Genomic DNA, 57,671 nt, shown 5'->3' with positions numbered 1-57,671 from the left:
TGAAATTATTTCTGATACTTCGATCAGAAATCTCCCACTCTTTTTTGCAAAGGAATGCCTTCAACAATGCACTTTCCACTGAAAAAACTGGTGGCTGCCACCCTGTTCGCCGCCAGCCTCTCGACCCTCGCCATGCCTGCCTTCGCCAACATCAGCGCCGAACAAAGCGCGACGATTATCAAGAGCTTCAGCGAAACTCCAGCCACCGATTTTCGTGGATTCCTCGGCACCCTGGCCAAGGGCGACCTGGGCAAAACCGCCGATGTCAGCCCGGCTATCGAGGCCTTCCTTGCCAACAAAACCCTGAGTGCCGACCAGCAGAACGAGATCAATCGCCTGCTGGGTATTTACACGCGGGTGAAGTATGGCAAAGCCGCCCTCGAAACCCTGCGTGAGCTGGTAGAGATCCCTACGTTTAACGTCGACGGCCTGCCGCAGTACAAAAACCCGGAATTCCTCAAGATCGCCGATAAGATCCAAAGCCTGGCCAAGGCCTTCAACCTGAACTTCCGTAACGTCGATAACCGCGTGTACGAAATCTCCCTGGAAGGCAGCGGCGATGAAGTGGTCGGTATCCACGCCCACGCCGATGTGGTGCCGGTGACGCCGCAGAACTGGGTGCTCAAAGACGGCACCAAGCTCGACCCGTTCAAGGTCACGCTGATCGGTGACCGCATGTATGGTCGTGGCACCGAGGATGACAAAAACGGCATTGTCGTGGCCCTGTACGCCATGAAGGTGATCAAGGAAGAGAAGCTGCCACTGGCGCGTAACTTCAAGCTGCTGGTAGACACCACCGAGGAAACCTCCGGCGACGCGATTCCTTACTACTTCGAACATAATCCAGTGCCCCAATACAACCTGGCGCTGGATGGCGGCTACCCGGTGGTGATTGCCGAGAAAGGCTACGGCACCGTGATGGCCAGCTTCCCGGTACGCAAGGGTGAAGGCAAAGGCGCACAAATCATTTCGATGACCGGCGGCATGGCCACCAACCAGATTCCTTCGGTGTCGGTGGCCACCCTGGTCAGCGACAAACCGGCTGAACTGGCCGCCAGCCTGCAGCAAGCCGGTGCTGACTACGTCAAGGCCAATGGCGGCGACTTTGAAGTGGCCGCCAAGGTGGTCGGCCAAGAGGTCAAGCTGACGGTCACCGGCGTGTCTGCTCACTCGTCCGAGCCGCAATCGGGCGTCAACCCGGTCGCACGCATGCTGGAGCTGATCCACAGCATCGACGGCAAGATCGCCCTCAAGCACAACCACATCACCGACGCCGCGCGTTATGCCGCCGACAACTGGGGCCTGGATTACCTCGGTGGCAAGCTGGGCGTGGGCTTCTCTGATACGTTCATGGGGCCTTTGACCACGTCGCTGACCTTTGTCGGCCAGGATGACAAAGCCTTCAAACTGGCCGTGAACCTGCGTGTGCCAAAGGGTAAATCGCCGGAAAAACTCAAGGCGGAAATTGCTGACAAACTGAGCGCCTGGGATAAACAAACGAAGGTTAAGGTGAGCTTCACCTACTCGGTGGCCGAGCCGATGTACCGCAACCCTGAAGGCGAGTGGGTGAAAGCCTTGCTGGCCGTGGCCAGCGAAAACCTGGGCATGGAACATAAGTTCGGCACGTCGGCCGGCGCGACCTCCGTGCATGAACTGCCCAATGGTGTGCAGTTCGGCCTGGCGCGCCCGGAAGTGAAGTACACCGGGCACACCGACGGTGAGTTCAAGACGGTCGACCAGTTCCTGCTGGACCTGCAGATCGTCACTGAAATGATGGGCCGCGTCGGCCAGTTACCGAAGCTCTGACGCCCTTTGAGCCCGCCGCAATGGCGGGCTCATCGCATCAGGATGTCTTCGAAAAAACCGCCTATGGGCAAGCTCGGATGACAGAGCTGGATCTCCAGTACCCACACCATTTCGCTGGGGTTAATCTCCAAATCAGCCAGTTCCTTGTCACCGAACAACGCATGCGGGAAATCGGCAATGCGGTGACCTGCCAAATTGCGTGACAGCCGCCAGCCTTTTGTCACGGCGCGGTCTTCGGCGAAGTCATACAGCTCACAGCCAGTCATGCCTCGCAACCAGGCTTGGCGTGTTTCGTCGAACACCTCATGCAGCGCCTTCCTGCAATCGAGGTGCAACGGCGCCTCGCCGAAGATGAAGGTGTCGCCGTAGTCACCCTCGTAGCCGTCCCACACCGGCCCCAGGTCCACCACCACAATGTCGCTCGGGCGCAACGTGCGCAGCGGGTCAATCCCTTCCCGGGACGGGCGCACCGTGTCGTCTCCAAAGCGGATGTAGGTGGGGTGCCAGGTATGCGAGGCACCCATGGCCTGCAATTGCTGGCTGGCCATTTCCAGCGCAGCGCCGGTGGTCATGCCGACCGTCAACTGGCTGGCGATTGCGGCCAACGCTCGCACGGTTTTTTCACGCGCAGCGAGCATGCCGTCCAGCGAATAGCGCGGGCCGACTTTTTCCCAGGTGCTATCCAGCGAACCGAGCAGCGTATCGGCACTCGACTGGCCACTGGGCACGAAGGCTTCGGCGACAAAACGATGGCTCGGCAAGCCCGCTGCCAGGCAATTCGCACGCGTCTGACTGATCATGCCGCCGTTACCGCAGGCATACACCTGCGCTGCTTCCCAGCGGTGCCCATGGCTCAGCGCCACTTCCTGCACTCGGCCTTCAGTTGCCAATACCGGGTGCCAGTGAAAATGCGCGTGGTCGATGACCGACTGGTCCAGAAATGCGCGGTCGTAAAAATCTGTCGCCTGCGCGCCGCCCCAGTAAAACGTCACCTCGACATTACGTTTCAAGGCTGTCAGCAGGATCGGCTTGATACCCGCGTAGCCGGTGCCCGTGGCGAACAGGACAACGGGCGCAGCATCATCGTCCTGCCAGGTGCAGGCACCAAAAGGCCCTTCTAGTTGCAACAGATCGCCGGCTTCAAGGTCGCCCAGCAGAGTCTCGGAGAACAGCCCGCCACTTACCCGGCGAATTTGAAACACCAAGCGTCCATCGCCATCGGCTGGCAGGTTGGCGATCGAGAAGCAACGTGAGTCGCCGTCGACCAGGCGGAACTTGAGGTATTGGCCCGCCCGCACGGCCAACGGCCTATCCGGCATCACTACCAACTCAATGATGTCGGGGCTGAGTGCGCGCTTGCTCAGCACCGTCGCCTCAACCACCAGCGCAGGCGTGTCCAGCGACCAGCCGGGGATCTCCAGGCGCATGTCGGCGCAGGCATGGCTTTGGCACAACAGCAGTTCATTGGCGGCCAGCGGGTAGCAAGGCGCAGGGGCGCCGGGCGCCAGTTGCTTGGCCCGGTACTGCCCTTGGCTGACCACGACTTTGCACGACCCACACGCGCCGCGTCGGCACGAGAACGGCACCGACAGGCCGCTGGCGAGCATCGCGTCGAGTAACAGTTCGTCACCGGCTTCAAAGGTTTTCCCCGAGGGAGACAGTTCGATTACATGACGTGTGTGCATAAAAACCTCAGGGCTGAGTGAGGCTTGATTGTTGCGCTAGACTAGGCCCATTAGAACCTCCAGTTTTGGATACTTCAGATGGTCCAGCTGCGTAAATGGCGCCCGTTGCTCAAGCTTGATACGAACACACGTCAAGCGTCCTATCGCCAGATTGCCGAAGGCCTCGTCGCGGCGATCCTCGACGGGCGTCTAGCGCCCGGCACCCTGCTGCCGGGCACGCGGGAAATGGCGCAACTGCTCGACGTCAACCGCAAGACGGTGATCCTGGCGTACGAAGAAGCGTCGACCAAAGGCTGGCTGATCAGCGAGCCGCGACGCGGCACGTTCGTGAATACGCAACTGGCGCCAAAACCCATGCCCAGCCGTGTGCAGCCGTCTTTTGCGCCGCCCATCCTCGCCCAGGCCGTTGTTCCGTACTTCACCCAGAACGCCCAGGCGATTGCACTCGAACATCGGCATGACGCGCTGTTTTTCGACAACGGTGCCTGCGACCATCGCCTGCTGCCGCAAGCCGTGCTGCATCGCTACTACCGCAATGCCCTGCGCAGCAGCTTTGCGTCCAATACCGTGCGCTATGGCAGTGAAGGCACCGGCTATGAATTGCGCTGCGCGCTGGCCGATATGCTGCGCAGCAATCGAGGGCTGACGGTCAACGCCGAGAATATCTGCCTGACACCGGGCACCCAGGTGTCGCTGTACCTGACCGCCAGCCTGCTGATCAAGCCAGGCGACGTGGTGCTGGTGGAGCGCCTGAGCTACCCGCCGGCCTGGGAAATCTTCCGCAAGCTGGGTGCGCACTTGGTCACCGTGGACATGGACGATGAAGGCTGTCGCACGGACCACGTCGAGCAGTTATGCCAAGCGCATAATGTGCGGATGATCTACGTCACGCCGCACCACCAGTTCCCCACCACCGTGAGCCTGCATGCGGCGCGACGCCAACAGCTGCTGGCCTTGGCGGCAGTGCATGACTTCTGCATCATTGAAGAAGACTACGACCACGAGTATCACTTCAATGGGCGGCCGTATCTGCCGCTGGCCAGTGATAACACGCAACGCCATGTGATCTACATCGGCTCGTTATCCAAGGCGCTGGGGTCAACGTTTCGCTGCAGTTATGTGGTGGCCCCCACTCGCGTGATTGAAGTGCTGCACAGGAGCGCCGCGCTGGTGGTGGGAGACACCGACGCGGTCGCGCAGAAGATGCTGGCAGACCTGATCAATCAGGGTGAATTGAAGAAACACCTGCGCCGCGTTTCAAAAGAGTACGCGGCGCGTCGAGAGATCCTGCAGGGATGCCTGCATGAGGCATTCGGAGAGCGTATCCAGGTGCGCGAGCCGGAAGGCGGCCTGGCACTGTGGGTGCGTTTCCAGGATGGAATAGACGTCGATCATTTGGTAGAAACCGCGCTGGCGTACGGCGTTGTGGTGCGTAGCGCGCGTCAATTTTCGCCCATGAACTTGTCGGAAAATGCACTGCGCCTGGGTTTTGCTTCGCTGGATCGGGACGAGATCCGTGAAGCTACGCTACGCTTGGCGCGGGCCATGAACGCACGCTGAACACCACCAACAAAAACGCCGATCATGATTGATCGGCGTTTTTTGATTAGAGAGGGAGCATTAAACGAGATTTCTCTTCCACTCGGGCCAGTTCAGGGAATTCCAGCAGCAGCGCCCTGTTGCCCCTGCCGATGTGCTCCATCACCGCTCGCGTAACGAGTTCACGCACCATCCCGGTCGAGACGTAATACATGGCCCAGGCTTGTTCAGGCGTACAGTGACCGATCTGTTCCTCGATGTCCTTGTACGCCTTGTAGTCGTCCGATTTCACGTCGCACTGGTCATCACGCTGGCCCATGATTTATCTCCCTCTCTGGGGCTTGTGCAAAAACCCCGTGGTCAATCGCAAGACATCCCTGATCGCTCAGCCGATCACGTACCGCTCTTCACCTTGGTCCACACGCGCGTACGAATTCGCTCCAGCTTCAATGGCAACGGCTCCAGTGGGACCAGTGTGGCAATGGTCTCCTTGGAAGGATAAATCCACGGGTTGTCACGCAGCTTCTGCTCCACAAGCTCAGTAGCATCCTTGTTGGCGTTTGGATAAAGCGTGTGGTTGGAACTCTTGGCAATCACATCGGGTTCGAGCATGTAATTGATAAATGCCAACCCTTCTTTTGCGTGCGGCGCGTCTTTGAGCAGCACAAAGTTTTCCGACCACACCAGCCCGCCCTCACGAGGCAGGCTGTAGGCAATTCTGCGCCCGGTGTTGTTTTTCTCATTGATGGCCTGTGCCGTCAGCGCGCCACTCGCCCACCCCACGACTACACAGATATTGCCATCGGCAAAGTCGGCGTCGGTTCTGGATGAATCGAAGTAGAGGACGTAAGGGCGGATTTTCAACAGCAGCGCTTGGGCCTTCTGGTAGTCCTCGGGGTTCTGGCTATTGCTTGGCAGGCCGAGGTAATGCAACGCGATCGAAATAATTTCACTTGGCGAGTCGAGCATCGCCACGCCACACGACTTGAGCTTGCTGATGTTTTCTTCTTTGAAGATCAAGTCCCAACTGTCCACCGGGGCGTTTTCACCCAGTGCAGCTTTGACTTTATCAACGTCATAGCCAATGCCGGTAGTGCCCCACAAGTAGGGAATGGCGTAGCGATTACCAGGGTCGTTGGCCGAGAGCAGGGCCAGCATTTCTGGGTCGATATGGGCAAAGTTGCTCAACTGCTTGCGGTCCAGCGGTGCAAGCACGCCCGCCTGGATCAGGCTCGGTAGGACATTCGAGGTGGCGACGACGACGTCATACCCGGTGCGCCCGGCCATGACTTTACTCTGCATGATCTCGGCACTGTCGAAGGCATCGACGTGCATCTTGGTACCGGTTTTTTGCTCAAATTGCTTTGGCGTTTCTGGCGCGATCAAACCAAACCAGTTGTACAGATTCACCTGTGACTCAGCCGCCGCTGCCGGCGCGCTGACACCTACACAGACCAGCGAGGCTAAAAAAAGGGCTCGCAAATGTGATTGACTCATATAACTATCCTTGTCAAAAACGACAGGCCTTCATGACCATCATCCATTGGCTGGTGAATATACCCGGCGTCGCCGAATAGTAAATACCTACAAGTACTTAGCTAGAGCCCACGATTCCCTAACCCTAAAGGGGTAGAACATGTCACTCGACCTTCATAACCTGGCCTGGCATCGATCAGCGGGCAAGCTGATCATGGAGCTCAATCGCCCAGCCTTCTGGAGCTCGCTGGTTCGCGTACTGAAGGAATATGTGCAGATCGACAACTGGGTTGTATTGGTTTTCAGCGATGAACAAGTCAACGTCATTTGCGTGACCGAGGTCGCCGACGCACAAGAAGTGGACGCGCTAACTGAGCGCTATGTAAAAGGGCTATATCTGCTCGATCCGTTCTACATTGCCAACCGTGAAAACCCGCAAAGTGGCTTTTTTCATTTGTCCGACATTGCGCCGGAGCACTTCCTGACCACCGAGTATTACCATCAGTATTTCGCCCAGTACATCTGCACGGATGAGGTGCAGTACAACGTGCAGCTCGACGCGGATAGAACCCTGTGTATTTCATTTGGCAGCAATGTGCGCTTCAGCCCGCAGCAGATCACCACACTGGACATCATCAAACCCTGGGTGATGGCCTTGATGCACCAACGCATGTGCTTTGAGATTGATATCGAAAAAAACCTCAGTGAACCGCCGCCCTGGTCAGAAGCCATTATTCAGTTGGGTACGCAGATCACAACGCGAGAAAAAGACGTGCTCAAATTGTTGCTGAGCGGCTTTTCCAACAAAGAGATCGCCGGAAAACTGTGCCTGTCGACAGAAACCATAAAGGTGCATCGCCGCAATATTTACAACAAGCTGAATATCAAATCCCAGTCTGAATTGTTCGCGCGTTTCTTCATGCCAAAACAGGATGTTCACGTGTTGAATTAACTTAGGCGGTGCGGTTGCTGCGGACAAGCCCGCCGTCCTGCTACCTAGCCTTTCGGTCAGTTACCGCGCTGCCGCCATTTGCGTACTCTGCCCTCTGATCTGTGTCGGAGGAATGGGGATGTCTTTGATCAGCGATGTCGAACGCGCTTGCACACGCTTGGCCCCCGCCGGTTGGCGTGACCTGTTGCTGTACCACGGCCTGGACATAACCTCGGTCACCCTGCGCGAAGAACTCGCCAAACCCCTGCAGATTGATCGCACGCACCCAGGCTTCGAAGATTTCTCCGCCGATGGGGTACGCGGCATCGAAGCCGGGCGCCCGGCCGACAGCCTGCTGCTGCATGCATTTGCCTGCCCCAATGTAACCACCGGGGTCATGGGTAGAGCGCTCACAGCCTTTCCAACGGCAGCTGAAATAGAACAGCTTCTGAATTATGTCTACGGTGCCCATCCTCCCCACATTGAGGCCTTGCAGGTGCTCGCCGGTGATGCACCGCTGGGGATTGCAGTGTTCGCCTATGAATACCGGCCCCAACCTGAAACCGTGCATGGGCGCCAAGCCGACCTGTGTTTTTCCCGCACCGGGATCGCCAGGGTCGGTACGGCGGATGCGTTGTATGACCCGCGACGACGAGGCTTTTTGCCCTTTGTCGAGGGCCAGCCCAATCAGATGCGGGTTATCCCGGCGCGCTACGGCGCGTTTATCGCTGCCAGAAAAACCGCGCAGCCGCTGCAGTTTGGCCCGATGAATGCTCAACCTGTCGACGAGGATCTGGAGTTTTGGGTGCCACTGCACAAACTCTTCAATGGCGACGAGTGCCTGGCCGGCATGGACCTGACCGTGCAGTTAGAAAACCACCAGATCAATGAAAAGATCGGACAGATCCACAGACGTTTTCGCGATACCGGCTGGCAAGAGCCTGACATTCTCAACGCGCCTTTCGTCATCACCGAGGGGTTATGCCATTGGGCGAATATCGATGAGTTCGCCCCGGGCCTGCTAGTGCCTGATGCCAAGAAGGCCCTAGTCGAACTGGCCTATTACCAAGGCCGCCCGCTGTCCTTCATGATGCCGGCGGACACGGGTGGATTGGTGCATGGCCGTCATCGTCTGCACGACGACGGTTCCATCGAAGACCTTAACGAACGCGAAGACGTCGACGCCATCGTCAAGGCTGGCGGCTACCGCGCCCTGCACTATCAGGACGCCATGGCCGATGGCTGGGTGCGTGCGCACTGCCCGGCACTGGAGCTGCCGAGCATCGCCGCCTATTCCATCATCGGCGCACCAGATTTCTTTCCGTTGTGCGGCCCGCGGGAACTCAAGCAATGGTCCAGTGACCCTGAGGTGTTCCCTTGCCCAACGCCACCCTGCCCGCAGGTATGGCACACACGGGTCAACCCGTTGTCCGATGTGCGCTTTTTCATCAATCAGTCCCTTGCGGGTGGTTATTTCGCCCCGCAAGACCGCAGCGTCACGGCAATAGTCTCCCATCCCCAGGCCAGTGCAACGTCACGTGCTGGCCTGCAGGTAGAACACGCCCAGCGCCAGTCGTGGCTACCGGACTTCGCCAGCGGCGTCTTCGGGCCAGGCTGGGAAATTGGCCGAGGCCTGGTAGACGCACCGTTCACCAACATGCTGTGCGGTTATCAGTTAGCCAGCCCCTTTACTGAAGACGCGCGCATCTGCGCGGCGCTGGGCTCGTACTGGCCGGGGGTGGCACCTGACTCCACGCGAACGTTTGAACCGCGCAATGTTTCTGCCACCGTTATTCCGCTGACCGACCACGAAATCGGCCTGCTAGGCAGCCCTGCCTGGGATGGCCGCACGGGGCCGACCTTGATTGAATCGCAGGGTCGCACGCTGGTGCAATACCAAGCCTATGAGTACAGCGACTATACGCAGGCCGCGCTGGCCGGTCAGTTGTCGCTGGCCGTGACCGGGCAAACCAGCACCGAGCAATATCACCAGCGCGTACTGGGCATGCGCCGTGCTTATCAAGCTGTTGGCGCCGGCTCAGACAAAGAACAGCGAAAGCGCTGGCCCCTGCTGTCGTTTTCCTGGGTGCAATTACCGGACAAAGCGTTTGAGGCCGCGCAACGACAGGCCGGGTTACGGCTGGAAGGCGAGGTGCAGTACTACAGGTTGTACAAACACGGCGCGATCACCACTCCCACGTACGACTTCAAACTTCGCCATGTGGAAATAGAGCAGGAAATCGAACTTTATATGAGCCGGGACGCGATGCTTATCCGTCAAGACGCGGGCGCTTGGCGCCCCTTCGACGTCACGCTCAGCCCGCCGCCCCCAGGAACGGTAGCGCCAAGTACAACTTGATCACCACCGCATTGGTAATGTCGATGAAAAACGCCCCCACCATCGGCACCACCAGAAACGCAATCGGCGAGGGGCCAAAGCGTTGCGTCACCGCCTGCATATTGGCAATCGCTGTAGGCGTGGCGCCCAAGCCAAAACCGCAATGGCCCGCCGCCAACACCGCCGCATCGTAGTTGCTGCCCATCACCCGAAACGTCACGAAAATCGCAAATAAGGCCATCAATAACGCTTGCGCCGCCAACAGGATGACAATCGGTAACGCCAGCGCCGCCAGGTCCCAGAGTTTGAGCGACATCAGCGCAATGGCCAGGAACAACGACAAGCTGACATTGCCCAGCAGCGACACTTCACGCTCAAACACCTGGTGCCAGCCAAGAGCCGACAAGCCATTACGCAACACCACACCGACGAACAGCACGCACACGAAGGTCGGCAACTCGTAGGCCGTGCCTTGGATAAAACCACTCAAGAACGTGCCGACCTGCAGGCTGATCGCCAGCAGCGCGAGTGTCTCGATAAACGAGAACGAGGTGATCGTGCGCTCAAGGTTGGGCTGTTCAAAGCCTGTTGGCTGACCTGACGGCCGTTGTTCAATGCCAGGCACCTGGGCACGTTTGATGAGCAAGCGCGCAACCGGCCCGCCAATTAAGCCGCCCAACACCAAGCCAAAGGTCGCTGAAGCAATGGCCAGTTCAGACGCGGCAGCCACGCCATACTTCTCACTAAACACCGCGCCCCACGCGGCACCTGTACCGTGCCCGCCCGACAAGGTGATAGAGCCGGCCAGCAAGCCCATCAAGGGGTCAAGCCCCAGCGCCTTAGCCAAAGCGATGCCCATGGCATTTTGCACCACCAGCAGGGCCGTCACGACCAGCAGGAAAATACCCAGTACGCGCCCGCCTTTTTTCAAGCTGGCGAAGTCCGCATTCAGGCCGATAGTGGCGAAAAACGCCAGCATCAATGGGGTTTGCAATGACGCGTCGAATCGAACCTCGACATCCATCAATACGCGCAACGCCAGCAGCAGTGCAGCTACCAATAAACCACCGGCGACCGGCTCCGGAATACTGTAGGTGCGCAAAAAGCCGATGCGAGCCACCAGCCAACGCCCCAGCAACAGCACCAGTGAGGCGGCGACAAGGGTTGAATAGAAATCGAGTTGCAGCATCTGGGTAGTTCTCTGAGGTGAACAAGGAGAATGGGCTGGCCAGAGTAGAGACTGCGGAACAGCTACACAGCCACTTGCCAGTAATTAGAGACTCGTCCTACAAATTTCACCGCAAGGCCTACACGGTTGGTGTGGCTCTCGGGACAAAAACCAACACGAACAAAAACGCCGACCATTACTGATCGGCGTTTTCGTTAAATATGGAGCGGGAAACGAGACTCGAACTCGCGACCCCGACCTTGGCAAGGTCGTGCTCTACCAACTGAGCTATTCCCGCAAATGGCGTCCCCTAGGGGACTCGAACCCCTGTTACCGCCGTGAAAGGGCGGTGTCCTAGGCCACTAGACGAAGGGGACACGCTACTGAAATACATGGTGTGTATTTCAGTGCCCAGAGGCCTCGTCCGAAGACTTGGCCCTGGTTTCACTCAATGCCGCCCGAGAGCAACACTGCTTAAAAATTGGAGCGGGAAACGAGACTCGAACTCGCGACCCCGACCTTGGCAAGGTCGTGCTCTACCAACTGAGCTATTCCCGCATATGGCGTCCCCTAGGGGACTCGAACCCCTGTTACCGCCGTGAAAGGGCGGTGTCCTAGGCCACTAGACGAAGGGGACACACGTACAACATTCACTCCCTACCGCGTTTCGCTGTGTGCTTTACGCTGTAAGTGGCGCGCATTCTATGGATGGATTGAAAGGTCGTCAACCCCCAAGGATAAATTTATTTAAATCAATGACTTCGCCCCGCTTTCCAGGGCTTTGCGAGCATTTAGCCCGCCCAGGCTTTGGCGCCTATATTCTGGCGTCCAACAAGGCGCTATAGTTCGCCCCAGCAAATGATGGCAATGTGCATCTATACAGGAAAAACTTACCTATATAGAAGAAACTACCTGGGCAACTGGTCGAACAATCCTATCCGTCGGGTGGCTCAGTCACTACACTCAACAGCAAACCCTACAAAGAGGTCACACCGGTGACACCACTCATGATCACCCTGCTGGTAATAGCCGGGATCGTAATACTGATCGCCATTGGCTACATGAACCACGTGGTGGAAAACAACAAACTGGAAAAGAAGCGCACCGAGATCGAACTTAACGATCGGCTGCGTCGTTGCGGTGAAATCACCGAGACGTTCCCCGGCCAGTTGATGAACCCGAAGCTCAAACTGTTATTGACCCGCCTGGAACTCAACGTCAATCAGCGCCTGCTGAACCTCAACAAGTCCAGCGCGCCGCTCAAGGCGCGTATCGCTGAGTTGAATGCACTGATTGGCCAGGGAGAATCGATTCCGGTAGCCAACCCACCCGCGCCGATCCAGACCGAGGCCAAAGCCAAGGACGTACGCTTCCTGCTAGAAGCCCTGCACGGCCAAGTCACCCGGGCTGCCCAGGACGGCTTCCTGCCGACCAACGAAGCCAAGCACTGGATCAAGGAAATTCGCCACATCCTGGTGTTGCTGCACATCGAGTTCTTCAACAACCTCGGCCAGCACGCTCTGCAACAGGGCCAGCCGGGCCAGGCACGCCTGGCGTTTGAACGCGGCGTACAGTACTTGCGCAAACAGCCGGAACCGGTGCTCTACAGTGCGCAGTTGCAATTGCTGGAGAACCAACTGGTCCGCGCCAACTCCACGGTGCTGACCAACAGCCAGCCCGCCGAAGACGAAGTCAACGAATTGACCGAAGGCCTGAAAGTCGTCGACGCCGACGCCGAGTGGAAAAAGAAAGCCATCTACGACTGATCCTGAGGTTTGAGGCGAGCGGGGCTGCGCAGCAGCCCCGCAAGCGGCCCCTGCGGTCCCACTGGGGAACGCGGTGGCTTTAATTAGCGCCCCAACTCGGGACAAGCCTGCTCGTCACAACATGCCATCACTTTGCATCTATCCCCCTGCCCACGACTAGCGTAAAAAAGTGCCCCTCACTCCGTGAAGTTAGAGGCCTGCTATGCCTGTTGCCGTGATTGATGGACAACCGCTGCACTACGTCGACCAGGGCACCGGCCCGGTCGTTCTCCTGGGTTCGAGTTACCTGTGGGACCGCGACATGTGGGCCCCGCAAATTGAAGCCCTGTCGCAACAGTACCGCGTAATCGTTCCCGAGTTGTGGGGCCACGGTGAATCCGGCCCACTGCCGGCCCAAACCCGGTCGCTGGACGATTTGGCGCGCCAGGCCCTCGCCCTGCTGGATCAGCTCGATATCGCGCAGATCAACCTGGTAGGTTTGTCAGTGGGCGGCATGTGGGGCGCGCGCCTTGCGTTGCTGGCACCGCAACGCATCAACAGCGTCGTGCTGATGGACACTTATCTGGGCGCCGAGCCGGAGGCTACACGCCAGTACTATTTCTCGCTGTTCAAGATGATCGAGGACGCCGGCGCTATCCCCGAACCCTTGCTGGATGTGATCGCACCGATCTTCTTCCGCCCCGGCATCGATCGCGAGTCCGCGTTATACCTGGACTATCGCAAGGCGCTGCAGGGCTTTTCCAGGGAGCGCCTGCTGCAAAGCATCGTGCCACTAGGTCGGTTGATTTTCAGCCGCGAGAACATTCTGGCCCAACTGCCACGCTTGGATTGCGACACCACGCTGGTGATGTGCGGCGAGCAGGATAAGCCGCGGCCACCCGCCGAATCCCGGGAAATGGCCGAACTGATTGGCTGCAGCCTGACCCTGATTCCGGACGCAGGGCATATCTCTTCCCGAGAAAACCCGGACTTTGTCAACGAAGCGCTGCTGACTTTCCTCGCCAACACCGCCTGATGGCGGCGCCCCCCTCTGATCGCGGCCGCCACGCAGCGATCAGAGGCGGAAGTGCCCCACCATGCCCTTGAGCTCAGCCCCCAGCTGCGCCAACTGAATACTCGACGCGGCATTGCCTTGCATGCTCAACGCCGACTGATCGGCGCTCGCACGAATACTGGTGACGCTACGATTGATCTCTTCGGCCACCGAGCTTTGCTCCTCTGCCGCCGCAGCAATTTGTTGATTCATCTGCTGGATCAATGACACCGCTGCCGCGATGCTGCCCAATGCACTCTCGGTTTCCAGCGCATCGCTGACCGCCAGCTTTACCAGTTCGCCGCTCTGCTGGATCTGCTGCACCGACGACTGCGCCGCACTGCGCAACGTGCTCACCAATCGTTCGATTTCCTCGGTCGATTGCTGAGTGCGCTTGGCCAGCGCCCGCACCTCATCGGCCACCACCGCAAAACCTCGCCCTTGCTCGCCAGCACGGGCCGCTTCGATGGCGGCGTTGAGGGCCAGCAGATTGGTTTGTTCGGCCACGCTCTTGATTACGTTCAACACGGTACCGATGTTCTGGATTTCCGCGCTCAGGCTTTCGATACTGGCGCTGGCACTGGTGCTGGAGGTTGCAAGCAACTCAATACGCTGCAGGCTTTGCCGCACCACTTGCTGGCCGCTATCGACTTTGTCATCGGCAGTCTGGGCGGCTTGCGCAGCCTCTTCGGCGTTGCGGGCCACGTCATGCACCGTGGCGGTCATCTGGTTCATCGCCGTGGCGACCTGCTCGGTCTCTTCCTTCTGGCTGCTGACTTCGACGTTGGTCTGTTCGGTCACGCTGGAGAGTGAATGTGCCGAACTGGCCAGTTGCTCGATTCCGGCCTGCAACCCGCTGACCATCTGACTCAGGCCGCTGCCCATCTGTTGCATGGCTTGCATCAATTGACCGATTTCATCACGACGGCTGACCTCCATCCGCCCACTCAGGTCACCGGCAGCAATCTGCTGGGCCACGGCGATTACACTGCGCAACGGCGCCACGATCAGCCGGGTAATCACCCACGCTGCGATCAGCCCCACCAAAAGGGCCAGGGCTGACGAGCCGATGATTAGCAGCGCGCTTTTTTTCAATTGCGCCCGCATCGATTGATCTTCAGCGCCATACGCCTGGTTGACACGGCTGACCACTTGATCGGCGCGGTCATGCAATTGCTTGTAGACGACTTTTTCCTGGGCCAGCAGCCCGGTGTACTCGCCGAGCTTTTCGCTGAACGCGGCGATATGCACGGACACCTCGTTGAGCACGGTCTGATAACCCGCATCCTTGACCGAGGTTTTCAGCCGCTCGACTTGCGCCAGGGCCTGGTCGGCCTGTTCGATCTTGCCCTGCTCGGCGTTGTCGGCGTCGGCCTTGCGGCTCTGATCAAGGCGTACTCGCGCTTCATTCATGGCTTGCAGCATCAATCGCGAAACCTCGCTGACCTGACCCGCCTGCTCGATAAACTCGGCGCCCTCCTTGCCTTGGCTTTCCTTGAGGCCATAGGCGCCATCATCAGCCAGGCCAGCTTGCAGCACGTCAAGGTTATTGGCCACGCTGGACACCGACCAACTGGCCATTTCCAATGCCAGGTCTTTGGTCTGGGTCAGCTCGACAAACTCGTCGAACGCCTTGCGATACTCAGCCAACGCCTGTTCGACTTCGCTCATCACCGGCACATTGGCCGCGGATTGGGCCTTGAGACTGGCGGCCAACGCGACCAGCGCATCGACACTTTCATGCAGCGCATCGACAGCCTTGGGATCGGCGTGCAGCGCGTAGTCCTGCTCGATCAAGCGCACCTTGAGTAGGCCGCTGTTGAGCGAAGACATCGTCTTGAGCCCTTCGAATCGCTGGCCAACGGTTTGCAGGGACCACACACCAATGGCCGCCACCAGTGCCGTCAGCAACAGCACCAGAGTGAAGCCAAAACCCAGTTTTTTCGCCATACCGAGGTTGGCGAAACGTCGTTGCACGGCCGAAATCATTGCACCTGAATCCTCTTGCAATGGCAGATGCCATCAAGCCTGGTTTCCATTCAGCGAGATTCGCAACGACGGGCTATCGGCACAAGACGTTGGCGCCACAATAATGGCAAAAAGCTACATCTTCGTCGTTTTCAGAATGGTCGAGGTCGATCTGGCAGGCCCCATGGCACGGAACAACGCCAACGCCCGCTGATCAGAAGCATAGGCCACATTGATGCGCAGCCAGTCACTGTGTTCACCCTTGGGACTGAACAGCGCCCCAGGCGACAACAACACACCGAGCTGCCGAGCACACGCCTGCAAGCGTGAACGGTCGCCGACCACCGGCCGAGCCCACACAAACATGCCCCCGGCAGGTACAGCGAACACCTCCCACTCTTCGTCCTCCAACACCTGCAGGGTCGCGGCCATTTGCGTATTCAAGCGCTTGCGCAGGCGCTGCACCCATTTACGGTAGGTGCCGTTGGCCAATAGCGTGGCAACCACCGCCTCGGCAAACCGCGAAGTACCGATGCCCGTCAGCGTCTTGAGCGCGGCCATTTGCGTGATAAACGCTGCGCTGGCGCTGAGATAACCCACTCGCAAGGCACTGCTCAGGGTCTTGGAAAAACTCGAGATATAGATCACCCGCCCCTCATGCGGCAGCGCCGACAGGCGCGTGCAACTGGCGTGCTGCAAGTCGCCGTAGATGTCCTCTTCGACGATCAGGAAATCTTCGCTGCACGCCAGTTGCAGCAGGCGCTCGGCCACCATTCGGCACACGCTGGTGCCCGTGGGGTTGTGATACAGGCAATTGATGAACAGACACTTGGGACGGTGGCTTTGCAGCAGCGTCTCCAACACGGGGATGTCCGGACCACCCACAACGCGCGGAACCTCCAACAGTTTGACGCCGTGGCGTTCCAACTGACGATAAAGGTTGGCATACCCCGGCGTCTCGACCACCACCGTATCACCGGCCTTGAGCAGTGTGCGTATCAACAGGTCCTGTGCATGGCTGACGCCATGGGTGGTGAGAATGCAATCGAGGTGAGTGTCCACCTTTATCTGGGTCAGCCGCTTGAGCAGTTGCTCGCGCAGCACCGGCAACCCCAACGGCGTGCTGTAATCGAACAGGCCTGCGGTGTCGGTACGGCTGATCTCACGTATGGCGTAGCAAATATCATCGCTTTCGCGCCAAGCATCCGGCAACCAGCCGCATCCCAGCTTCAACTCGCCCAGCGGGCCATCGACATAAGCGCCCCAGCCCAGCTCGGCACCTTCATACCAGTGGCTTTCAAGGGAAACCGGCGGTTGGGCCACCCTAAATCCCGACCCCTGTTTTGACACCAATAACCCCTGCGCCACCATTCGCTCAAAGGCTTCGATTACGCTGGACTGACTGAGCAAGTTGTCGAGGGCTAATTGCCGGATGGACGGCAAGCGGGTGCCGGGGCTTGCCCCACTGTTGCGAATCCATTGCGCGACGGCGCTGACGATTTGCTGCACCACCGGTACAAGGGCTTGTCGATCGATCCCTAAATCCATGAGCCACTCACTTCAACTGTCTGTTAATCAACCCTAAACAGTTAAGCACAGAAGCTCGGTTCAGCCGGCCGTAAAAACTTATTAAAGTATTGATTTTATTGAGTTATTTACCTGCTGATACACATTCTGACGAGGCCTTGTGCCAGCCTTGGAAACGCCCCACAGCGTCCCTGGCCTTTTTCGAATAGGCTGTGGTATCGCGTCCTAGATCGCCGTCGCGCCACCGTCCACGGCCAGCGCCTGACCCGTGGTGAAGGCTGCACCGTCGCTGCACAGGTACAGCACGGCGCTGGCAATTTCCTCCACTTTTCCAATGCGCCCGACCGGGTGCATGGCGGCAGCAAACTCAGCCTTGCGCGGGTCGGCTTCATACGCACGGCGGAACATGTCGGTGTCAATCACCGCAGGGCACACCGCATTCACGCGAATTTTCTTTTTCGCGTACTCAATGGCTGCCGATTTGGTCAGGCCGATGACGGCGTGCTTAGAGGCAGCATAGATACTCATCTTCGGCGCCGCGCCCAACCCCGCCACCGACGCCGTGTTGACGATCGCCCCGCCGCCCTGGGCCAACAGCAGCGGCAACTGATGCTTCATGCACAACCACACGCCCTTGACGTTAACGCCCATGATCGCGTCGAACTCATCCAGGCTGCCGTCGGCCAGCTTGCCCTTCTCGATCTCGATCCCGGCGTTGTTGAAGGCATAGTCGAGGCGCCCATAGGCCGCGACGGTTTTTGCCATCAACTGCTGCACATCCGCTTCCAGCGTGACGTTGCAGCGAACAAACAGCGCCTCGCCACCAGCGCGTTGAATCAGCGCAACCGTGCCCTCGCCGCCCGCCACGTCCAAGTCGGCAACCACTACTTTCAGACCTTCGGCGGCGAATGCCAACGCGGTGGCGCGGCCAATACCAGCGGCGGCGCCAGTCACCAGGGCGACCTGGCCGGAAAACGTCATGCTCATGGGGGATGTCCTATGGAAAAAATAGCCGTGGGCCGAGTCTAGCCAACGCCAGCACGGCAGCGTCAGCACTATCAGAAGGCCGGTGAGCGCTGTATGAATTGCAGTGATAAGGCCACTACTGGCCTCACTATCAACCAGGCCTATCGGCGGGCATTCGCCCCCCTCGTACAACCTTGCCCTCAGACCATTCCAGGTCTATCACTAAGGGCTCATTTCTAAAGAGTCCTTGCCATGACTGCCCAGACCAACCGCCAGTTCCTGCTCGCCAAACGCCCGGTCGGCGCGGCCACGCGGGACACCTTCACTTATCAGGAAGTGCCGGTGGGCACACCGGGGGATGGGCAAGTGCTGGTGCACAATGAATACCTATCCCTGGACCCGGCGATGCGCGGCTGGATGAACGAGGGCAAGTCCTACATTCCGCCTGTCGGTATTGGTGAAGTGATGCGCGCGCTGGGGGTGGGACAGGTGATCGCCTCAAATAATCCGAAATTCGCGGTGGGCGACTATGTAAATGGCGCGCTGGGCGTGCAGGACTATTTCCTCGGCGAGCCACGTGGCTTCTATAAGGTCGACCCGAAACTGGCACCGCTGCCGCGCTACCTGTCTGCCCTCGGCATGACGGGCATGACCGCCTACTTTGCCCTGCTCGACACGGGCGCGCCCAAGGCGGGTGAAACCGTGGTGATCTCCGGCGCTGCCGGAGCGGTGGGCAGCATTGCCGGGCAGATTGCCAAAATCAAAGGCTGCCGCGTGGTGGGTATTGCCGGGGGCGCCGACAAGTGCAAATTCCTGGTGGATGAGTTGGGGTTTGATGCCGCCATTGATTACAAGAGCGAAGAGGTGACTGCCGCCCTCAAGCGCGAGTGCCCTAAAGGCGTGGATGTGTATTTCGATAACGTCGGCGGCGACATTCTCGACGCGGTGCTCAGCCGTCTCGCGCTGAAGGCGCGGGTGGTGATCTGTGGTGCCATCAGCCAGTACAACAATAAAGAAGCGGTGAAAGGCCCGGCCAATTACTTGTCGCTGCTGGTTAATCGTGCGCGCATGGAGGGGTTTGTGGTGATGGACCATGCGGCAAACTTTGCCGCCGCCGGGCAGGAAATGGCTGGGTGGATGGCGCAGGGCAAGCTCAAGAGCAAGGAGGATATTGTCGAGGGGTTGGAGACTTTTCCGGAGACATTGATGAAGCTGTTCAGTGGGGAGAATTTTGGGAAGTTGGTGTTGAAGGTTAGCTGACCAGCTGATTCCCACGCGCTGCCTGGGAATCAGCCCGGGACGCTCTGCATCACAAGAGGCGTTCCCACGCAAAGCGTGGGAGCGTTCGTCAGGCGATTTCGGCGACTACGGCGGCCAACGCTTTGGCCGGATCCGCCGCCTGGCTGATCGGACGACCAATCACCAGATAATCCGAACCTGCATCCAACGCCTGACGCGGAGTCAGAATGCGCCGCTGATCATCCTGTGCACTGCCCGCCGGACGAATCCCTGGGGTGACCAGTTGCAACGACGGGTGAGCCGTCTTCAAGGCCTGGGCTTCCAGCGCCGAGCACACCAGACCATCAAGGCCAGCCTTCTGCGCCAGGGCCGCCAGGCGCAATACCTGCTCCTGAGGCTCGATATCCAAGCCGATGCCGGCCAGATCCTCACGCTCCATGCTGGTCAACACCGTCACACCGATCAGCAGCGGTTTCGGCCCGCTGCGCTGTTCCAGCACTTCACGGCACGCTGCCATCATGCGCAAACCGCCGGAGCAGTGCACATTGACCATCCATACGCCCATCTCAGCCGCGGCTTTCACCGCCATAGCCGTGGTGTTGGGGATATCGTGGAATTTCAGGTCGAGGAACACTTCGAAACCTTTGTCACGCAAGGTTCCAACGATGTCCGCCGCGCAACTGGTAAACAGTTCCTTACCGACCTTGACCCGGCAAAGCTTGGGGTCCAACTGGTCAGCCAGCTTCAGTGCGGCGTCACGAGTGGGGTAATCCAGGGCGACGATGATAGGAGTCTGGCAGAAGGACATTTGAATGGGCTCTCAGGCAAGTCGAAATCGGCGCGGATTGTAGCGCAAGCGGCGCCGTCGCGGGATCCGATGATCGGTAAAATACTGATCAAGCGCCCATAACCCGGCATTTCAAGCAATTGTGTCAAGGCCGATACATTCACGACATGCCCTCAACACGCACCGCGTCTAGCCTCGCGCACATGACCGCCCGTACAGCACTTCCAGCCATGGGGCTGGGCGCCTATGCTGACAGCAACAACCAGGCAGATGATCGCACTATGCATACCCCTACCGCCGCTGTAAACGAAGCGCAGAAAGACGCGGTGATCGCCGAAGACAAGCGCTGGAGCACGCGCGCGCTGATCGTCGATGACGATGTACCGATTCGCGAACTGCTGATCGACTACCTGGCGCGCTTCAATATTCTCGCCATTGGTGTCACCGACGGCACGGCCATGCGCACCGCCATGCAAGCCGAAACCTTTGATGTGGTGGTGCTCGACCTGATGCTGCCGGGCGAAGATGGCCTGTCGCTGTGCCGCTGGTTGCGCGCAGAATCGGACATCCCGATCCTGATGCTCACCGCGCGCTGCGAACCCACCGACCGCATCATCGGCCTGGAACTGGGCGCCGATGACTACATGTCCAAACCCTTCGAACCGCGCGAGCTGGTGGCACGCATTCAGACCATCCTGCGCCGGGTGCGAGATGACCGTACCGAGCAACGTGCCAACATCCGTTTCGACAACTGGCGCCTTAACAGCGTGTTGCGTCAACTGGTGGCCGACAATGGCCTGGTGGTGCCGCTGTCCAACGCCGAGTTTCGCTTATTGTGGGTGTTTATCGAACGCCCGCGCCGCGTTCTGAGCCGAGAACAACTGCTGGACGCCGCCCGTGGCCGCTCCATCGAGGCGTTTGATCGCAGCATCGACCTGCTGGTCTCGCGCCTGCGCCAGAAGCTTGGGGACGACCCCAAAGCACCGCAATTGATCAAGACCGTGCGTGGCGAAGGTTACCTGTTCGACGCGCGGGATATCGGTTGATGCGCGCTACCTTCAATACGCTGTTCGGCAGGCTGTTCGGCGTATTGCTGGTGGCTATTGTGTTGGCCCATGTGCTGGCGTTCTTCTGGTTTCACCACTACGGCCCGCCACCGCCGCCGCCGCCGGAAACCTTCGTCGAGCAGCCGGACGGCACGATGAAGCCCCTGCACCGGCATCATCGCCCCTGGTTTGGTGGCCCGGTGGTGCCGCTGACATTTCAGTTTATCTCGCTGATCATCGCGGCGTGGTACGGCGCCAAACTGCTTAGCCGACCGATCCAGCGCCTGAGCGCAGCCGCCGAACGCTTGAGCCTCGACCTTGATAGCCCGCCGCTGAACGAGTCCGGCCCTCGGGAGGCACGCCAGGCCGCGTCGACGTTCAACCTGATGCAAAAGCGCATACGTGAGCAAGTCAGCCAGCGCGCACGCATGCTCGGCGCGGTCTCCCATGACCTGCGCACCCCGCTGTCACGCCTCAAGCTGCGCCTGGAACAAATCGAAGACACCAAGCTGCAAGGCCAGATGCGCCAGGACCTGGATGACATGATCAGCATGCTCGACTCCACCCTGAGCTATCTGCACGAACAACGCACGGGCGAAACCCGGCACTGGCTCGATGTACAGGCGTTGGTCGAATCACTCAGCGAGAACGCCCAGGACCAGGGCTGCGACGTGCAGTTCGCGGGCAATTGCGCGCCCTTGCAGGTGCAACCGATGGCCCTGCGTTCGTGCCTCAACAACCTGATCGACAACGCCTTGCGTTATGCCGGCACGGCACGGATAGAGCTGACGGACAGCCGCGAAGCCCTGGTCATCCGCGTGATCGACCACGGCCCGGGAATTGCGGCGGACAAACGTGAGGCGGTGTTCGAACCGTTCTTTCGTCTGGAAGGTTCACGCAACCGCAACTCAGGCGGCGTCGGCCTGGGCATGACGATTTCCAAGGAGGCAGTGGAACGCCTCGGCGGCCGCCTGAACCTGGAAGAAACCCCCGGCGGTGGCTTGACCGCCGTCATGTGGTTGCCCCGCGCCTAAAAGGCCGACCATGGTGAAAAAATGTGGGAGCAAGCTTGCTTAAGATTGCGGCGGTTCAGTCAACGCAGATGCCGACTGTCACACCGCTATTGGGAGCAAGCCCCCTGCCACATTAGTTACAAGGGTTTGTCTTCGCGACGAACTTGAGCCTGGGTTGCACTCCAATCCGTCAGCAAGCTGTAAGCAACCGCCAACAAGGTCGGGCCGATAAACAGGCCGATAAAACCAAAAGCAATCAGCCCGCCAAACACGCCCAGCAGCACAATCACCAGCGGCAGGTTGCCGCCTCGGCTGATCAGGTACGGTTTGAGCACGTTGTCCACGCCGCTGATGATGAACGTGCCCCACACACCGAGGAACACCGCATAAGTGTAATCGCCCTTCCATGCCAGCCAGGCCGTGGCCGGGATCCACACCAGCGGCGGGCCCATGGGGATCAGGCTGAGCAGGAAGGTGACGATGCCCAGCACCAGCGCGCCCGGCACGCCGGCAATCAGGAAACCGATCAGCGCCAGCAAGGCTTGGGCGGCGGCCGTACCGATCACACCGTTGACCACCCGTTGCACAGTGCCAGCCACCAGTTCGATATAGTAACCGGCACGGTCGCCGATCAGGCGTTCCAGCAGGCGATGCACAAACGTCGCGAGGCGCGGCCCGTCCCGGTAGAAGAAAAACACGAACACCAGGCTCAGGGTCAACTCGAGGATACCGCCGCCGATCTGCGCACTGCGCGCCAGCAGCCAGTTGCCGACCTGACCCAGGTACGGCTTGATGCTGACCATCAGCGCCGCGCCCTGCTGGTCGATGCTGTCCCACGTCGCCACCAGGCGCTCGCCAACAAAAGGAATCGAACCCAGCCAGGTCGGCGCGGCAGGCAGGCCGTCGACTTGGATATCTTTGATCAGACCCACCGCGTCACGCACATGGTCGGCCAAGTTGAAGCCCAGCCACACCAGCGGCACCGCCACCAGCAACATCCAACCCAAGGTCAGGATGCCCGCCGCCAGGGATTCCCGGCCACCCAGCCAGCGGGTCAACAAGCGCATCAGCGGCCAGCTGGCAAACGCTAGCACCGCGCCCCAGAACAGCGCCGACCAAAACGGCGCCATGACCCAGAAGCTGGCACCAAACAGCACCAGCAGCAGGATTTGCACCAGTAGGCGATCGTTATTGAGCATCGGGTATCTCGAGAATAAGGCTGTAGGAAGAGAGCTTAGGCGAACGGCGCGGGTCCGTTCGCCCTGTTACGGTCAGCGTATCAGATGCAGGTGCAAACCCTTAGCGTCACCGGTGCCGGTTTCCAGGCGGGCGGCACGTACACCGCTGTCGATCAAGCCTTGGCGCCAGGCTTCGGCGGTGGGCCCGGTCAGACTTACGCGCAGCGTAGCGTCGAGGTTCAAACCACGCGAAATCAGCGTCAGCCAAGTAGCGTCAGGTTCGGCTCCAAGTGCCGGGAAGTCTAGTTCACCGGTGCTTTTCAACTCGCGCAGCAAGGTCGCCGACGTGGGCAGCAAGTTCCCCAGCGGTGCGCCGGCGTCCATCTGTTCTACATGCAGATACGCGCGACGGTTGCCACGGGTGATGCCGTAAAGCGCCACCAGCGAGTTGTCCTGGGGAGCGGCCAGGCGCAACAGCAGGTATTCCTGCTGGCCATCGGCGCCGACCAGCTTGGCGTTGCCGAACACTTCATTGGCCCACAGACTGCTTTCACCACAATCGCGAGCCTGGCACCAGAACAACAGCTGCGCGCCCTTGGCCTGCAACGCTTCGCGCGTCGCGGTAAACGCAGCGCTGGAGGTGTGTTCGGCGGGCAGCTCATAGGTAATGGCGGTGGTTTGGCCGCGCGCCGTGGCTTGGCCTTCGTAACGCAACTGGCCGCTGATTTTGCGGATCGCGCCCATGGGGTAGATGCGTTCCTTTTCTTCAGCGGGGCGGTAATCGACGATTTGCGCATCGACCTGGCGGGGCACAGCAGGTAAATCCTGGCTTCGCGGCACGTCGACGGCGAAAACCAAGGGGCTGAAGCAGCACAGCCCGAGGGCACGGATACATCCTTTACCCAGGCTCATCGGATCGGTGTGCCCTGGCCATCGGAGGTCGCAGCGGTGTTGAGATCGTACATGGTTGACTCCCTTTCAATCCGCCCAGCCTCGGCAGTTGCCCGCGCCAAGTCAAGGCGCGTGGAAGAACCGATTGAAACAGTCTGCAACAAGGATCGCGCCGGGCTCATCATTAAGGTGTAAATGATGGCCTCCCGGCAGCGTGTTCACCGTAAAGGGTAGCTGGGAAAGCAATTCGGAATGTTTCACCAGCATGCCGTCAGCCGCGACCACCAACTGTGTAGGGCAACCCACACGACGCACGAAAGCCATCGCCTGCTCATCAGTCAGGCGCACCGGCGACGCAAGTGTCAGACGACTGTCCGTACGCCAGGTGTAACCACCCGGCACCGGCATCAAACCGCGCTGGGCCAGCAGTTCCGCTGCTTCGCGGCTGACGGCCACCACGCCTTTCATACGCGCCTCAACCGCCCGATCCAGCGTGCTATAGACCGGTTTGCGCTTGCCCTGCAGGTTCAATTGCGCCTGCAACGCCATGCCTAGCCGCTCGGCGGCGTTCTCGCCAGTGGCGGTCGGCGGGACCACGCCGTCGATCAACCCCAGATGCGTCACCCGCTCCGGCAAGGCGCCGGCCAGCACCACGGAGACGATAGCGCCGAGGGAGTGGCCAAGTAATGCAAAACGTTTCCAGCCCAGCTGTTCGGCGACTTGCAGCACATCAAAGACGTAATCCCACAGGGAATAACCGGCCCCTGCAGGGCGATGCGCCGAATGCCCATGGCCGGCCATATCCAGCGCGACGATACGCAAACCGTGCAGCTTCGGCGCCAGCCGCGCGAAGCTGTTGGCGTTGTCCAGCCAGCCATGCAAAGCGATCACCGGCAAACCGTCCTCGGGACCAAACAAATGCGCCGCCAACTCGATGTGCGGCAGGCTCAGGCGGACTTCTTCGACTGGCGTGCTCATGCGCAACTGCGCTCGCGGGCTTGCCAGCGGCAGAACAGGTTTTTGATCAAGGTCGCAGTGTCTTGGGGGCGTTCGAGGGGGAACATATGGCCACCGGGCATGGTGAGCATTTCGCCCATGGGCAGGCGGTCGACGCCGCTGGCATGGTGACGCATCACCACCCGACTTTGACGGCCACGGACTACCGCCAGCGGCACCTTCAACTGGCGAACCTGGCCGGGGCTGGTGTGGGGCACGCCCCGGTAGATGCTGATTTCGGTAGCCGGATCGAAACGCAGGCGCAGGCGATCGCCGACCTGTTGCAGGCCATGTTGCAGGTAAGCATCAAAGCACTCCGGGTCGAACCCGCGAAACAGCGTCTTGCCGGCGAAGTAGCTGCGCGCGGCATCCAGGTCGGTGAACTCTTCACGTCGGCCCAAGGTGCGGCCGGCCGGGGTCAGGCGGTCGATAAAACCGAAACGCTTGGCGGCGCGAATCACCCAGCGGTCGGCGCGGGTCAGCACCGGCGAATCGAGCATCACCACGCCGCGGTACAACTGCGGGCAGCGCATGGCCGCGTGCAAATGCAACACGCCGCCCAGGGAATGGCCCACGCCCCACACCGGTTCTGGCTGCAGTTCCAGATGGTGGATCAGCTCGTCCACCAGGTTCTGCCAGTTGTCGTCCACCGGAAACCTGGGGTCGTGACCGTGCTGCGGCAGGTGAGCCACTGCATATTCCGGGGCCAAGGCGGCAAACAACTTGCCATAGGTGGCCGAAGGGAAACCATTGGCGTGGGCAAAAAACACGTGCTGCGACATACCGAACTCATCTACAAAAACAGAAGTGGATTGTCACCACGCCTGAGCAACACAGCAATGACTGTAACTGCCAGGAATGATGACACTCACGCCACGCCTATCGCGCCGGCGGGTTCTCGCCCAGCGGCACCACGGCCATAGTCAGGCGCGATACGCAGCTGGCCTTGCCATCGTCGCTGGTCAATCGAATGTCCCAGACTTGCGTGGTGCGGCCGATGTGGATCGCCCGCGCCACCGCCGTCACCCGCCCGCTGCGCACACCGCGCAGGTGGTTGGCGTTGACCTCCAGGCCCACGCAATAGAACTTGCTGGCATCGATGCACAGGTAAGCCGCCATGGAGCCGACGCTCTCGGCCAACACCACCGACGCGCCGCCGTGCAGCAGGCCGTAAGGCTGATGCGTGCGATGGTCAACGACCATGCTGGCAGTGAGGGACTCGTCGTCGAAGCTTTCGAAGCGGATATCCAGCAACTCACCGATGGTGTTTTTCTGGATGGCATTGAGTTGTTCGATATTCGGTTGGGTGCGCCATAAACTCATGAAGGTGTCCTTATTAGTTTTATTACGACCCTAATCCTGCCACAGAATGGATTCGCTGCGCGCGCTCCACTGTTGAAACTGGGCACCGTAGGTCGACTCGATCACCGTGCGCTTGATCTTCAGGGTCGGCGTCAGGAAACCGTTCTCCACCGCCCAACTGTCTTTTACCACCACCAGTTGACGCAAGCGCTCATGTTTATCCAGCGTCTGATTGACCTGTTCCAGCCAGCGTTCGAGGCTGCCTCGCAGGGCTTGTCGGTCCTGGCTGCCGGCCGACAACACGCACAGGCCTATCGGTGCACTCAGGCCTTCGCCGACCACGCACACCTGCTCGATGCGCGCATGTTCAGCCAGGCGGTTTTCAATCGGTGCCGGGGCTACGTATTTGCCCTTGCTGGTTTTGAATATTTCCTTGAGTCGACCGGTCAGGCGCAGGCGGCCATCGGCGTCCTGCTCACCCTTGTCGCCAGTGCGCAGGAAGCCGTCGTCGGTCAACGTCTCGGCGGTTTTCTGCGGGTCCTTGAAATAGCCGAGCATGGTCGCATCGCTGCGCACCTGCACTTCGCCCACCGCGTCGATGCGCACTTCGACGCCAGGGCACGGTGGGCCGATCCAGCCGAGCATCTGCTGGCCGGGGCGACAGACATGGGAATAGCCGCAGCTTTCAGTCATGCCATACACCTCCAGCACGTCCAGCCCCAGGCGCTGATACCAACGCAACAAGGCTTCGGGCACTGGCGCCGCGCCCGACAACGCAATGCGCAGCGCATCCAGGCCCAGACCGGCGAGGACTTTATGCCCGACGCGCTTGCCGATAAATGGCAGGCGCAACAGGCTGTCGAGACGCCTTTGCGGCATGTTGCTGTAGACGCCCATCTGGAACCTGGTCCAAATCCTCGGCACGCCGAACAGCGCGGTCGGCCGTGCACGGCGCAAGTCCGTCAGGAACGTATCGAGGCTCTCGGCAAAAAAAACGGTTTGCCCGGTGTAGATTGAGGCCAGCTCTACGAACATCCGCTCCGCCACATGGCACAGCGGCAGGTAGGACAGTAACCGGTCGCCTTCCCCCAGGCCAAATAACTCAGTGCCGCGGGTGGCAGCAAAGCCCAAGGCGCCGAAGGTTTGCATTACGCCTTTGGGCAAGCCGGTGGTGCCGGAGGTGTAGACAATGGTGGCCAGGCCGGAGGCGGCAGGTTCGGGGTTGTCCTGGATCGGTGAGCAGGCTTGCAGGTCGGCCCAGCGGTAATCGAAATCACCGGCCGGGCACAGCGGCAGGCTGATGGTCGGCAAACCGGGCGCAATACCCGGCGCCATCGCAGGCCAGTTATCCAGCTTACCAATCAGCACCAGCGCCGCCTCGGAATGGGTCAGCACGTGAGCGACGGAGTCAGCGGTGAGGTTGGGGTACAGCGGCACCGACACATGCCCGGCCATCCAGATTGCTAGGTCAGCGATGATCCAGTGCGCGCAGTTTTTCGAAATCAGGGCGATGTGCGAGCCTTGGGGCAAGCCCCGGGCGCGCAGCCAGTGCGCGGCGCAACGGGCTTGGTGGCCGACCTCACCCCAGGTGAGCGTCTGTACCTCGCCACCGCCGATGGGCTGCACCAGAAAAGGTTTGCGCGGGTGGCGCGCTTCACGTTCGAAGAAGGCCTGCAAAGGCAAACGAAAAGCGACAGGCATGGGACGCGCTCCTTTGTGATCCGATGATAGCCAACCAAGCACTTGCTTGGTTGACTATATAGCACACACGAAGCGGCGATCTATCCTGTAGGGGGAGGTATCTTTTTACAGCTGGAGTAATGGGGTTGTTTTGGGGTCGCTGGGTACATATCCGTTATTTGGGTAACGGCTATGTACTCAATCGACCCAAACCCGCCCCAGGCCTAACACAACACAAAGAGTTGCATACATACCTGCGTTCCTAAGGATTCTTCACACTCACCAAACTCATCAACCCCGCCAGCGGATAATCCCCTTCAAGCTCCGCCAGGCTGGCGGTGTACATCGGTTGCGGCTGCCGCAAATGGCCATACTGCAAAAAGCTGATCAGGCTGCCAACCAACGGCTGGTGGCTGACCAGCAGCACATTGTCATCGGTGTCGAGCTTTTCCAGCACCTGTACCGGGTTGCTGTCCGGCGTCAGCCACGCCACCGTGTGAATGTCCGGCTCAAACCCCAATGCGTCACGCACCAAATGCGCAGTTTGTTGCGCGCGTACATACGGGCTGGCAAAGATGGCGCTGATTGGCTGGCCAATCAGCTGCGCGGCACTGCGCAACACTTCGTCGCGCCCCTGTTCAGTGAGGTTGCGCTCGGCGTCGGTGCGCGCATGCCCTTCGGCTTCACCGTGACGCAAAACCCACAGCTTCACAGTTTTGGCTCTTCATCACGCACCGGGTGCGGCGCCGGCGGCACGCTGTGGGCGGCTTCGCCTTCGGGGGCACGCGGGGTCGGCCAATCGGCGAACGGCCAGGGTTTTTGCTCGGTATGGAAGCTGCCGAAACGGCCGATCTGCGCAAGGAACTGGCTGAGGCTGTCACCAAAGTTCATCAGCCCCAGGTTCGGCGCGCCATAGACCAGGCGATACACCAACTGCACTACCACCAAAGCGCCGAGCAGGAACTGCGCCACTTGCCACACCAGGGCAAACACCAGCATCCAGAGGATACGCAGGAGGATGGACTCGTATTTAGGCGCTGCTTTCGGATCGTTCATGGCGCATTCCTCAGTTGAAACCACTGGTGGAAATAAAGTCGACATCGGTTTTCGGTTCGGCGCGCATCAGCAACTCGATGACCTGGTTCAAGGTGCGCCCTTCAAACAGGATCGCGTGCAGCCCGGCGACCAGCGGCATATACACGCCAACTTCCTGAGCCTTGGCCTTCAACACTTTGAGCGTGTTGACGCCTTCGGCGACTTCGCCCAGGCGTGTTACCGCGTCCTCAAGGCTCAAGCCCTGGCCCAGGGCAAAACCGACCTGATAATTGCGGCTTTTCGGCGACGAGCAGGTGACGATCAAGTCGCCCACACCGGCCAGCCCCAGGAACGTCATCGGGTTGGCGCCCTGATTCACTGCAAAGCGGGTCATCTCCGCCAGCGCGCGGGTGATCAGCATGCTCTTGGTGTTTTCGCCCATGCCCAAGGCGACAGCCATACCGGCGATGATCGCATAGACGTTTTTCAACGCCCCGCCCAGCTCGACGCCAAAACGATCGCTGCTGGCGTAGACGCGAAACGTACGACCATGCAGCACGGCTTGGACGCGTTCGCACAGCGCTTCGTCTTCACTGGCGACCACGGTGGCTGTCAGCGCGTGCTCAGCCACTTCCCGGGCCAGGTTTGGACCGGACAGCACGCCGATGCGCGCCTGGGGGGCGATCTCTTCGAGGATTTCGCTCATCAGCTTGAACGTGTGCGCCTCGATGCCCTTGGTCAGGCTAACCAGTAACTTGCCCGCCAGGCGTTCAGCATGGGCCGCCAGCACCGAACGCAAGGCGTTGGAGGGCAGCGCGACGAAGCACAGGTCGCACGCGGTCAACGTGGCCAACAAGTCGGTCACCGGCTCGACCGCCGGGTGAATCTTGATGCCTTTAAGGTAACGGGGGTTTTCGCGGTGGACGCGGATGGCCTCCGCCTGCTCGGGGTCGCGCATCCACTGGCGTACCGCGTGACCGTTTTCGGCCAGCAGGTTTGCCACGGCGGTACCAAAACTTCCGCCTCCCAGGACCGCAATAGGGCGCTGTTCAGTCATATGCAATCCGTTAATCCATACCAGTGGCGATGGCGGCATTATACGGGGCGACCCGCTTGCGGCCAGCCCCCGTGTCAATTCACACGTTTGTCGGAAAATGCCACCTCCGTGTGAAGTAATTGTGAGGCCGACGACTGGCAAATGGCCCCACCTCAGTTAACATGGGCGGCTATCCGTAATTATCAAGGCCGTGCCGTGTACCTGGGCCCTCCTCCTCGCTCATCTCTCTTGCTGATGCTGCTATGCAGCGCGTCAGCGCTGGCGGATGACCTGTTCCTCGACAGTCAGCCGCTGCCCCAGGTGCTGACGGCCACGCGCCTCAAGCAATCGGCCGCCGCCGTGCCCGGCAGCATGACCGTGATCGACAGCGAGTTGATCAAGGCCAGCGGCGCGCGCGACATCGCCGAGCTACTGCGGCTGGTGCCGGGGATGATGGTCGGCTACACCACCGGCAACCAGGCGGCGGTGAACTACCACGGCACCAGCGCCAGCGATGCACGGCGTATGCAGGTGTTGATCGACGGGCGTTCGGTGTACCGCGCAGGCCTGGCGACGGTGGACTGGAGCGATATTCCAGTGGCCATGGAAGACATCGAGCGTATCGAGGTGTTTCGCGGCCCCAATACCGTCAGCTATGGCGCCAATGCGCTGATGGCCGTGGTCAATATCCTCACACGCTCACCGTCCAACAGCCATGGCTCGCGGATCAAGGTAATCCGTGGCGAACGTGGGATCAACGACTTCTATGCCAGCCAGGGCGTGGGCTGGGAAACCGGTGATTTACGCCTGTCGATGTCCGGCCAGCAGGACGATGGTTTTGACAGCGATAAGGTCGGTGCCGACCGCCGGGACGGCCGCCGCCTCAACCGCTTCAGCCTCGCGGTGAGCCAGACCCTGAACGCACAGCAGAGCATCGATGTGCAACTCGACGCCAAAGAAGGCAGCAACCAGCGCCCTTATACCTACACCCCGGTATTCGCCGGGATTACCGAGGGCGGCACCAATTCCGACGTTATCGCCAAGGACTATGCCGGTTCCTTACGTTGGAACTTTGATTTCAACCCCGAACACAGCTTGTATATCCAGGGCTCGGCCCAGCAATGGGACCGCCAACAGGTGTGGAAAGCCTGTGACGCCAAGGTGTCGTTCAGCCCGGAACTGACTCAACTGTGGCAGTTGAACCCCAACTACGCCGAACAGTTGGCCCGGCACATGGACACTTATAGCCAGGGCACGGCCCCGCCCGGCAGCGCCGCTGAGCAAGCGTTGGGAAACCAGGTTCTGGACCAGTGGCGTAACGGCGCTAACCAAAGCGTGTGCGGCGATATCGACCAAAGCACCCGCGAGAGTCGCTATGACCTCGAGATCCAGGACACTCTCAGCCTGTCCGACAGCCTGCGCCTGGTCAGCGGCATGAATTACCGCTATGACCGCGCCGACTCCGACACCTACTTCAATGGCACCCTCGACGACACCACATGGCGACTGTTCGGCCACCTGGAATGGCGTGCCAGCGAACACTGGCTGCTGCAGGGCGGCGCGATGTACGAAGACACCCACCTGAGCGGCAACTCGCTGACCCCGCGCGTGGCGGTCAACTACTTGATCAACCCACGCCACGGTTTACGTGCGGTGTATTCCGAGGCGATTCGCTCGCCAGACATGTTCGAGAACAACGTCAACTGGAGTTATCGGGTCACCAACCTCAGTTCCCCGGCCTACGGGCAAAACTCCGGGCAATATTTTGTGGTGACACGCGGCCCCGGCAACCTCGATAAAGAGTTGATGCGCTCGCGCGAGCTGGGCTACAACGGCTTCTTTGCCGACCTCGGGCTGAATGTCGACGTGAAACTGTTCTACGACGAAATCACCGACATGATCAGCTCGCCGCTACGCAACAATCAGTACATTGCCAGCAACGCCAACAGCGCGCGGTTTACCGGGGCCGAATCGCAGTTCGATTGGCGCATGAGCAACGCCGATCGCCTGCGGCTGACCTATGCTTACGTCGATGCCACCTCCAGCAACCCGCGGGATAAAGCACAGACCGCGCGCAACAGCGGCTCGGCCGGCTGGCTGCGTGAATGGGGCCACGGCTGGTCGAGTGCGCTGTTCTACTATGGTGACGACGCACTCAATCAATACCGCTTCGAACGGGTCGACCTGCGCGTGGCCAAGCGCATTGCCCTGGGCAAAGCCAACGTGGAGCTGGCCGGCATGTTGCAGCAACGCCTCGATAACCAGCCCACCACCTTTGCCGATAACAATTACGACAGTCGCCACGTCCTCTACCTCAGCGCGGAGTTAGAGTTCTGACATGGGCGACCCGTCACGGATGACCCTCCTGTTTGTTTCACGCCTGTGCCGCCGCGGCTTGCTATGGGCGTGCCTGCTGCTGACCGCGCCAGCCTGGAGCGCCAATATTCTGCTGACCGCTGCCGAAGACGGTGCCGGTGTACACGCTTTTGCCCAGGCCCTTGCCCAACAGCGCCCCGAAGACCACGTGACTTTTACTGCGCTCAAAGACCTGCCGCCACCCAGTCATTTACCTGCCAACACCCGCCTGATCCTGCTCGACCTACCCGGTCTCGACTGGCGCCTGAAGGATGCCCAAGGCCCGCCGACGCTGGTGCTGCGTATCAGCCGCCTGCAAGCCCGGCAGCGCCTGGGCAGCACTCAACCGGCCAAAATCAGCCTATTGTGGAGCGACCCGCCGCTCGCGCGTCAGTTGAACCTGATCGCCAGCATCCTGCCGCAAGCCAAACGCATCGGCGTGCTCTACGGCGTCGACAGTGAGTTCCTGCTGCAAGAGCTGCGTGAGTATGCGACGCCGATGGGGCTGCAGATCGTGCCGCAGCGCTGGGACAACACGAACGACAGCCGCGCGCTGCAAAATCTGCTCAAGAACAGTGATGTGCTGCTCGGCTTCGATGACACACGGCTCTACAACCCGAAAACCGTAAAGAACCTGTTGCTCAGCAGTTACGCCCAGCAACTGCCGCTGGTGGGCCCCAATGCCGGGTTCGTCAAGGCTGGCAGCCTGGCCAGCACCTACAGCGACCAGGCCGACTGGCTCGAGGTACTCGACCGACTACTGGACCACCCGCCAACTAGCTGGCCGCGCTCGTTGTACCCGGAACACTTCAAAGTCATCGGTAACCCGCAAGTCGCACGCTCACTGGGAATCGAACAGGTTGACGAAGTCGCCGTCGCCGCCCGATTGGCCGAAGGAGAAAAACGTCCATGACCTTGCGTCGTCGTTGGGACATCAATACCCGCACCCAGCTCATCACGCTGGGCCCGGCATTGTTACTGACCTTGCTGTTGATCAGCTTCTTTACTTTCGTGCGTATCCAAGACCTGCGCCAGGAACTGGATCACACCGGCCAACTGATCGCCAACCAACTCGCGCCCGCCACCGAATACGGCGTGATTTCCGGCAACAACGACGTGCTTGAGAGCCTGCTGCGCGCGACCTTGGCCACGCCGCATGTGCGCTTTCTGGAGATTCAGGACAGCGCCGAAAACATTTTGGTGTACGTCGAGCAACCGTCGGAAAAACACGACCGCTCGCTGTCGGTGAAAGTGTTCCAGGCGCCCATCCGTCTGCAACATATCCAACTGGGCACTGACTTTTTCCAGGACAACCTCAGTGAACCCACGGCGCCGCGTGCGGATTACCTGGGACGGGTGATTGTCGGCATGTCCAACGACGCGTTCAGCCAGCGCCAACAGGAAATCCTGTTCAAGGCCGGTATCCTTGCCCTGTTCGCGCTGCTGTTTACCTTCTTGCTCGCGCGGCGCCTGGCGGCCAGCCTGTCGCAGCCGATCAGCGCCATGGGCAATGCGGTGAAAGCGATCCAGCAAGGCGATTACAAAACGCCGCTGCCGATTGTCGATGACTCGGAACTGGGCGACCTGTCGCGGCATATCAATAACCTGGCCGAGGGCCTCAACCAGGCCAGCCGCGAACAGCACCAGGCCATGGCGCAGTTGATCCAGACCCGCGAGGAGGCCGAACGAGCGAACAATGCCAAGTCGGACTTCCTGGCCATGATGAGTCACGAGTTGCGCACGCCCATGAATGGCGTACTGGGTATGTTGCAACTGCTTGAAACCACCGAGATGACCGAGGAGCAGACCGAGTACGCGGCACTGGCCTCAGAGTCCACCGAGCATTTGCTCAAGGTGATCAACGACATCCTCGACTTCTCGCGCATCGAACGCGCCGCGCTGGAGCTGGAACATATTTCGTTCAACCTCGCCGACCTGATCAGCAACTGCGCTCAGGCTTTCCAACACAGCGCCCAGCAACGCGGGTTGACGCTGGAGCTGCCGATTCCGCCGGGCATGGATGCCCTGCGAGTGCAGGGTGACCCCACGCGTATCCGGCAGATTCTGGTGAACCTGATCGGCAACGCGCTGAAATTTACCGAACACGGTACGGTGACCGTTGAGCCGCACTGGCAAACGCTCGACCATGAACTGGTGTGGTTCACCTGCACCGTGCGCGACAGCGGCATCGGAATTTCCGCCGAGCGCTTGGAACTGATGTTCGACGCGTTCCAGCAGGCCGACAGTTCCATTTCAAGACGTTACGGCGGCACCGGGTTGGGCTTGCCGATTGCACGCACCCTGGCCGAACGCATGGGCGGCACGCTGCGCGCCCAGAGCGAGGAAGGCCGAGGCTCGGTGTTTACCCTGGAAATTCCGCTGGCCATCGATCAGCAAAGCCTGCCGACGATTGCCCCGCACGCCGAAGGCAAGACCAGCGCCGGTGATGGCCGTCATGTCTTGCTGGTGGAAGACAACCCAGTCAACCGCACCGTGGTCGAAGCGATGCTGCGCAGCCTGGGCTTTGCAGTGAGCCTGGCCACCGACGGCGCCGAAGCCATCCGCAGTGCCGAGAGCCTGATTTTTACCGCGATCCTGATGGATTGCCGCTTGCCGGTGATCGACGGCTACGAGGCCACCCGGCAGATTCGGCAACTCCCCGGCTGCGCCGATCTGCCGATCATTGCTCTGACCGCCAACGCGTTGCAGGGCGATCGCGAAGCCTGCATGGCGGCCGGAATGAACGATTACCTGGCCAAGCCGTTCAAACGCACGGATTTGCAGCAAATCCTGCAGCGCTGGGTGCAATAGCGCTGCGCCATCAACCAACTGCGACTGGCGTGAAAGACGAAAGTGCGGCAGTCTTAGGTACCCAAACGGGCCCATAAACAGGCCCGGTTTAAAATTTCAGTGAACAAGTGTACATTCAGTACCTTATCGCTGTGACTTTCACTACAACGCAATAGTCTATGTGTAGGCTGCCGGTATGAGGCATGAACGCTTCATTCGGTTCGGGAAGATTTACCCTACCCTGCCGCATGGGATTATTGAGGAGCTCGCATGACCAAACAAAACGCCTTTACTCGGGAAGACCTGCTGCGCTGCAGTCGCGGTGAGCTGTTCGGCCCAGGTAACGCGCAACTGCCCGCCCCGAATATGCTGATGGTGGATCGCATCACCCATATCAGCGAAGAGGGTGGCAAGTACGGCAAAGGTGAATTGGTCGCCGAGCTGGATATCACCCCTGACCTGTGGTTCTTCGCCTGCCATTTCGAAGGCGACCCTGTAATGCCAGGTTGCCTGGGCCTCGACGCCATGTGGCAACTGGTCGGCTTCTACCTGGGCTGGCAAGGCCTGCCGGGCCGTGGTCGCGCCCTGGGTTCGGGCGAAGTGAAGTTCTTTGGCCAGGTCCTGCCGACCGCCAAGAAAGTCACCTACAACATTCAAATCAAGCGCGTCCTCAAGGGCAAGCTGAACCTCGCTATCGCCGACGGTTCGGTGACTGTCGACGGTCGCGAGATCTATACTGCCGAAGGCCTTCGGGTCGGCGTATTCACTTCCACTGACAACTTTTAAGGGTTATCCGCATGCGCCGCGTCGTTATCACTGGTCTGGGCATTGTTTCTTGCCTGGGCAATGACAAAGAGACCGTCACCGCTAACCTGCGTGCAAGTCGCCCTGGCATCCGCTTCAACCCGGAATATGCCGAAATGGGTCTGCGTAGCCAGGTTTCCGGCTCCATCGACCTGCCCCTCGAAGAACTGATTGATCGTAAGATCTACCGCTTCGTCGGTCACGCAGCCGCTTATGCCTACCTGGCCATGAAAGACGCTATCGCCGACTCCGGCCTGAGCGAAGACCAGGTATCGAACGTACGCACCGGCCTGATCGCCGGCTCCGGCGGCGCATCCACCCTGAACCAGATGGAAGCGCTGGACATCCTGCGCGAAAAAGGCGTGAAGCGCGTTGGCCCATACCGTGTAACGCGGACCATGGGCAGCACCGTTTCCGCCTGCCTGGCCACGCCGTTCCAGATCAAGGGCGTGAACTACTCGATCTCCTCCGCCTGCGCCACCAGTGCTCACTGCATCGGTACTGCGGTTGAGCAGATCCAACTGGGCAAACAAGACATCGTGTTCGCCGGCGGCGGTGAAGAAGAGCATTGGAGCCAGTCGTTCCTGTTCGACGCCATGGGCGCCTTGTCCACCCAGTACAACGAAACCCCGGAAAAGGCCTCCCGCGCCTACGACGCCAAGCGTGACGGTTTCGTCATTGCCGGCGGTGGCGGCATGGTCGTGGTCGAGGAGCTGGAACACGCTCTGGCCCGTGGTGCGAAGATCTACGCGGAAATCGTCGGTTACGGTGCGACTTCCGACGGCTACGACATGGTTGCGCCAAGCGGTGAAGGCGCCATCCGTTGCATGCAGATGGCGATGTCCACCGTTGATACCCCAATCGACTACCTGAACACCCACGGCACGTCGACCCCGGTCGGCGACGCCAAGGAAATGGAAGGCGTGCGTGCGGTATTCGGCGACAAGGCGCCGGCGATCAGCTCGACCAAGAGCTTGTCTGGTCACTCCCTGGGCGCCGCTGGCGTTCACGAGGCGATCTACTGCTTGTTAATGATGGAAGGCAACTTCATGGCCGGTTCGGCCAACATCGAAGAGATCGACCCGGTCGTTGCCGATATGCCGATCCTGACCAAGACCGTTGAAAACGTCAAAATCGACACCGTGATGAGCAACAGCTTCGGCTTCGGTGGCACTAACGCTACCTTGGTACTGAAACGCTGGCAGGGCAAGTAAGCCCCGCAGGTTGATCATGTGAAAAAGCCCCGACTGGTTCGGGGCTTTTTTATGGGTGGTTGAAAACCCTGTGGCGAGGGCGCTTGCTCCCTCGCCACAACAAACAACCTCACACCGAAAACCGCGCCACCATGGTATTCAGGTCTACCGCCAACCGGGACAACTCCTGGCTCGCCGCACTGGTCTGATTCGCCCCGGTCGACGTCTGATGCGCCAAACTCCGAATATTCATCAAATTACGATCCACCTCCCGCGCCACGGCCGCCTGCTGCTCCGACGCACTGGCAATCACCAGGTTACGCTCATTGATCAGCGTAAAGGCCGAAGCGATCTCCTCCAGCGCCGTCCCCGCCGACTTGGCGATATCCAGCGTAGACCGCGCCCGCGTATTGCTCAGTTGCATCGAACTCACCGCTTGATCAGTACCCTGCTGAATGCCACTGATCATCTGCTCAATTTCCTGCGTCGACTGCTGCGTGCGATGCGCCAAGGCCCGCACCTCATCCGCCACCACTGCAAACCCGCGCCCGGCATCCCCGGCCCTCGCCGCCTCGATGGCCGCATTCAACGCCAGCAAGTTGGTCTGCTCGGCAATCGAACGGATCACATCGAGTACCTTGCTGATCCCATAAACCTTCTGCGCAAGCTCCTCGACCTGGGTCGCATTGGCAGTTACATCCGTGGCCAGGGCCTCGATCGACTCCACCGTCTGGTGCACCTGCTCCCGTCCACGCTGGGCAATGCGGTCGGACTCGCGCGACGCCTGTGACGTAGCCACCGCGTTGCTCGCCACCTCCTCCACCGCCGCCGTCATCTGGTTGACCGCTGTCGCAGCCTGCTCGATTTCCTGGTTCTGCTGGTGCAGGCCACGGGTAGAGTCCTCAGTCACGCAACTGAGCTCTTCAGAAGCCGAGGCCAACTGGTTAGAGGATTCGGCAATACGCCGAATCGTGTCGCGCAGGTTCTCCTGCATGCCTTTGAGCGCCTGCTGCAAACGCGCTGGCTCATCACTGCCTGTCACACTGATCTCGCCTGTCAGGTCACCGTTTGCCACGCCTTGGGCGACTTTCAACGACTGCGCCAATGGCAGCACGATGCTGCGAGTCAGCCACACAGCCAGCCCGATGGTGATCAGTGCCGTCAACACAATCATGCCGACCACCCAGATGCGAGACTGCGTGAACACACTTTGCGCCAGGTTCGCGGCCTGGTTGGCGCTGGCTTTGTTCAGGGCAACCAGGTCGTTTAAGGTCCTGGCCAGCTCATCGGCGAGCTGATTCATCTCGCCGTTGACGATCTTGATCGCCTCCTCCAACTGGTTTGCCTTGGAGAACGCCACGACCTGCTCCTGGCGTTGCAGGTATTGCTGCTCCTGGGACTTGAAGCGATCAAACAGCGTGCGCTCTTCGGGCAGCACGATCAGCCCTTCATAGAGGGTCTGCGCGTGGTGCAGGCCATTTTTCAACTCAGTGAGCTTCTGCTCGCCCTGCGTCAGCGCCTGTGGGTCGCGGTTGACCAGCAAGCGCAGAGTCAGCGCGCGAACCCGCAGCAGGTTCTGCCCCATCTCCCCCACTGCCATCACGCTGGGCAGCCAGTTGTTTTCTACCTGGTCCGACTGCTGGCGCATATTGGCCATCTGCACCAGGGCGAAGCCGCCTAAGGCGAATACCATCAACGCCAGCACGCCAAAACCCAGCCCGGCGCGGGGAGCGATATTTAGACTACGGATACTCATTGCCTGGATTCCTTCCAAATGCGCTGCATCCACCTGCAGCGGGTCTCCTGAAAGGTATCGGCCCGTTACCGAGTTTGCGTAAGACGAAAAGGCGATATCAAAGTGCCTGTTCATCGCGAGGTGGCTTGGGCAGAATCGAGAGGAAGTTGTCGCGGGCCACCTTGCGGGCTACAGCCTCAGGCAGCGCATCGAGGAAGGGATCAAAACGATGCATTTCCTTACCCTGCGAGTTAAAGCGCCCTACAACATCCGAGCCCAGCATAAAGCGCCCAGGGAAGCGCTCCACCAGCTTTAACCACGCAGGCCTGGGCTTACCCGCCTCATCAAGCAAATACGGCGTGAGCATGCTCCACGACAGGTCGATGTACAGGTTGGGGTACGCCTCAAGCAGGCGGCTCAAGGTCGGCAGCAGAAAGTCCATCTGCACCTGATGACGATGGATCTCCTTGCTGGTACCCGCGTGGGCCCAGATAAAGCGAGTGTGCGGGTGATTGCGTAGCGACTCTTCCACTTCCGCCAGGTACAGCGGGTTGCGCTCACGCTTGGAGGTGATATTGGAGTGCAGCATCACCGGCAGGTCGTTTTCGGCGGCGAGGTGATAAACACGCGTCATGGCTTCGTTGTTGGCACGCGGGGTGTCGCCGACGGTCAACGCCGTGAGGTCGTCGTGGCGCGTGAACACCTCGCCAATGCCCTGCCACAGCCCCGGGTTGAGGTCGAGCATGCGCTGGATGTGAACGACGGAGTTCTTATCGTTAGGGTTGAAGCCGGACAGAAACGGATGAAAATGCTGACGCTGCTCGGGGGTGAGTTTATTCACCGCCGCCGCGACGATCACGTCGGTGGCGCTGTACCAATAGGCATCGGCATCGTCGCCAGCATAGTAACGCGGGCGCTTGGGTTCGTCTTCGTGCCACTTCTTCGCAACCGGAATGCCGGAAATCATCACGTGTTCGATACGAGCGTCGGCCATGGCCTTAAGTAATGTGCCCATGCCCGCCGTTTCCTGGAAAAAGTCCACGTAATGCAGGTGCGCGTCGCTGTAGGCATAGTCGCGGGCCTGCGCAGCAAGGCTGGCGACGGCGAACAACAGGGCGAGACTCAAGCGGGTCAAGGGCACGGTAAACCTCGATACAGGCTAATACCGGTAGACCTTGTACCCTACGCTACGGTTCATCAGCCAAAAAACGCGGAACACCAACGTGCAAGCATGTTCTATAACTGCATGACCTTCATCCCGCCAACCTGTGAGGTTCACCATGCCTGTTACCGTCAACACCCTGAACCAGGACAATTTTCGCCATAGCGTGAATATCAACAACCACGAACTGTTCACCGACCTGCCCAAGAGCCTGGGCGGCGGCGACTCGGCGCCCTCCCCGCACGACTATTTCGACGCCGCGCTGGCCTCGTGCAAAGCGCTGACCATCAAGCTCTATGCGCAGAAGAAAGACATCCCGCTGACCGGCGTGACCGTGGAGGTCAGCCACGACAGCACCGAGGAGCAAAAAGGCAAGTACAAGCTCAACGTCAAGCTGACGCTCAGGGGCGTACTCACCAGTGAACAGCATGAAGAGCTGCACCGCGTGGCGGATCGCTGCCCGGTGCACAAGCTGATGACGACAGCCGAGGTCACTATCGAGACGAGATTGTCGGAAGGCGCCTTCAGCCAATAGCGCCAACCTCCCATCAAGCGGGTTATGCTCAGCGCTATATAACCCGCTCAGACAGGGACGCCCCATGACCACTCTCACCGTGATCCGCCCGCGCCAGGAAGATGTCGAAGGCCAGCCGATCCTGCGCCCACTGCCCTCGCGTGAATGCCGCAGCGTCGGGCCGTTTGTATTTTTCGACCACATGTTGCTCACCCGCTATGCGCCGGGTACCGGCATGAATATCCGCCAGCACCCGCATATCGGGCTGTCGACACTCACTTATCTGTTCGAAGGTGCGTTGCAGCACAAAGACAGCCTCGGCTCGGACCAGGTGGTACAAGCCGGCGATGTCAGTTGGATGACCGCCGGTGGTGCTATTGCCCACGTCGAACGCACGCCCGAGGCGATCAAGGCTGAAGGTTCCAGCCTGCATGGCCTACAAGTGTGGCTGGCCTCGCCCAAGGACCACGAGGCCGGGCCGGGGCATTACAGTCACCACTCGGCCGCGAGCTTGCCGATCAGTGACAACCTGGGTGTGCAGATTCGACTGATCGCCGGTAGCGGTTTTTGTCTTAAATCACCGGTACCGGTGCTTTCCCCCACGTTGTATGCCGAAGTGCAAATGCAGACAGCCACGACGCTGCTGATCCCGGACGAGCACCCGGAACGCGCAGTGTATGTGCTGGAGGGTGAGGCACAATTGGATGGCGAGGTGCTGGAGGTGCATAGCTTGGCGGTATTGCCTGCCGGGCAGGAAATGACGCTGTTTGCCGAAAGCAATTGCCACGTGATGGTGTTTGGCGGTGCGCCGCTGGATGGGCCACGGCGGATCAATTGGAATTTCGTGGCGAGCGACCCGGCCATGATCGAACAGGCGCGGCAGCGTTGGGCGGCGGGGGATTGGCCGACGGTGCCGGGGGAGTCTGAAAGGATTGAGTTGCCTGTCAAATAGCTATCGCAGGCAAGCCAACTCCCACATTTGACTGTATTCGCAAATCAAAATGTAGGAGCGGGCTTGCCCGCGATGGGGTCATCAGCCCTTGAACACTTCATCCAGCAAGTTATGCATCGACTGGAACGCCCGTGCAGCGGTCTTCGCGTCGTACATCATTTTGCCGGGCACATTGGCGTGCCGGTCGGTGAAGGAATGCACCGCACCGCCGTAGCTCAACAGCTGCCAATCCACGCCGGCCGCGTTCATTTCTGCTTCGAACGCAGGCAGTTGCTCTTTTGGCACCAACGGATCGGACGCGCCGTGCAGCACCAGCACCGAGCCCTTGACGTTCTTTGCACCCACCGGGTTTTGCGTGTCGATAGTGCCGTGGAACGAAACAGCAGCTTTCAATGGCGCGCCGGTACGCGCAAGCTCAAGCGAGCAAAAACCGCCAAAGCAGAAGCCGAACGTCGCCAGTTTCGAGGTATCAACTGCCGCTTCGGTCTGGCTTTGCAATTGCTCAAAGGCTGCCTGCATACGCTTGAGCAGCGCCGCATTGTCATTCTTCAACGGCATCATCGCCGCGCCCGCTTCATCGCCATTCGAGGGGCGCACGGCTTGCCCATACAGGTCGGCGATCAGCACCACGTAGCCCTTGGCGGCAACGCTTTTGGCGATTTCTTCGGCACCCGCACTCACACCCATCCAGTTCGGCGCCATCAGCAGGCCCGGCAGCGGGCCTTTATGGCTGGCATCAAAGGCCAGGCGACTTTCATAAGACTGGCCATCAATCTGATAGACCACGGAACGTACAGTGACTTGGCTCATCATTCACTCCAGTTGAGGTGCGCTAGAACGAAAAAACCCGCCGAAGCGGGTTTTTCTACAACGGTGTTAAACCGACAGTTCAACCAACAGCTTGTTCAGTCGGCGCACATAGGCGGCCGGGTCCTTCAAGCTGTCGCCAGCGGCCAGGGCCGCCTGGTCGAAGAGGATGTGCGACAGGTCGCCAAAACGCTCTTCGCTCTGCTCGCCGTCGAGTTTCTCGATCAACGGGTGAGCCGGGTTGAATTCGAAGATCGGCTTAGAATCCGGAACCTTCTGACCGCTCGCTTCCAGGATCTGACGCATCTGCATGCCCAGGTCCTGCTCGCCGATGGCGAGAATCGCCGGGGAGTCGGTCAGCCGGTGGGAGACCCGCACTTCGCTGACCGCATCGCCCAGGGCTGTCTTGATCCGCTCAACCAGGCCTTCTTTGGCCTTGGCGACTTCTTCGGCTTCCTTCTTCTCTTCTTCGGAGTCCAGGTTACCCAGGTCCAGGTCACCACGGGCCACGTCGACGAAGGTCTTGCCGTCGAACTCGTTGAGGTAGCTCATCAGCCACTCATCAATACGGTCGGTCAGCAGCAGCACTTCGATGCCTTTCTTGCGGAAGACTTCGAGGTGCGGGCTGTTCTTGACCTGAGCGTAGGTTTCGCCGGTCAGGTAGTAGATCTTGTCCTGGCCTTCTTTGGCGCGCGCCAGGTACTCGGCCAGCGATACAACCTGCTCACCGTCGTCACCTTGGGTGGACGCAAAGCGCAGCAAGCCGGCGATTTTTTCCTTGTTGGCAAAATCTTCCGCCGGGCCTTCTTTCATGACCTGACCGAAGTTTTTCCAGAAGCCCTTGTATTTCTCAGGCTCGCTCTTCGCCAGTTTTTCCAGCATGTCGAGCACGCGCTTGGTCAGCGCCGACTTCATGGAGTCGATAATCGGGTCTTTCTGCAGGATTTCCCGCGAAACGTTCAGCGACAGGTCGTTGGAGTCGACCACGCCTTTGATAAAGCGCAGGTACAGTGGCAGGAAAGATTCTGCCTGGTCCATCACAAACACGCGCTGTACGTACAGCTTCAGGCCTTTTGGCGCTTCACGCTGGTACAGGTCGAACGGAGCGCGGGCCGGTACGTAAAGCAGCGAGCTATATTCCAGCTTGCCCTCGACCTTGTTGTGGCTCCAGCTCAGAGGATTCTCGTAGTCGTGAGCGATGTGCTTGTAGAACTCTTGGTATTCCTCGTCCTTCACCTCGGTACGCGGACGGGTCCACAGGGCGCTGGCACGGTTGACCACTTCCCATTCCTGGGCAGGTTTCTCTTCGCCCTCGACAGCCGCCTGTTCTTTCGGCAGTTCGATCGGCAAAGCGATATGGTCGGAGTACTTCTTGATGATATTACGCAGACGGTAACCATCGGCGAATTCATCTTCACCAGACTTCAGGTGCAACACGATGCGGGTGCCGCGGTCGGCCTTATCGATCGTGGCGATTTCGAATTCGCCCTCACCTTTGGAAGCCCAGTGCACGCCTTCGCTGGCGTCGAGGCCGGCGCGGCGGCTGAACACTTCAACCTTGTCCGCGACGATGAAGGCCGAATAGAAGCCCACACCGAATTGACCGATCAGGTGCGAATCTTTTTTCTGATCGCCCGACAGGTTCTTCATGAAATCTGCAGTGCCGGATTTGGCGATGGTCCCCAAATGGGTGATCGCGTCTTCACGGCTCATACCGATGCCGTTGTCTTCGAGGGTGACGGTCTTGGCGTCCTTATCGAAGCTCACACGAATTTTCAGTTCGGCGCCACCTTCCAGCAACTCAGGCTTGGACAAGGCTTCGAAACGTAATTTGTCGACAGCGTCAGAGGCGTTCGAGATCAATTCGCGAAGGAAAATTTCCTTGTTGGAATACAGCGAATGGATCATGAGGTGCAGCAGTTGCTTCACCTCGGTCTGGAAGCCCAGGGTTTCCTTTTGAGTTTCCACACTCATGGTCATCAAACTCCAATTGGATGGCAATGGCCGCGCCCTTAAGGGTTGGCGGCGGGTTGTCTTCAAAGTTGGGGGCTAAGACTAGGATTTCAAGGGCGGGCTGTTTCCTCGATCTTGAAATGTGCGCGTGCGGTTGCAATCGGTTCGGCAGCGGTACTTTGCCACGCGGTGATTGCCACATTCGCAACGCGACGGCCCTGGCGCCACACCTGGCACTTGGCGTAAGTATCGCGAAACTGCCCGGCGCGCAGGTAATCGAGCGAGAAATCGATGATTTTCGGGACGCCTGGCGAGCCGGTGAATACCAGCAAGTGCAACGCCGCCGACAGCTCCATAAAACCGGCAATCACACCACCGTGCAGCGCCGGCAATATCGGGTTACCAATGTTGTCCTTGTTGGCCGGCAGACGGAACAGTAATTCATCGCCCAAACGGGTGCATTCAATGCCAATCAGCTTGGCGTAGGGGATCAGGTCGAGCAGCGCTTCATAGTTACCGCGCTCATGGGCCTGCTCAAGGCGCGTTTTGAATCGATGCGTCATGCTTGTTCTCCCTTGATGGTGCTGCCCAGTCCCGGTGTGCCTTTGAGGCGCTTGCCCATGCGCATGAACGTGCCCACCACGTGGGCGATGGGCTGCTCCGGGTCATCCTGGTAGGCGAAGCCACGGGTGAAGATCACGTCGGTGGTCACCCGGTAGCACTGCGCAAAGCCGTACACCGCTTTATGCGGCTCGGCGGGATGCATGTAGTCGACGCGCAGGTCCAGGGTCGGGCACACCTCAAATTCAGGCAATACGCACAGGGTGGCCATGCCACAGGCAGTGTCCATCAATGAGGTGAGCGCGCCGCCATGAATCACGCCGGTTTGAGGATCACCGACGATATGGGTGCTATAAGGCAATGCCAACGTCATGCCCTTCTCGCTCGCAGCATGCACGGTTATGCCCAACACCTGGCAATGGCGCAAGGCCGAAACAAAGCGCGTGGCACGTTCTAACAGGGGATTTGCGGTCATGTGATCTAGACTCTTATTAGTGTTGATCCGCGGAGTAGGTGGTGCGGGTGAAAGTTCCTTGAACGCCTTGGTTTATATATCTGGGGAATAAAAGGAACTAATGCTGACCCCCTAGGCTCGAAAGGCCAGTAGATATCTTCAATAAGGAGAAACACCCAATGCGCAAGACTTTAGCTATTTCCATGATGCTCGCCGCTGCCCTCGGTCTCGCTGCCTGCGATAAAAAATCCGAAGACAAAGCTCAAGATGCACAATCGCATTCTGAGCAAGCTCAGAAAGACATGGCCAAAGCTCAGGATAAAGTGAACGACGCTGCGAAAGAAAACGCCGATGCTGCCAAAGCTCAGGCTGAAGCGAACGACGCCAAAGCGAAAGAAGACGGAACGGCCACGCCAGCAGCACCTGCCAAGCCTTAATAGCCTGGTCCTGCTGTAAAAAGAAAGCCCGCTTATAGAGCGGGCTTTACTTTGTCTGCCGTTTCATTCTGGGCCAAAAGTTGCACTAACCTTGGAGCCTCTAGTTAAGGCACCGCTTCTGTCGACACCTGCGCCGTCGGCAAATCGGTCGGGGTATATACCATCACCTGCAGTACGTCGGAATGAAACTCCCGGCGATACAGCACCATCACGACTCCGCTGCTCATTAACATGAACAACCAAGGGCTGACAAACCAAGCCAGCATGGTCATGCCGAAGTAATAAGCGCGCAGGCCAAAGTTGAACTGGTTGGCCGCCATGGAAATAACCCGCGCCGCCCTGAGAGCAAACGCCTTGCGCTCCTGCTCCGAGACCTGCCGTTCACCGACCATCGGCGCCGACCCCACCAGCACCGCCGCAAAGTTGTATTGGCGCATGCACCAGCTGAACGTGAAGAATGCATAGACGAACACCAGTGCCAGGCACAGCAGCTTGATTTCCGACATGCCTTGGGACGCCTGCTGCACCATGGGAATATCCGCCAGCAACGACACTGCCCGCTCGGAAGCCCCCAATACAGTGAGGATACCAGCGAGGATGATCAGCGTGCTGGAAGCGAAGAACGAGGCGTTGCGTTCCAGGTTGCCGATCACGCTGGCGTCGGCGATACGATTATCACGCAGCAACATGCGGCGCATCCAATCTTCGCGATACAGATGCAGCACGCTGGCCAGGCAGGCGGTATCGCGGGCTTTCCAGATAGCGTAACGGGTGTAGCCGCCCCAGCAGAGGACGAACCAGAGCGCGGCGAGCAGGTGGATCTGATTGGTTTCAACGAACGACATGCGGGTCCTTAGACACTGTGGGTAAAGGCGACGTTTAAATGTAGGAGCGGGATTGCTTGCTCCCACATTTACCGAATTGCAACTCTAGAAGGTTGTCGTCTCTTACGCATAAAAAATGCCCCGTATCGATTGATACGGGGCATTTCAGTGAAGCGCGGAAGCGTGCGTTATGCGATGGCTTCGCTACGTTTGCCGAGCATGCGGTCAACCACGACAGCGACCACCAGCGTCATCACCGACGGCACCAGCCACGCCAGGCCTTGCTCACTCAGCGGCAGGTGCGCCAACTGCGTCGGCATCCAATCCGCCAGACCCGCGCCTTTGAGCGCATCGATGCAGCCAAAGATGAACGACACCAACATCACCGGACCAACGATACGGCCTTGCTCCAACCAGAAGTCTTTGCAAAAGCTCAGTGCCACTAACACGATGCACGGCGGGTAGATCGCCGTGAGTACCGGGATCGAGAAGGCGATCAGCTTGGTCAGGCCCAGGTTGGACACGAACAGCGAGAACAGCGCCAGGATCACGACCAACGTCTTGTAGGACAGCGGCAGGATTTTGCTGAAGTACTCAGCGCACGCACACGTCAGGCCCACGGCGGTCACCAGACATGCCAGGGAGATCAGCACGGCGAGGAAGCCGCTGCCCAGAGAACCGAACGTGTGTTGCACGTAAGCGTGCAGCACGGCGGCGCCGTTGCCAGCACCGGCGGCCACGGCATGGCTGCCCGAACCCAGGCGGAATAGGCTGATGTACACCAGCGCCAGGCCCACACCGGCAATCAGCCCGGCAATGATCGCGTAGCGGGTGATCAGTTGTGGCGACTCGACGCCACGGGAACGGATGGCATTGACGATGACGATACCGAATACCAGCGCGCCCAGGGTATCCATGGTCAGGTAACCATTGATAAAACCTTGGGAGAATGGTGCGGCGACGTACTCTGGCGTGGCAACACCCACATCACCGGCTGGCAACGCAAACGCGGCCATGCCAAGAATGGCCAGGGCAATGATTTTCAGTGGTGCCAGGAAGCGACCGACGGTGTCCAGCAGTCGACCTGGGTACAGGGACACGAAGAACACCACCAGGAAATACACCGAGCTGTAGAGGAACAGCGCCAGCGGGCTTTCGCCGGTCAGCGGCGCCAGGCCCACTTCAAACGAAACGGTCGCGGTACGCGGGGTGGCGAATAGCGGCCCTACCGCCAGGTACGCCGCTGCCGCGAGCAGGCCGCCGGCGATCTTGCCGATCGGGCTGCTCAGCGCGTCCATGCCGCCGCCAACTTTGGCGAGGGCGATCACAGTAACCACCGGCAGACCGACCGCAGTAATCAGAAAGCCCAGCGCCGCCATCCAGACGTGAGGCCCGGACTGCAAACCAACGATAGGCGGGAAGATGATGTTGCCGGCGCCCACGAACAGGGCAAAGGTCATAAAGCCTAACGCCAGGATATCCTGGCTTTTCAACACGTTCATTTGAGGAAATACCACACTACCGAATCGGAATTTAGAGAGGGATTCCCTATGGATGAGGGAACTGCTGCCGGCCCTGATGGGGACCGACCGATCTAGCGCGCGGCTTCCTTTTGAGATGCGGACGCATAAAGAGGCGGCAAGAGTACAGAATTAGGCTGACAAACGCACTGTTGCGGGGCGAACTGTCCGATAAGCGACATCCAAATGTCGCATTTTCATACTTAAATTTGGCACGCCAGCTCCCACAGGTGGACGGGGCATCCAATCTGATGAGAATACCCAGAATGCACAAAGGCCACCCGAAGGTGGCCTTTGTGTTGGTGAAGCGTCAGCTAAGCGCGAGGCTTACTTGACAGCCCAACCGGTCAGCTCGGACAAAGCCTTGCCGATGTCGGCCAGCGAACGCACGGTTTTAACGCCTGCGTCTTCCAGGGCAGCAAACTTCTCGTCTGCAGTGCCCTTGCCGCCAGAGATGATTGCGCCAGCATGGCCCATGCGCTTGCCAGCAGGGGCAGTCACACCAGCGATGTAGGAAACAACCGGCTTGGTCACGTGTGCCTTGATGTAGGCAGCCGCTTCTTCTTCAGCCGAACCGCCGATCTCACCGATCATGACGATCGCTTCGGTCTTCGGGTCTTCCTGGAACAGCTTCAGGATGTCGATGAAGTTCGAACCTGGGATCGGGTCACCGCCGATGCCGACGCAAGTCGACTGACCGAAACCGGCGTCAGTAGTTTGCTTCACAGCTTCGTAAGTCAGGGTGCCGGAACGCGAAACGATACCGACTTTGCCTGGCAAGTGAATGTGACCTGGCATGATGCCGATCTTGCATTCGCCTGGGGTGATCACGCCTGGGCAGTTAGGGCCGATCAGGACAACACCCAGATTGTCACACTCAACCTTGGCGGCCAGCATATCCAGGGTAGGAATGCCTTCGGTGATGCAGACGATCAGCTTGATGCCGCCGAATGCTGCTTCCAGGATGGAGTCCTTGCAGAAAGGCGCTGGAACGTAGATCACGCTGGCGGTGGCGCCAGTGGCTTGTACTGCTTCTTTCACAGTGTTGAACACTGGCAGGCCCAGGTGCTCGGTGCCGCCTTTGCCCGGAGTAACGCCACCCACCATTTGGGTGCCGTATTCGATGGCTTGCTGGGTGTGGAAACTACCTTGCGAACCGGTAATACCCTGGCAGATAACTTTGGTGTCTTTATTGATCAGGACGCTCATTATTTGCCCTCCGCAGCTTTGACAACTTGTTGAGCAGCGTCGGTCAGGCTGGTAGCCGCGATGATGTTCAAACCGCTTTCTGCCAGTACTTTAGCGCCCAGTTCAGCGTTGTTACCTTCAAGGCGAACAACAACCGGGATTTTAACGCCAACTTCTTTCACTGCACCGATGATGCCTTCGGCAATCATGTCGCAACGAACGATGCCGCCGAAGATGTTGACCAATACTGCTGCGACGTTGGAGTCGGACAGGATGATCTTGAACGCTTCGGTAACGCGTTCTTTGGTAGCACCGCCGCCCACGTCGAGGAAGTTGGCTGGTTTGCCGCCATGCAGGTTGACGATGTCCATGGTACCCATGGCCAGGCCAGCACCGTTGACCATGCAACCGATGTTACCTTCCAGGGCTACGTAGTTCAGTTCGAACTTGGCAGCGTGCGCTTCGCGCGGATCGTCTTGCGACGGATCGTGGAAAGTTTTCAGCTTAGGCTGACGGTACATGGCGTTGGCGTCGATGTTGATCTTGGCGTCGAGGCAGTGCAGATCGCCGTCAGCCTTGATCACCAGCGGGTTCACTTCCAGCAGGGCCAGATCGTGATCCTGGAACAGTTTGGCCAGACCTACGAAGATCTTGGCGAACTGGGCAACTTGCTTGCCTTCCAGGCCCAGCTGGAAAGCCAGCTCGCGACCCTGGAATGGCTGAGCGCCAACCAGTGGATCGATAGTGGCTTTCAGAATTTTTTCTGGGGTTTCTTCGGCGATCTTCTCAATGTCCACGCCACCTTCGGTGGAAGCCATGAACACTATGCGACGGCTCGAACGGTCAACGACAGCGCCCAGGTACAGCTCTTTAGCGATATCAGTGCACGATTCAACCAGGATCTTGGTGACTGGTTGGCCATTGGCATCAGTCTGGTAAGTCACCAGACGCTTGCCCAGCCACTGCTGTGCGAAGGCCTTGGCGTCTTCTTTGCTGCGAACCAGCTTGACGCCGCCCGCTTTACCGCGACCACCGGCGTGGACCTGGGCTTTGACAACCCATTCGGTACCACCGATTTTGTCGCAAGCTTCTGCTGCTGCTTCCGGGGTGTCTACTGCGTAACCCTTGGATACTGGCAGGCCGTATTCAGCGAACAGCTGCTTACCCTGATACTCGTGAAGATTCATGCTTTTTACCGTCTTCGTTAGGTACTGCGCATTCGGCGCTGCGCTCATTATGAGTGCCGCACCACCTGTGACTGCTGCTTGCACAACTTGTGGGGCTTAAAGCCCGTAAAGCTGCGCAAGACTGCGTCCAGCGGATATTCCGCGGTGAGTCTTGCGCGCAAGGCTCACGACGGGCAACCGCCGTGGTTTCTTATTATCTCGCTTAGCGCTTCTTCTTGTTAGCGATGTGAATGGCGCCGCCATTCACTGCCAACGCTGCTTCGTGCAACGCTTCGGACAGAGTCGGATGGGAGAAGACCATCATGCCCAGGTCCTCGGCACTGGTGCCGAATTCCATACCGATCGCGCCTTGCTGAACCAGTTCTGCAGCGCTTGGGCCAATCACGTGGACGCCCAATACGCGGTCAGTCTTGGCATCAGCGATGACTTTGACAAAACCGCCGGTGTCGTTGGCTGCCATGGCACGGCCAGAAGCGGCAAACGGGAAGGTGCCGACGTTAACGTCAACGCCTTCAGCTTTCAACTGCTGTTCGTTCTTGCCGACCCATGCAATTTCCGGGTGGGTGTAGATAACCGATGGGATCAGGTCGTAGTTCATCTGGGTTTTGTGACCCTTGATGCGCTCGACAACCATAATGCCTTCTTCGGAAGCCTTGTGCGCCAGCATCATGCCGCGAACCACGTCACCGATGGCGTACACGCCTGGCACGGTAGTAGCGCAATGATCGTCAACGTGGATGAAACCACGCTCGTCGATGTTCACGCCGCTGTCGGAAGCCAGCAGGTCGGTGGTCACTGGACGGCGACCCACGGCTACGATCAGCTTGTCGAAGGTGATGGTCTGCTCGCCTTCTTTATCGGTGTAGGTCACAACGACTTCTTCGCCGTTGACCTTGGAACCGGTAACACGGGCGCCCAGCTTGATATCCAGACCTTGCTTGGTCAGGGTTTTCAGCGCTTCTTTGGACACTGCGGTGTCGGCAGCCAGCAGGAAAGTATCCAGGGCTTCCAGCACGGTCACTTCGGAACCCAAACGGGACCATACCGAACCCAGTTCCAGACCGATCACGCCAGCGCCGATCACGCCCAGACGCTTAGGTACGGTTTGGAATTCCAGGGCGCCGGTCGAATCAACGATCACCTTCTGGTCAACTGGAGCCGGTGGAATATCGATTGGGCGCGAGCCTGGCGCCAGGATCACGTTTTCGGCTTCGATGACTTCTACCGAGCCGTCCGGCTTGGTGATTTCGACTTTCTTGCCGGCCAGCAGCTTGCCGTGGCCTTGCAAGGAAGTAACACCGTTGGCCTTGAACAAGGTGGCAACGCCGGAGGTCAGGCCTTTAACGATGTTGGCTTTACGGCCAACCATTGCTGGCACGTCCATGGTCACGCCAGCATGGTTGATGCCGTGGATCGCGAAGCCGCTTTGGGCTTCGTGGAATTTCCAGGAGCTGTCCAGCAGCGCCTTGGAAGGAATGCAACCAACGTTCAGGCAAGTACCGCCCAGCGCCAGCTTGCCTTCCTTGTCGGTGTATTTTTCGATGCAAGCAGTCGAGAGGCCCAGTTGTGCGGCCTTGATGGCGGCAACGTAGCCGCCAGGACCTGCACCAATCACTACAACGTCAAATTTCTGCGACATGAAAATAGTTCCTCTATTTAGCAGCAAGCTTTCAAGCCGCAAGCCCCGAGCCCAACTGCCTTATCCGGCAGCCTGTCACTCGAGGCCTGCAGCTGCTTCTATCAGATATCCAGCAGCAGACGAGCCGGGTCTTCCAGCAGGTTCTTGATGGTCACCAAGAAAGTCACGGCTTCTTTACCATCGATCAGGCGGTGATCGTAAGACAGTGCCAGGTACATCATTGGGCGGATCACGACTTGACCGTTGATGGCCATCGGACGCTGGATGATATTGTGCATGCCCAGGATTGCAGCTTGTGGCGGGTTGACGATCGGCGTCGACATCATCGAACCGAAGGTACCACCGTTGGTGATGGTGAAGGTACCACCGGTCATCTCGTCGATGGTCAGCTTGCCATCACGGGCTTTCTTGCCGAAGCCGGCGATGCCACCTTCGATTTCAGCCAGGCTCATCAGTTCGGCGTTACGCAGAACCGGTACTACCAGGCCACGGTCGCTGGACACGGCAACGCCGACGTCTGCATAGCCGTGGTAAACGATGTCGCTGCCGTCGATGGAAGCGTTGACTGCCGGGAAGCGTTTCAGCGCTTCGGTGGCCGCTTTCACGAAGAACGACATGAAGCCCAGGCGTACGCCGTTGTGGGACTTCTCGAACAGATCCTTGTACTTCGAACGCAGGGCCATGACTTCAGTCATGTCGACTTCGTTAAAGGTGGTCAGCATCGCCATGTTCGACTGTGCTTCAACCAGGCGCTTGGCCACGGTGGCACGTACGCGCGTCATCGGTACGCGCTTCTCAGTGCGGTCGCCAGCGGCGAACACAGGTGCAGCGGCAGCCGGAGCAGCAGCCTTGGCAGGAGCGGCAGCTGGAGCGTTTTTCTTAGCTTCAACCGCAGCAACTACGTCTTCCTTGGTCACACGGCCGTCTTTACCGGTGCCTTTGATGGAAGCCAGGTTGATGCCGTTCTCTTCAGCCAGCTGACGGGCAGCCGGTGCAGCGATTGGATCTTCGCCAGCGGCAGCTGGAGCAGCAGTTGGAGCGGAAGCGGCGGCCGGAGCAGCAGCGGCCGGAGCAGGCGCAGCAGCGCCGCCCGCTTCGATCGAGCCCAGGATCTGGTTGGACAGGACGGTAGCGCCCTCTTCAGCAACGATTGCGCCCAGCACGCCGTCAGCCTCGGCCAACACTTCCAGAACGACTTTGTCGGTCTCGATGTCGACGATCAGGTCATCACGCTTTACGGCGTCGCCTGGTTTCTTGTGCCAGGTGGCAACGGTGCCATCGGCAACCGATTCCGGGAATGACGGGGCTTTGATTTCGATAGCCATTATCTGTGGGTCCTTAAAATTCGGTTTCAGTCAGCGCGAAGGCGTTAAACAGTGAAAGCATCTTGCAGCAGTTTTTCCTGCTGCTCGGCGTGCATCGACGCATAGCCACACGCAGGTGCAGCAGAAGCATCACGACCGGCGTACTCAAGGCCGAGGCCTGTCTTGTGGTTACCGACGCTGCGACGCAAATGATGCTGGCTGCTGTACCACGCGCCCTGGTTCATCGGTTCTTCCTGACACCACACCGCTTTGGTGAGGTTGCTATAAGGCGCGATAGCCTCCATCAGGTCGTCTTCCGGGAACGGGTAAAGCTGCTCGATCCGCACGATGGCAATGTCTTCGCGGCCTTCGGCACGACGTTTTTCCAGCAAATCGTAGTAAACCTTGCCGCTGCACAGGATCAGGCGAGTGACCTTGGCTGCGTCGAGGGTGTCGATTTCTGAAATAACGGTCTGGAACGAACCGTCGGCCAGATCTTCCAGCGTCGAGATGGCCAATTTGTGACGCAACAGCGATTTCGGAGTCAGCACTACCAGCGGCTTACGCAGCGGGCGGATCACCTGACGACGCAGCAAATGGTAGATCTGGGCCGGGGTAGTCGGCACGCACACCTGGATGTTGTGCTCGGCGCACAGTTGCAGGTAACGCTCCAGACGAGCCGAAGAGTGCTCCGGCCCCTGACCTTCATAACCGTGTGGCAGCAACATGGTCAGACCGCACAGACGGCCCCACTTGTGCTCGCCGCTGGTGATGAACTGGTCGATCACCACTTGGGCGCCGTTGGCGAAGTCGCCGAACTGGGCTTCCCAGATCACCAGCGCCTGAGGCGTGGTGGTCGAGTACCCGTATTCGAACGCCAGTACGGCTTCCTCGGACAGGAACGAATCGTACAGGTCGAAACGTGGCTGGCCTTCGTACAGGTGCTGCAGCGGAATGTAGGTGCCCGCGTCTTTCTGGTTGTGCAATACCGCGTGACGGTGCGAGAACGTACCGCGGCCGATGTCTTGGCCGGTCATGCGGATCGGGTGACCTTCGAACGCCAGGGTCGCGTACGCCATGGTTTCAGCGTAACCCCAGTTGATCGGCAGGCCGCCAGCTTGCATCTTCTGACGGTCTTCGTAGATCTTCGCTACTTGGCGCTGCACCACAAAACCGTCTGGAATTTCCAGCAGTTTGGCAGACAGTTCCTGCAGGGTTTTCAGATCGAACGAAGTGTCATGACGCGCAGTCCAGGCGTGTCCCAGGTAAGGACGCCAATCAACGAACAGCTCTTTGTTCGGCTCTTTAACCAGGCTTTTTACTACATGCAGACCATTGTCCAGCGCGTTGCGGTATTCATCGACTTTCGCCTGAACACGCGCATCGTCAACTACGCTGGCCTTGATCAGGCTTTCGGCGTAAAGCTCACGGGTGGTGCGCTGCTTGGCGATTTGCTGGTACATCAACGGCTGGGTACCGCTAGGCTCATCCGCTTCGTTGTGACCGCGACGGCGGTAGCAAACCAGGTCGATCACCACATCACGCTTGAACTGCATGCGGTAGTCGATAGCGAGCTGGGTCACGAACAACACGGCTTCCGGATCATCACCATTCACATGGAGGATTGGCGCCTGGATCATCTTGGCAACGTCGGTGGCGTACTCGGTAGAGCGCGCGTCCAGCGGGTTGCTGATGGTGAAGCCAACCTGGTTGTTGATGACGATGTGAACCGTACCGCCCGTCTTGAAGCCGCGAGTCTGCGACATCTGGAACGTTTCCAGAACCACGCCTTGACCGGCGAACGCCGCGTCACCGTGGATGGAAATCGGCAGGACCTTTTCACCCGTGGAATCGTTACGACGATCCTGGCGAGCACGGACCGAACCCTCGACCACTGGAGAAACGATTTCCAGGTGGGATGGGTTGAAGGCCATGGCCAGGTGAACTTCACCGCCGGTGGTCATCACGTTGGACGAGAAGCCCTGGTGGTATTTAACGTCACCGGAACCCAGTTCGACCTTCTTCTTGCCTTCGAACTCGTCGAACAGCTCGCGCGGGTTCTTGCCGAAGGTGTTGACCAACACGTTCAGGCGACCACGGTGAGCCATGCCGATCACGACTTCCTTGGTGCCGTAGGAACCGGAGCGCTGGATCAGCTCGTCGAGCATTGGAATCAGGCTTTCGCCGCCTTCCAGGCCGAAACGCTTGGTGCCCGGGTATTTGGTACCCAGGTATTTCTCGAGGCCTTCGGCTGCGGTCACACGCTCCAGCAGGTGGCTGCGCACATCGTCGGACAATACCGGACGGCCACGCACGCCTTCCAGTCGATGCTGGAACCAGTGGCGCTGCTCGGAATCGGTGATGTGCGTGAACTCAGCGCCGATGGTGCGGCAATATGTCTGCTGCAACGCTTCGTGAATTTCGCGTAGGCTCGCTTCCTCTTTGCCGATGAACAGGTCGCCGGCACGGAAGGTCGTATCAAGATCGGCATTGGTCAAGCCGTAATGATTGATCGACAGGTCTGCAGGTGCAGGACGCTGCCAGAGCCCCAGCGGGTCAAGCTGGGCCGCCTGGTGGCCACGCATCCGATAGGCCTGGATCAGTCGCAGTACTTCAACTTGCTTCTTCTCGTGCTCACTGCTCACGCTCCCGGCGGAAACCGGCTGAGCGCGGCGCTGGTTCTTTGCCAGCAGCACAAACTGATCGCGAATTGTTGCGTGCGATACATCGGTGGCAGCGTTGCCGTCTGAAGACAACGTCTGAAATTTGGTGCGCCATTCTTCTGGCACAGCGTTAGGGTCGTGCAGGTAGAGCTCATAAAGCTCTTCCACATAGGCAGCGTTACCACCTGAAAGATAGCCGCTGTTCCACATGCGCTGCATCACGCTTTCTTGCATGCTTGGTCACCCTCGATTTGGGGACACCACCGGCGAAAACACCGAGTTTGCTTGCAAAAGGCCAAGTGCAGCGACCAAAACAAGCCACTTAGGATCACGCTGATAGTTCGGGTACCAACCCGAATGCCCCTGCTTGTCTCATTTCTTCAAAATAAGAGCCGCGGCTTTGTAAGTCGCTGCTCAAGTTAAAACTACGGCGCCGGTTGAAGCCTGCGCCGTAGCATTTACGGGCACAACGGTCCTGCTTTGCTACAACGTCGCTTACACGCCGCTTTGCAGCAGCATGTTACGAATGTGACCAATGGCCTTAGTCGGGTTCAGGCCTTTGGGACATACGTTGACGCAGTTCATGATCCCACGGCAGCGGAATACGCTGAACGGGTCATCCAGTGAAGCCAGGCGCTCGGACGTCTTGGTGTCACGGCTGTCTGCCAGGAAGCGGTACGCTTGCAGCAGTGCAGCTGGACCCAGGAACTTGTCCGGGTTCCACCAGAAGGACGGGCACGAAGTCGAGCAACAAGCGCACAGAATGCACTCGTACAGACCGTCGAGCTTTTCACGTTCTTCAGGGGACTGCAGACGTTCGATGGCCGGAGCCGGCGTGTCGTTCTGCAGGAACGGCTTAACTTTTTCGTATTGCTTGTAGAAGATGCTCATATCGACGACCAGGTCACGGATAACCGGCAAACCTGGCAGAGGACGAACGATCAGCTTGTTGCCTTTGACGACGGCGGACAGCGGCGTGATGCACGCCAGGCCGTTTTTGCCGTTGATGTTCATGCCGTCGGAACCGCACACACCTTCACGGCAAGAGCGACGATAGGAGAAACCTTCGTCCTGCTCTTTGATCAGTGCCAATACATCCAGCACCATCAGGTCTTTACCACCGGTATCGACCTGGAATTCCTGCATGAACGGCGCAGCGTCCTGATCAGGGTTGTAGCGGTAAACACTGACTTTCAACATGGCAGCCACCCTTAGTAAGTCCG

Annotated in this window: 49 protein-coding genes, 4 tRNA genes and 2 pseudogenes (1 of these 55 only partly in view); 17 read left to right on the top strand and 38 right to left on the bottom strand. The window is 59.3% G+C overall.

The features are described from left to right. The first annotated feature begins 66 nt into the window (after positions 1-66). Complete coding sequence (locus tag FW764_RS12415; RefSeq protein ID WP_446434163.1) at positions 67-1,806, top strand: dipeptidase; 1,740 nt, start codon at positions 67-69, stop codon at positions 1,804-1,806. A gap of 29 nt (positions 1,807-1,835) precedes the next feature. On the opposite strand, the gene FW764_RS12410 is transcribed toward FW764_RS12415, so the two are convergent. After that, entirely contained in the window at positions 1,836-3,491 is a 1,656-nt protein-coding gene (locus FW764_RS12410) for a M24 family metallopeptidase (protein WP_446434162.1), read from the bottom strand. Positions 3,492-3,569: 78 nt separating this feature from the next. Here FW764_RS12410 and pdxR point away from each other — a divergent pair, with 78 nt between their 5' ends. After that, entirely contained in the window at positions 3,570-5,051 is a 1,482-nt protein-coding gene (gene pdxR, locus FW764_RS12405) for a MocR-like pyridoxine biosynthesis transcription factor PdxR (RefSeq protein WP_446434161.1), read from the top strand. Positions 5,052-5,097: 46 nt separating this feature from the next. Here the strand turns inward: pdxR and FW764_RS12400 are convergent, their stop codons facing one another. Continuing rightward, the gene (locus FW764_RS12400) at positions 5,098-5,349 is read right to left on the bottom strand and encodes a hypothetical protein (protein ID WP_446434160.1); all 252 of its coding nucleotides are present in this window, start codon (positions 5,347-5,349) and stop codon (positions 5,098-5,100) included. Positions 5,350-5,423: 74 nt separating this feature from the next. Continuing rightward, the gene (locus tag FW764_RS12395; protein WP_446434159.1) at positions 5,424-6,527 is read right to left on the bottom strand and encodes a polyamine ABC transporter substrate-binding protein; all 1,104 of its coding nucleotides are present in this window, start codon (positions 6,525-6,527) and stop codon (positions 5,424-5,426) included. Positions 6,528-6,666: 139 nt separating this feature from the next. Here FW764_RS12395 and FW764_RS12390 point away from each other — a divergent pair, with 139 nt between their 5' ends. Both FW764_RS12390 and FW764_RS12385 read left to right on the top strand, forming a co-directional pair. Next, positions 6,667-7,458, top strand: coding sequence for a response regulator transcription factor (locus FW764_RS12390; protein ID WP_446434158.1), 792 nt, complete (start codon positions 6,667-6,669; stop codon positions 7,456-7,458). Between the two features lie 118 nt (positions 7,459-7,576). After that, positions 7,577-9,796: a hypothetical protein gene (locus FW764_RS12385; RefSeq protein ID WP_446434157.1), complete on the top strand. Its 2,220-nt coding sequence runs from the start codon at positions 7,577-7,579 to the stop codon at positions 9,794-9,796. On the opposite strand, the gene gltS is transcribed toward FW764_RS12385, so the two are convergent. From gltS to FW764_RS12360, 5 genes are all read right to left on the bottom strand, one after another. After that, on the bottom strand, positions 9,753-10,964 hold the full coding sequence (gene gltS, locus FW764_RS12380; protein ID WP_446434156.1) for a sodium/glutamate symporter: 1,212 nt from the start codon (positions 10,962-10,964) through the stop codon (positions 9,753-9,755). The genes FW764_RS12385 and gltS overlap by 44 nt on opposite strands. Before the next feature lie 201 nt (positions 10,965-11,165). Then, a tRNA-Gly gene (locus FW764_RS12375) sits at positions 11,166-11,241 on the bottom strand. A gap of 3 nt (positions 11,242-11,244) precedes the next feature. Further along, positions 11,245-11,320 (bottom strand) — tRNA-Glu (locus tag FW764_RS12370). Positions 11,321-11,425: 105 nt separating this feature from the next. Beyond that, positions 11,426-11,501, bottom strand: a tRNA-Gly gene (locus FW764_RS12365). Positions 11,502-11,504: 3 nt separating this feature from the next. Further along, positions 11,505-11,580 (bottom strand) — tRNA-Glu (locus tag FW764_RS12360). Between the two features lie 370 nt (positions 11,581-11,950). Here FW764_RS12360 and FW764_RS12355 point away from each other — a divergent pair. Beyond that, positions 11,951-12,709 carry a hypothetical protein gene (locus FW764_RS12355; RefSeq protein ID WP_407020302.1) on the top strand — a complete coding sequence of 253 codons (759 nt, stop codon included), beginning with the start codon at positions 11,951-11,953 and terminating at the stop codon, positions 12,707-12,709. A 202-nt stretch (positions 12,710-12,911) separates the two neighbouring features. Further along, positions 12,912-13,724: an alpha/beta fold hydrolase gene (locus FW764_RS12350; RefSeq protein ID WP_446434155.1), complete on the top strand. Its 813-nt coding sequence runs from the start codon at positions 12,912-12,914 to the stop codon at positions 13,722-13,724. Between the two features lie 39 nt (positions 13,725-13,763). Here the strand turns inward: FW764_RS12350 and FW764_RS12345 are convergent, their stop codons facing one another. The 4 genes and pseudogenes from FW764_RS12345 to FW764_RS12330 form a co-directional block, all read right to left on the bottom strand. Continuing rightward, positions 13,764-14,606, bottom strand: a complete 843-nt coding sequence (locus FW764_RS12345; protein WP_446434191.1) for a methyl-accepting chemotaxis protein — start codon at positions 14,604-14,606, stop codon at positions 13,764-13,766. An 18-nt stretch (positions 14,607-14,624) separates the two neighbouring features. Continuing rightward, positions 14,625-14,849 (bottom strand): annotated as a pseudogene (locus FW764_RS12340) (HAMP domain-containing protein); the annotation flags it as partial. 996 nt (positions 14,850-15,845) lie between these two features. Then, complete coding sequence (locus FW764_RS12335) at positions 15,846-17,258, bottom strand: aminotransferase-like domain-containing protein (protein ID WP_446434154.1); 1,413 nt, start codon at positions 17,256-17,258, stop codon at positions 15,846-15,848. A 204-nt stretch (positions 17,259-17,462) separates the two neighbouring features. Continuing rightward, positions 17,463-18,224, bottom strand: coding sequence for an SDR family oxidoreductase (locus FW764_RS12330; protein ID WP_446434153.1), 762 nt, complete (start codon positions 18,222-18,224; stop codon positions 17,463-17,465). A 231-nt stretch (positions 18,225-18,455) separates the two neighbouring features. Between FW764_RS12330 and FW764_RS12325 the strand changes: the two genes are divergently transcribed. Beyond that, complete coding sequence (locus tag FW764_RS12325) at positions 18,456-19,463, top strand: NADP-dependent oxidoreductase (RefSeq protein ID WP_446434152.1); 1,008 nt, start codon at positions 18,456-18,458, stop codon at positions 19,461-19,463. Between the two features lie 88 nt (positions 19,464-19,551). Here the strand turns inward: FW764_RS12325 and pyrF are convergent, their stop codons facing one another. Beyond that, the gene (gene pyrF, locus FW764_RS12320) at positions 19,552-20,250 is read right to left on the bottom strand and encodes an orotidine-5'-phosphate decarboxylase (protein WP_446434151.1); all 699 of its coding nucleotides are present in this window, start codon (positions 20,248-20,250) and stop codon (positions 19,552-19,554) included. Positions 20,251-20,510: 260 nt separating this feature from the next. Between pyrF and FW764_RS12315 the strand changes: the two genes are divergently transcribed. Together FW764_RS12315 and FW764_RS12310 are read left to right on the top strand one after the other, a co-directional pair. Further along, a complete protein-coding gene (locus FW764_RS12315) occupies positions 20,511-21,275 on the top strand; it encodes a response regulator (protein WP_446434190.1) in 765 nt (254 codons plus the stop codon). Then, complete coding sequence (locus FW764_RS12310) at positions 21,275-22,309, top strand: sensor histidine kinase (RefSeq protein ID WP_446434150.1); 1,035 nt, start codon at positions 21,275-21,277, stop codon at positions 22,307-22,309. Before FW764_RS12315 ends, FW764_RS12310 begins: the two co-directional genes overlap by 1 nt. Positions 22,310-22,425: 116 nt before the next feature. On the opposite strand, the gene FW764_RS12305 is transcribed toward FW764_RS12310, so the two are convergent. The 9 genes from FW764_RS12305 to FW764_RS12265 form a co-directional block, all read right to left on the bottom strand. Then, a complete protein-coding gene (locus FW764_RS12305; RefSeq protein WP_395608376.1) occupies positions 22,426-23,487 on the bottom strand; it encodes an AI-2E family transporter in 1,062 nt (353 codons plus the stop codon). Positions 23,488-23,559: 72 nt separating this feature from the next. After that, on the bottom strand, positions 23,560-24,378 hold the full coding sequence (locus FW764_RS12300; RefSeq protein WP_446434149.1) for a DUF4892 domain-containing protein: 819 nt from the start codon (positions 24,376-24,378) through the stop codon (positions 23,560-23,562). Positions 24,379-24,480: 102 nt separating this feature from the next. Further along, positions 24,481-25,335, bottom strand: coding sequence for an alpha/beta hydrolase (locus FW764_RS12295; RefSeq protein WP_446434148.1), 855 nt, complete (start codon positions 25,333-25,335; stop codon positions 24,481-24,483). Next, positions 25,332-26,135, bottom strand: coding sequence for an alpha/beta fold hydrolase (locus FW764_RS12290; protein WP_083359343.1), 804 nt, complete (start codon positions 26,133-26,135; stop codon positions 25,332-25,334). The genes FW764_RS12295 and FW764_RS12290 overlap by 4 nt, the downstream gene beginning before the upstream one ends. Before the next feature lie 97 nt (positions 26,136-26,232). Next, on the bottom strand, positions 26,233-26,676 hold the full coding sequence (locus FW764_RS12285) for a hotdog fold thioesterase (protein WP_169985755.1): 444 nt from the start codon (positions 26,674-26,676) through the stop codon (positions 26,233-26,235). Positions 26,677-26,706: 30 nt separating this feature from the next. After that, on the bottom strand, positions 26,707-28,356 hold the full coding sequence (locus tag FW764_RS12280; RefSeq protein WP_446434147.1) for an AMP-binding protein: 1,650 nt from the start codon (positions 28,354-28,356) through the stop codon (positions 26,707-26,709). Between the two features lie 241 nt (positions 28,357-28,597). Next, positions 28,598-29,047, bottom strand: a complete 450-nt coding sequence (gene sixA, locus FW764_RS12275; RefSeq protein WP_446434146.1) for a phosphohistidine phosphatase SixA — start codon at positions 29,045-29,047, stop codon at positions 28,598-28,600. Then, complete coding sequence (locus FW764_RS12270) at positions 29,044-29,391, bottom strand: DUF4389 domain-containing protein (protein ID WP_119739584.1); 348 nt, start codon at positions 29,389-29,391, stop codon at positions 29,044-29,046. The genes sixA and FW764_RS12270 overlap by 4 nt, the downstream gene beginning before the upstream one ends. A gap of 10 nt (positions 29,392-29,401) precedes the next feature. Then, positions 29,402-30,427 carry an NAD(P)H-dependent glycerol-3-phosphate dehydrogenase gene (locus FW764_RS12265; RefSeq protein WP_446434145.1) on the bottom strand — a complete coding sequence of 342 codons (1,026 nt, stop codon included), beginning with the start codon at positions 30,425-30,427 and terminating at the stop codon, positions 29,402-29,404. Positions 30,428-30,622: 195 nt separating this feature from the next. On the opposite strand from FW764_RS12265, the gene FW764_RS12260 reads away from it, so the two are divergent. The 5 genes from FW764_RS12260 (at position 30,623) to fabB (ending at position 37,569) form a co-directional block, all read left to right on the top strand. Then, on the top strand, positions 30,623-32,743 hold the full coding sequence (locus FW764_RS12260) for a TonB-dependent receptor plug domain-containing protein (protein ID WP_446434189.1): 2,121 nt from the start codon (positions 30,623-30,625) through the stop codon (positions 32,741-32,743). A 1-nt stretch (position 32,744) separates the two neighbouring features. Then, entirely contained in the window at positions 32,745-33,674 is a 930-nt protein-coding gene (locus FW764_RS12255; RefSeq protein WP_446434144.1) for an ABC transporter substrate-binding protein, read from the top strand. Beyond that, positions 33,671-35,572, top strand: a complete 1,902-nt coding sequence (locus FW764_RS12250; protein ID WP_446434143.1) for an ATP-binding protein — start codon at positions 33,671-33,673, stop codon at positions 35,570-35,572. Before FW764_RS12255 ends, FW764_RS12250 begins: the two co-directional genes overlap by 4 nt. A gap of 249 nt (positions 35,573-35,821) precedes the next feature. Further along, complete coding sequence (fabA, locus tag FW764_RS12245; protein ID WP_003210552.1) at positions 35,822-36,337, top strand: 3-hydroxyacyl-[acyl-carrier-protein] dehydratase FabA; 516 nt, start codon at positions 35,822-35,824, stop codon at positions 36,335-36,337. A gap of 11 nt (positions 36,338-36,348) precedes the next feature. Next, positions 36,349-37,569 carry a beta-ketoacyl-ACP synthase I gene (gene fabB / locus FW764_RS12240; RefSeq protein ID WP_053255243.1) on the top strand — a complete coding sequence of 407 codons (1,221 nt, stop codon included), beginning with the start codon at positions 36,349-36,351 and terminating at the stop codon, positions 37,567-37,569. Between the two features lie 109 nt (positions 37,570-37,678). Here the strand turns inward: fabB and FW764_RS12235 are convergent, their stop codons facing one another. The 3 genes and pseudogenes from FW764_RS12235 to FW764_RS12225 all read right to left on the bottom strand — a co-directional run bounded on the left by FW764_RS12235 (position 37,679) and on the right by FW764_RS12225 (position 40,424). Further along, positions 37,679-38,542 carry a methyl-accepting chemotaxis protein gene (locus tag FW764_RS12235; protein WP_446434188.1) on the bottom strand — a complete coding sequence of 288 codons (864 nt, stop codon included), beginning with the start codon at positions 38,540-38,542 and terminating at the stop codon, positions 37,679-37,681. Further along, a pseudogene (locus FW764_RS12230) lies at positions 38,534-39,304 on the bottom strand (MCP four helix bundle domain-containing protein); the annotation flags it as partial. The gene FW764_RS12235 and the pseudogene FW764_RS12230, both read right to left, overlap by 9 nt. Positions 39,305-39,401: 97 nt before the next feature. After that, entirely contained in the window at positions 39,402-40,424 is a 1,023-nt protein-coding gene (locus tag FW764_RS12225) for an amidohydrolase family protein (protein ID WP_446434142.1), read from the bottom strand. 139 nt (positions 40,425-40,563) lie between these two features. Here FW764_RS12225 and FW764_RS12220 point away from each other — a divergent pair, with 139 nt between their 5' ends. Beyond that, positions 40,564-40,980 (top strand): OsmC family protein, encoded by a 417-nt coding sequence (locus FW764_RS12220; protein WP_446434141.1) that lies wholly within the window; start codon positions 40,564-40,566, stop codon positions 40,978-40,980. 64 nt (positions 40,981-41,044) lie between these two features. Next, on the top strand, positions 41,045-41,911 hold the full coding sequence (locus FW764_RS12215) for a pirin family protein (protein WP_446434140.1): 867 nt from the start codon (positions 41,045-41,047) through the stop codon (positions 41,909-41,911). Positions 41,912-41,992: 81 nt separating this feature from the next. On the opposite strand, the gene FW764_RS12210 is transcribed toward FW764_RS12215, so the two are convergent. The 4 genes from FW764_RS12210 to FW764_RS12195 all read right to left on the bottom strand — a co-directional run bounded on the left by FW764_RS12210 (position 41,993) and on the right by FW764_RS12195 (position 45,707). After that, positions 41,993-42,721, bottom strand: a complete 729-nt coding sequence (locus tag FW764_RS12210; RefSeq protein WP_446434139.1) for a dienelactone hydrolase family protein — start codon at positions 42,719-42,721, stop codon at positions 41,993-41,995. A 66-nt stretch (positions 42,722-42,787) separates the two neighbouring features. Continuing rightward, positions 42,788-44,692: a molecular chaperone HtpG gene (gene htpG, locus FW764_RS12205; protein WP_446434138.1), complete on the bottom strand. Its 1,905-nt coding sequence runs from the start codon at positions 44,690-44,692 to the stop codon at positions 42,788-42,790. A gap of 89 nt (positions 44,693-44,781) precedes the next feature. Beyond that, positions 44,782-45,234 (bottom strand): PaaI family thioesterase, encoded by a 453-nt coding sequence (locus FW764_RS12200; protein WP_446434137.1) that lies wholly within the window; start codon positions 45,232-45,234, stop codon positions 44,782-44,784. Further along, positions 45,231-45,707, bottom strand: a complete 477-nt coding sequence (locus tag FW764_RS12195; protein WP_446434136.1) for a PaaI family thioesterase — start codon at positions 45,705-45,707, stop codon at positions 45,231-45,233. Before FW764_RS12195 ends, FW764_RS12200 begins: the two co-directional genes overlap by 4 nt. A 158-nt stretch (positions 45,708-45,865) precedes the next feature. On the opposite strand from FW764_RS12195, the gene FW764_RS12190 reads away from it, so the two are divergent. Then, the gene (locus tag FW764_RS12190; RefSeq protein WP_083359359.1) at positions 45,866-46,123 is read left to right on the top strand and encodes a hypothetical protein; all 258 of its coding nucleotides are present in this window, start codon (positions 45,866-45,868) and stop codon (positions 46,121-46,123) included. Between the two features lie 104 nt (positions 46,124-46,227). Here FW764_RS12190 and FW764_RS12185 read toward each other — a convergent pair whose 3' ends face one another. The 9 genes from FW764_RS12185 to sdhA all read right to left on the bottom strand — a co-directional run. After that, the gene (locus FW764_RS12185; protein ID WP_446434135.1) at positions 46,228-46,968 is read right to left on the bottom strand and encodes a DUF599 domain-containing protein; all 741 of its coding nucleotides are present in this window, start codon (positions 46,966-46,968) and stop codon (positions 46,228-46,230) included. A gap of 167 nt (positions 46,969-47,135) precedes the next feature. Further along, the gene (brnQ, locus tag FW764_RS12180; protein ID WP_446434134.1) at positions 47,136-48,449 is read right to left on the bottom strand and encodes a branched-chain amino acid transport system II carrier protein; all 1,314 of its coding nucleotides are present in this window, start codon (positions 48,447-48,449) and stop codon (positions 47,136-47,138) included. Positions 48,450-48,794: 345 nt separating this feature from the next. Further along, on the bottom strand, positions 48,795-49,676 hold the full coding sequence (gene sucD / locus FW764_RS12175) for a succinate--CoA ligase subunit alpha (protein WP_446434133.1): 882 nt from the start codon (positions 49,674-49,676) through the stop codon (positions 48,795-48,797). After that, positions 49,676-50,842 (bottom strand): ADP-forming succinate--CoA ligase subunit beta, encoded by a 1,167-nt coding sequence (gene sucC / locus FW764_RS12170; protein ID WP_003210567.1) that lies wholly within the window; start codon positions 50,840-50,842, stop codon positions 49,676-49,678. The genes sucD and sucC overlap by 1 nt, the downstream gene beginning before the upstream one ends. Positions 50,843-51,044: 202 nt before the next feature. After that, the gene (gene lpdA / locus FW764_RS12165; RefSeq protein ID WP_446434132.1) at positions 51,045-52,481 is read right to left on the bottom strand and encodes a dihydrolipoyl dehydrogenase; all 1,437 of its coding nucleotides are present in this window, start codon (positions 52,479-52,481) and stop codon (positions 51,045-51,047) included. Positions 52,482-52,582: 101 nt separating this feature from the next. Further along, positions 52,583-53,806, bottom strand: a complete 1,224-nt coding sequence (gene odhB / locus FW764_RS12160) for a 2-oxoglutarate dehydrogenase complex dihydrolipoyllysine-residue succinyltransferase (protein ID WP_446434131.1) — start codon at positions 53,804-53,806, stop codon at positions 52,583-52,585. 44 nt (positions 53,807-53,850) lie between these two features. Then, a complete protein-coding gene (locus tag FW764_RS12155; RefSeq protein ID WP_446434130.1) occupies positions 53,851-56,682 on the bottom strand; it encodes a 2-oxoglutarate dehydrogenase E1 component in 2,832 nt (943 codons plus the stop codon). Between the two features lie 261 nt (positions 56,683-56,943). Continuing rightward, a complete protein-coding gene (locus FW764_RS12150) occupies positions 56,944-57,648 on the bottom strand; it encodes a succinate dehydrogenase iron-sulfur subunit (RefSeq protein ID WP_003172807.1) in 705 nt (234 codons plus the stop codon). An 11-nt stretch (positions 57,649-57,659) separates the two neighbouring features. Further along, positions 57,660-57,671, bottom strand: the end of a protein-coding gene (sdhA, locus tag FW764_RS12145; protein ID WP_446434129.1) for a succinate dehydrogenase flavoprotein subunit. 1,761 nt of this gene lie beyond the right edge of the window; the window shows 12 of its 1,773 coding nt (coding positions 1,762-1,773); its start codon lies off the right edge, out of view; its stop codon occupies positions 57,660-57,662.

Source organism: Pseudomonas sp. 1152_12 (assembly GCF_052850675.1).
This window is presented reverse-complemented; position numbering and strand designations above follow the sequence as displayed.

Excerpts from the sequence above, each read along its gene's own strand:
- FW764_RS12415 (WP_446434163.1), top strand. The coding sequence starts at position 67 with ATGCACTTTCCACTGAAAAAACTGGTGGCTGCCACCCTGTTCGCCGCC.
- FW764_RS12410 (WP_446434162.1), bottom strand. The coding sequence starts at position 3,491 with ATGCACACACGTCATGTAATCGAACTGTCTCCCTCGGGGAAAACCTTT.
- pdxR (WP_446434161.1), top strand. The coding sequence starts at position 3,570 with ATGGTCCAGCTGCGTAAATGGCGCCCGTTGCTCAAGCTTGATACGAAC.
- FW764_RS12400 (WP_446434160.1), bottom strand. The coding sequence starts at position 5,349 with ATGGGCCAGCGTGATGACCAGTGCGACGTGAAATCGGACGACTACAAG.
- FW764_RS12395 (WP_446434159.1), bottom strand. The coding sequence starts at position 6,527 with ATGAGTCAATCACATTTGCGAGCCCTTTTTTTAGCCTCGCTGGTCTGT.
- FW764_RS12390 (WP_446434158.1), top strand. The coding sequence starts at position 6,667 with ATGTCACTCGACCTTCATAACCTGGCCTGGCATCGATCAGCGGGCAAG.
- FW764_RS12385 (WP_446434157.1), top strand. The coding sequence starts at position 7,577 with ATGTCTTTGATCAGCGATGTCGAACGCGCTTGCACACGCTTGGCCCCC.
- gltS (WP_446434156.1), bottom strand. The coding sequence starts at position 10,964 with ATGCTGCAACTCGATTTCTATTCAACCCTTGTCGCCGCCTCACTGGTG.
- FW764_RS12355 (WP_407020302.1), top strand. The coding sequence starts at position 11,951 with ATGATCACCCTGCTGGTAATAGCCGGGATCGTAATACTGATCGCCATT.
- FW764_RS12350 (WP_446434155.1), top strand. The coding sequence starts at position 12,912 with ATGCCTGTTGCCGTGATTGATGGACAACCGCTGCACTACGTCGACCAG.
- FW764_RS12345 (WP_446434191.1), bottom strand. The coding sequence starts at position 14,606 with ATGGTCAGCGGGTTGCAGGCCGGAATCGAGCAACTGGCCAGTTCGGCA.
- FW764_RS12335 (WP_446434154.1), bottom strand. The coding sequence starts at position 17,258 with ATGGATTTAGGGATCGATCGACAAGCCCTTGTACCGGTGGTGCAGCAA.
- FW764_RS12330 (WP_446434153.1), bottom strand. The coding sequence starts at position 18,224 with ATGAGCATGACGTTTTCCGGCCAGGTCGCCCTGGTGACTGGCGCCGCC.
- FW764_RS12325 (WP_446434152.1), top strand. The coding sequence starts at position 18,456 with ATGACTGCCCAGACCAACCGCCAGTTCCTGCTCGCCAAACGCCCGGTC.
- pyrF (WP_446434151.1), bottom strand. The coding sequence starts at position 20,250 with ATGTCCTTCTGCCAGACTCCTATCATCGTCGCCCTGGATTACCCCACT.
- FW764_RS12315 (WP_446434190.1), top strand. The coding sequence starts at position 20,511 with ATGCATACCCCTACCGCCGCTGTAAACGAAGCGCAGAAAGACGCGGTG.
- FW764_RS12310 (WP_446434150.1), top strand. The coding sequence starts at position 21,275 with ATGCGCGCTACCTTCAATACGCTGTTCGGCAGGCTGTTCGGCGTATTG.
- FW764_RS12305 (WP_395608376.1), bottom strand. The coding sequence starts at position 23,487 with ATGCTCAATAACGATCGCCTACTGGTGCAAATCCTGCTGCTGGTGCTG.
- FW764_RS12300 (WP_446434149.1), bottom strand. The coding sequence starts at position 24,378 with ATGAGCCTGGGTAAAGGATGTATCCGTGCCCTCGGGCTGTGCTGCTTC.
- FW764_RS12295 (WP_446434148.1), bottom strand. The coding sequence starts at position 25,335 with ATGAGCACGCCAGTCGAAGAAGTCCGCCTGAGCCTGCCGCACATCGAG.
- FW764_RS12290 (WP_083359343.1), bottom strand. The coding sequence starts at position 26,135 with ATGTCGCAGCACGTGTTTTTTGCCCACGCCAATGGTTTCCCTTCGGCC.
- FW764_RS12285 (WP_169985755.1), bottom strand. The coding sequence starts at position 26,676 with ATGAGTTTATGGCGCACCCAACCGAATATCGAACAACTCAATGCCATC.
- FW764_RS12280 (WP_446434147.1), bottom strand. The coding sequence starts at position 28,356 with ATGCCTGTCGCTTTTCGTTTGCCTTTGCAGGCCTTCTTCGAACGTGAA.
- FW764_RS12270 (WP_119739584.1), bottom strand. The coding sequence starts at position 29,391 with ATGAACGATCCGAAAGCAGCGCCTAAATACGAGTCCATCCTCCTGCGT.
- FW764_RS12265 (WP_446434145.1), bottom strand. The coding sequence starts at position 30,427 with ATGACTGAACAGCGCCCTATTGCGGTCCTGGGAGGCGGAAGTTTTGGT.
- FW764_RS12255 (WP_446434144.1), top strand. The coding sequence starts at position 32,745 with ATGGGCGACCCGTCACGGATGACCCTCCTGTTTGTTTCACGCCTGTGC.
- FW764_RS12250 (WP_446434143.1), top strand. The coding sequence starts at position 33,671 with ATGACCTTGCGTCGTCGTTGGGACATCAATACCCGCACCCAGCTCATC.
- fabA (WP_003210552.1), top strand. The coding sequence starts at position 35,822 with ATGACCAAACAAAACGCCTTTACTCGGGAAGACCTGCTGCGCTGCAGT.
- fabB (WP_053255243.1), top strand. The coding sequence starts at position 36,349 with ATGCGCCGCGTCGTTATCACTGGTCTGGGCATTGTTTCTTGCCTGGGC.
- FW764_RS12235 (WP_446434188.1), bottom strand. The coding sequence starts at position 38,542 with ATGCAGGAGAACCTGCGCGACACGATTCGGCGTATTGCCGAATCCTCT.
- FW764_RS12220 (WP_446434141.1), top strand. The coding sequence starts at position 40,564 with ATGCCTGTTACCGTCAACACCCTGAACCAGGACAATTTTCGCCATAGC.
- FW764_RS12215 (WP_446434140.1), top strand. The coding sequence starts at position 41,045 with ATGACCACTCTCACCGTGATCCGCCCGCGCCAGGAAGATGTCGAAGGC.
- FW764_RS12210 (WP_446434139.1), bottom strand. The coding sequence starts at position 42,721 with ATGAGCCAAGTCACTGTACGTTCCGTGGTCTATCAGATTGATGGCCAG.
- htpG (WP_446434138.1), bottom strand. The coding sequence starts at position 44,692 with ATGAGTGTGGAAACTCAAAAGGAAACCCTGGGCTTCCAGACCGAGGTG.
- FW764_RS12200 (WP_446434137.1), bottom strand. The coding sequence starts at position 45,234 with ATGACGCATCGATTCAAAACGCGCCTTGAGCAGGCCCATGAGCGCGGT.
- FW764_RS12195 (WP_446434136.1), bottom strand. The coding sequence starts at position 45,707 with ATGACCGCAAATCCCCTGTTAGAACGTGCCACGCGCTTTGTTTCGGCC.
- FW764_RS12190 (WP_083359359.1), top strand. The coding sequence starts at position 45,866 with ATGCGCAAGACTTTAGCTATTTCCATGATGCTCGCCGCTGCCCTCGGT.
- FW764_RS12185 (WP_446434135.1), bottom strand. The coding sequence starts at position 46,968 with ATGTCGTTCGTTGAAACCAATCAGATCCACCTGCTCGCCGCGCTCTGG.
- brnQ (WP_446434134.1), bottom strand. The coding sequence starts at position 48,449 with ATGAACGTGTTGAAAAGCCAGGATATCCTGGCGTTAGGCTTTATGACC.
- sucD (WP_446434133.1), bottom strand. The coding sequence starts at position 49,676 with ATGAGCGTCCTGATCAATAAAGACACCAAAGTTATCTGCCAGGGTATT.
- sucC (WP_003210567.1), bottom strand. The coding sequence starts at position 50,842 with ATGAATCTTCACGAGTATCAGGGTAAGCAGCTGTTCGCTGAATACGGC.
- lpdA (WP_446434132.1), bottom strand. The coding sequence starts at position 52,481 with ATGTCGCAGAAATTTGACGTTGTAGTGATTGGTGCAGGTCCTGGCGGC.
- odhB (WP_446434131.1), bottom strand. The coding sequence starts at position 53,806 with ATGGCTATCGAAATCAAAGCCCCGTCATTCCCGGAATCGGTTGCCGAT.
- FW764_RS12155 (WP_446434130.1), bottom strand. The coding sequence starts at position 56,682 with ATGCAAGAAAGCGTGATGCAGCGCATGTGGAACAGCGGCTATCTTTCA.
- FW764_RS12150 (WP_003172807.1), bottom strand. The coding sequence starts at position 57,648 with ATGTTGAAAGTCAGTGTTTACCGCTACAACCCTGATCAGGACGCTGCG.